This is a genomic window from Bacillus sp. P14.5 (genome assembly GCF_003316765.1).
GTDB lineage: Bacteria > Bacillota > Bacilli > Bacillales > Bacillaceae_B > Rossellomorea.
Genome location: NZ_NIJF01000096.1, coordinates 1 through 57,671 on the forward strand (window position 1 = coordinate 1; position 57,671 = coordinate 57,671).

Here is a 57,671-nt window from a genome sequence, read left to right on the forward strand (position 1 = left end):
CTCTCGTTCAMAAMCCCAACTCATGGACCCACAACGCTCGACTGGGTACATATCTCTCGTTCAAACCCAACTCATGGACCCACAACGCTCGGCTGGGTACATATCTATCACTCAAAACCCCAACTCATGTACTCACAACGCTCGGCTGGGCACATATCTCTCGCTCAGAACCCCTACTCATGTACCCACAACGCTCGGCTGGGTACATATCTCTCACTCAAACCCCCAACTCATGTACCCACAACGCTCGGCTGGGTACATACTCCCTCGTAAAACAATTACTAAAAAAACGGCTGCGCTGCTTTCCACTTTTTTGATAAACAGAAAAAAGCGGGGATTACCCCGCCTTATCCTTCACCTCTTATCGACCTGATGATATCGTGTATATCCATTTGGATAGCTTCCCTGGGACCGCCATCCCGCAGGTCGTTGTCTATGTTCCGCAGGCGGCTGAAGGTGCCTTCATCAGAGGCTACTGTTACAGTCCGGCCTTTTAGATATGGCTGGACAGCTCTCTCGATTTTTCTTTCTGTCTCGTCAAACCTGCTGTCGTCTTCAAGATCCACCGCTATCAAAACATTGGTTCCATAGGTGACCGAGCGGACATCATTGACATTCTCGACAGAAGCAGTAACATCACCTATTTTTTCGGCAAGATCTCCTTCATAAGCTGTGTAGTAGGAGCGCCGCGCTTTCCTGGTATTATCATCGAGATGTCCGTGATAATTGGCATCTCCGTGGCTGGCCCTTTCGTCCTGCAAAAAGAAGTTCCGGTCATTCTCCGCCAGAGGTTTGGATGGGTTTTGCGGATTCCCATCCGAATCTTTCACGTGAAGGTATCGTCTCTTTCCTTCTCTGATTGCCTGCCCTTCCTGTCCGATGGAATGATCATACCACTCCGTTAACGGGCCATCGCGATCTTCATTCCTGTCATTGCCATGTCCTTCATTGGAATAAAACCCCATAGGCTCATACGTGTCGGCACCCTGTCCATCTGCAGCATCCTCGGCCCCATTACAAGCTCCCAAGATGATAACAGAGAAGGGAATCAGCAAAAGCTTCTGATGCATTGAAGTCACCCTCTTCCGCAAACTTTGAGCATGGTCGCTCTTTGTTAGCTTGCGGAAATTTTATAAGGATGATTCTTTATGAGACCGGCAAAAAGCTGGACACCCGCCCTGAATTTGGATGTCTTTAAGATAAACGTTTAGAACACCAAACCGCATAAAGCTCTGCATCTGGAGCGGAAATCAATTACAAACAGCATTCTTCCGATTGAAAGTTTTCAGCTCAATTTAGTCCGTATTTCGTTACAGCACATGATTCTTGCTCCAAACTGATGCAGCGTAAGATTCATCAAGTAATACCAGACGGTTTTCTGATAGCGGCTGCTTTCACGAAAGAACCGATTCCATTCCCTGAAGACGTCTGATGGATAAAGAATGCTGTTTAAAAAGATTTTTCTGTCTTTATAATCGGCAAGCGCTCTATGCTTCCACAATAATTCCGGGGACCAGTTTATATACGGAAAGATACGGTTCGCAAATTGAATATAATCGATTTCTGGGGGACCAGCGGATATTAAATCCAGATCAATCATGAACAGCTCCTGATTTGTATCACGAAGAAAATTATGATGTGCCAAGTCTCCATGAAGAATACAAGATTCTTCTGAGAAAGAGGATTTCGCCATGCCTTCAAGCGCTTGTTCGCCCAGTAATATATAAGTATCAATGACTTCTAACGGAATAACTCCCCCAAACCTTTGTCTGCTGCCCTTGAATTCATCCAGCCTTGCCCGCCATTTTTCCAGCAGCCTCTGTCCCTTCAACGACCTAAAATCCTTTCTCAGAAGGGCTTTTTGGGAATGATGATGAAAGCTTTGAAGAACAGCAAGGGCTTCCTGCCTTTCAGGGAACGTTTTGTAAGTAAAGTTACCGGTTGTATCAACCCACTCTGTCAATCCTGCCATCTTTCCATCGATCTCAATAGTGTCACTTTGATGTAAGGGGTGATAGGAGGGTACCCTTGAAAATCCCCCATTGCAGAGCTCTTCTGTCACTTCCTTTTGAAGCTGAAATTTTCGGCGGGAAGAGTAAAGCTTAAGAAACCAGTTTCCTTTATCAGATGTAACTTTCCATTTACCATCCTTAATTCTTATAAGACCAATACTTCTGTCTTCCAGCTTCCCTTTTAATAAAAAAAGGAGACGATTTTGAAATCCGTCTCCACTTGTATAATCAGTCTTCGAAATCATCATCAAAACCCGGCATCCCGAATGCTCTCTGTCCGTACATTCCCGGATTACCGGCTCCCTGCTGCATCATTCCCGGGCCATATGGAGACATCATGCCCTGCCCGTAAGGCATTCCCTGCATTCCTTGCATTCCTTGCATTCCATGCATCATCCCAGGTCCAGGTCCATATTGGCCGGCAAGCTGTGGACCTCCGCAGCCGCATCCTCCCTGCTGCATTGGCATTCCCTGCATTCCTTGCATTCCTTGCATTCCCGGTGATTCTTCCATCATGGCTCCCTGTACTTGAGGCATCTGTCCATAAGGGTTTCCATATCCTCCACCTTGATTGCCGAATCCAGCCGGTGAACCCATTCCTGGATTTCCAAATCCTCCTGGTCCTCCGAAGCCCGGATTACCAAAGCCCGGTCCCGGCATTACAGGCGATACAGGATAACAATCATCTGGTCCCATCATTCCAGGTCCCATCATTCCTTGATATGGTGCCATTCCCTGCGGCATTCCGCCCATAGGCATCTGACCGCCCGGGAATCCGCCGTCATCTTGAACTCCGGCTACAGTTGAAGGTGAACCCATAGGCCCCATTATCCCGCCGCCCATCGGAGACCCCATCTGCTGCGGCATATATGGCATGAATGAAGAGGATTCTTCATCATATCCCATTGGCATTTGCTGCATGCCCGGCAGTCCTTGCGGCATCATCGAGGCACCTTGCACCTGCCCCATCTGACCCATTGGGTAGCCCCCGCCGCCATGCATCGGGTAACCTCCATGCATCGGATGTCCGCCATGCATTGGCCCTAATCCGCTTCCAGGCATAACAGGTGATGCAGGTACACAGTATTCCTGCATTGGCTGTGAATAAGGCATCTGTTGTCCGTATGGCATTTGCATTTGCGGGCTGTCCGGACTTTCCTCATCCTGCACTCCCCCAACAGCTTCAGGCATATCTTTCGGTTTAGGCAGAGTCGGCGCCTTGGATGCTTGAGGCAGCGTTTGTGGTGCCTTAGGAACTTGCGGCGCTTTTGGTGCTTTTGGTGCTTTAGGCATCTTTTGCGGAGCTTTTGGTGCCTGCTGCATAGGCTGAGTCTGCATTTGCATATTAGCCATATTCATCATGTAATAATTATTGATGTCGATTTCCGGAATGATCGGCTGCGGCATTTTAGGGGTATATGGCTTTTTCGGCATTTCCTTAATCGGCATTTCTTTCTTAGGTGCTGGCTTGACTGCTTCTTTCGGTGATTCCACCGGCATGGCATTCGGCTTCTGCTGCGCAAAAGGGTGTTGTGCTTTAGGCATCTCTTTCTTCATTGCCATTTCTTTTTTTACCATCCCGCCCGATGTTGGAACTTTAATCTTCATACCAGGCATAATCATATCCGGGTTTGACAACTGGGCATTCATCTTCTTTAACTCTTCGAAATTCACGCCGTATTTTTTGCTGATATTCCAAAGAGTATCTCCTTTTTGTACGATATGGATTTTCACTATTTATTCCCTCCTCAGGCATAAGTCTATATATCCTATGTCACTTAATAGGCAAAGTGCTAACAATCTACACAAATACTTATGAATTTTCGAAAACAAATATACCTTTGCAGAGCTTTCCTGCCGCGGAGTCTTCGAGAGGCAGAGGAGGGAATTAAGGAGGGAATGTCTTTTTTGAACGCTGTTTTGAATTACTCTTTTGAATTTGTGTTTAGTAGTTGGTACTTGGCCTGGAACTAATTCTGCTTATGAGGGGGATTTTTGTCTTTATTAAATTGAAGGCCGCATTGAGGACAAGGGTTGGAGGCATCGGGCAGAGATGTGTACCCACTAGGAGCATGTGAGGACATGAGTTGGTGGTTTGAGGCAGAGATATGTATCCACTAGGCGTTCTTGAGGACATGAGTTGGCGGTTTGAGGCAGAGATATGTATCCACTAGGCGTTCTTGAGGACATGAGTTGGCGGTTTGAGGCAGAGATATGTATCCAGAAGGAGCACGTGAGGTCATGAGTTGGTGGTTTGAGGCAGAGATATGTATCCAGAAGGAGCATCTGAGGACATGAGTTAGTGGTTTGAGGCAGAGATATGTATCCAGAAGGAGCATGTGGGGACATGAAGTGGTGGTTTGAGGCAGAGATATGTACCCAGAAGGAGCATCTGAGGACATGAGTTGGCGGTTTGAGGCAGAGATATGTATCCACTAGGCCCTCTTGAGGACATAAATTAGAGCTTTCATGCAAAGATGTGTATCCAGAAGGAAGGGCTGATTCTATTCTCATTTGTAAAACATTCGGCTTGGAGTTGTATACAAAACCGGGCATCGTTGCTTGTGCCTTTTTTGTAGGAGTGACAGAATCTTTGCTAAGATATAGATACATACTCCGTCAAAGTCCAAAAATTCACAATAAAGAATGGAGGCCATCTCGTGCTTAATGAGGCAATAATCAAAATGGAAAATAAAAATTACGAAGAGGCAAAGAGGATACTTGAAAAAATGGTTCTGGATTCACCCGAAGATCCGGAGGTTAGTTTTCATTTGCATCGGTAAATGACTCAATGGGCGAGGAGACAAGCGCCATTCCATATTACCGGCGGGCAATCGAAAATGGGATTGAGGGTGAAAGGCTCGAGGCAGCTTATATCCAGCTTGGCAGCAGCTATAGATGCATCGGTGAATATCAATACGCAAAGGATGTATTGAGCACGGGGATGGAACAATTTCCGTCAAACCCTGCCATGAATGCATTTTATGCACTGACGCTTTATAATCTGGGAGAACACAAAAATTCCGTTTCGCTCCTATTAAATACACTTATCACTTCTTCTGATGATGAGTGGCTGAAGAAGTATGAAAGAGCATTGAAATTTTATGGGGAGAATATTGATGGGGTGTGGAAATAGAGAATGTTACTAAGGGTGGTGCCTCTTAATAAGAGAGCTAAAATCAAAATGGACAAATCAAATCAGAAGCAATTCAAACTGCCTTTAGTGACCTCATTTTATTGAAAATAGGAAGCCAATAAAAAACACACTGAGATTTCATTGAGAAACTCAGTGCGTTTTAATTTTATTATCTAAAGTTATTAAGCTCTTGCCAGCATGCGATCCAGCGCAAGTATGGCATTCTGCGCTGTTTCTTGGTCTACTTTGATGATATTTTCAGGCTGGTCGTCCACGATGTTTTCCAATGACCACAATAAGTGAGGCAGGTCAATACGGTTCATCGTCAGGCAGGGACACATATGAGGGTTCAATGAAATGATATGCTTGTCACTGTGTTCGTTGATCAGCCTCTTGACCAGGTTCATCTCAGTGCCGATCGCCCAAGAGGTTCCCGGTGCTGCATTTTTAATGGTGTCAATAATATACTTTGTGGAGCCGTTATCATCCGAGGCTGTAACCACTTCCCTGCGGCATTCTGGATGGACAATGATATTCATGTCCGGATACTGCTCCCGGACATCCGCTATGTTTTTCAAAGTGAAGTTTTCATGGACGGAACAATGTCCTTTCCAGAGAATTACTTTAATGCTCTCGGCATCTCCTTCATGGATTAATTCATTGGTGATCGGATCCCAGACAGCCATATCAGCCAGGTCGATACCAAGGTCTGCCGCTGTATTTCTTCCCAGGTGCTGGTCAGGAAGGAATAAGATTCTTTCCTTTTGATAGAGTGCCCATTCCACCATTTTATGGGCGTTTGAGGAAGTCACAGTCGCTCCTCCATTTTTACCGACAAAGGATTTGATGGATGCTGTGGAATTCACATAAGTCAGCGGCAGGATGGTATCCCCAAATTGATTCTGAAGCAGTTCCCAGGCTCTTTCTGTTTGATGGATATCTGCCATATCGGCCATCGAACAGCCCGCTCTCATATCAGGCAGGATAACTTTTTGATTTTCATTGGTTAAGATATCTGCTGTCTCTGCCATGAAATGCACACCGCAGAAAACAATGTATTCCGCTTCGCTGTTCGCTGCGGATACCTGCGCCAGCTGCAGTGAGTCTCCCGTTGTATCCGCGAACTGGACCACTTCATCCTTTTGATAATGATGTCCTGGTATGAAAAGCTTCGTGCCAAGTTCTGCTTTGATTTCCCTGACTCTTGATTCCATTTCCCCAATGGATAAATTCTTGTATTTTTCCGGCAGTTCATATGTGTTTTGCGTTAATGCCTGTAATATACCCACAGTTGATTACCCCTTTCCTCTTCACCTTTGCCCTATTTCAATTCAGCACTTTTGCGCTGATATCTAGTCCTGTTACGCTGTGTGTCAAAAAGCCCAGCGAAATATAGTGGACACCGGTTTTGGCATAGTCCACCACATTTTCAACCCCGATTCCACCCGAAGCTTCTGTGATGATATGCGGGGGAACATCCCCAAGCCATTCCGAGATTTCTTCTGGTGTGCGGTTATCAAACATGATGATATCCGCACCGCTTTCCACCGCTTCATGAAGTCCCTGGCGCGTTTCGATTTCCACTTCCACTTTCACTGTATGGCCAAGCTTGCTCTTTACCTCTTTTACAGCAGAGGAAATCGAGCCTTTGAATGAGATGTGATTATCCTTCAGCATGACTGCATCATATAGTCCGCTGCGATGATTGAAGCCTCCCCCGCATCTGACAGCATATTTTTCGAGCATGCGCAGTCCAGGGGTCGTCTTTCGGGTATCACAAATGCGGACAGGATAATCCTTCACCAGCTCCACGACCCTTGCCGTCTGTGTCGCGATCCCGCTCATCCTCTGCACCAGGTTCAAGATCACACGTTCAGCCTGCAGGAGGTCTGCTGAAGGCCCGAAAGCTTCTGCTATCACTGTTCCTGCTTCCACTTCTTCACCGTCTTCACTGTAAATGTTCACTAATATGTCCGGGTTCATGACTTTAAAGCCTGCCAGGATTACTTCACGCCCGCAAAATACTCCGGGTTCTTTCGCAATAAAATGAAATTTGCTTTGGTTTTCATGTGTAAATAATGCTTGAGAACTAAGGTCTCCATCCCCCAGATCCTCAAGGTAAAATTGCTCAAGCATAGATTTTAGCTTTAACTTGTTCATCCAGCCACGTCCTCATCTCTCCGTCTTCTAATACATGCATGATCCGCCTCTTCATCCAGAAGGAATCGTCTTCTTCCTGAAAATCACTTCTGATATGTCCTCCCCGGCTCTCTTTCCTTAAAAGAGCAGCTCGTGTGACGACCAGGCTGTTTATCCACATAAAATACTTTCCAATGTCGTTTGGTTCTAGTGCATCCAGATTTTCGTTCAGCGAGAACCCAATGGCCTGTAGCCAGTTCAAATGTTCCTCCAGCCTCGTTCCATCCCTGATGATCCCTGCTGACTCCATCATCCGTTCTTGAAAATCCTTCACATCAAAAGGATTAGCTGACTTTCTGGCAGGAACCGGCTGTAGAGTGTCCGGCCCTTCCATTGGGTTGAAGAGGATCGGTCTTTTTTGTGCATTAATCCAGCCCGCCAGCCTCTTCCCATACACAAGCCCTTCCAAAAGAGAGTTGCTGGCAAGCCTATTGGCGCCGTGAACTCCGCTGCACGCTGCCTCGCCAACTGCATAAAGGCCATCCACATTCGTTTTTCCCACAGAGTCAATCACGATTCCACCCATCATGAAATGGCAGCCCGGTGAAACAGGGATCCTGCCAAGGGACAAATCGATCCCGTTCTCCTTACACATCGCGCTGATGGAAGGGAATTTTTTCTTGAAATTCATTATATTTTTGATAGATAGATAGACATCCCTGCCCAACTGTCTCTGTTCAAAAATCCGCTGGGCCACCACGTGCCTTGGGGCAAGCTCTTTTAGCGGATGAATACCCTCCATGATTCTTTCTCCGCTGTCATCAAAAAGCTGAGCCCCTTCTCCCCTGACGGCTTCGGACACCAGCCCTATGGTTTTTCCGTCCACGTAAAGAAGGGTCGGGTGAAATTGAATGAATTCCGCATCTGCGATATAAGCCCCGGCCCTGAAAGCAACGGCCATTGCATCACCCGTCACTGTGGGATGATTCGAGGTGGAAGAATATAATCCACCGGCTCCTCCGGCAGCCATGACAATAGACGGTGCATAATAGGAGTGAGTATGTCCCGACCGGTTCATCGTTTTAACACCGATACAGGCACCTTGGCTGTCTCTTAGCAATTTATAAACCATTTCACCTTCAATCCAGGTGACATTTACTGAAAGGGTTTTCAAAAAATGTTCGATCAAAAACCTGCCTGTCTCATCACCGCCGCAATGAAGGATGCGCTTCGCACTGTGAGCTCCTTCCATGCCCAAGCTCAACGTGCCATCATTGTTTCGGTCAAAAGGCGCTCCTTCTTCGACAAGGCTCTGAACAATTTTCTGTCCTTCTGCAACAAGTGAAAGAACCTCTTCCTTCAGTTGGTGGCCCCTTCCAGCTTCGAGTGTATCTTGATAATGCCTGCCTATATTGTCATCCTTGGCTGTAACTGCAGCAACGCCGCCTTGTGCCATATATGAATTACTTCCTCTTCTCGTCCCCTTTGTGATAATCATCACATTCAAATCCGGATTTAATTCACGTGCGGTCTGCAAGGCTGCAAGTCCGCTTCCGACAATGATTACGTCTGCTTTTTTCATATTGACCCCTCCACAAATTTTACAGGTGTCTTGACACATATATTTACACATATTTAAACTAATGACAAGAGTTTTATCTTCTCGAAATTTATTTTGAAAATTCAAAAAGGGGTACATTCTATTGAAATACTTTGATTATGCTGCAACTACACCAATAGATTCAGAGGCTTTGCAGGTTTACATGGAGGCAGCCTCTCATTTCTACGGCAATACTTCCAGCCTTCATGACACCGGCACAAAAGCTGCACATCTTCTGCAAGAATGCAGAAAAACACTGGCGGGGTTACTCGGGGTGTCTTCTGAAGGAATCTATTTTACATCAGGAGGAACAGAATCAAACCATCTCGGGATTCTTTCTCTCGCGCTCGAAAATAAACACCGCGGAACGCACATCATCACCGGGATGGCCGAGCATTCCTCCGTCCATTCAGCCATGGGTTACTTAAAAGAGCAAGGGTTTGAAATCACTCTCCTCCCTTTCAAGAATGACGGCACTATCTCTCTGGAAGACTTGGAAAAGGCAATCAGACATGATACGATTCTAATTTCCATTGCACATGTCAACGGTGAAATCGGTTCTGTCCAAAAAATTGAAAACATTGCAAGGACCTGTCAGGATAAAGGGATTCTCCTTCACACTGACATGGTCCAGTCTTTTGGAAAACACGATTTATCAAAGATCGCTCCATTGGTGGACAGCCTTTCTGTCTCTTCTCATAAAATTTATGGTCCGAAGGGAGTCGGGGCGGTTTATATTCATCCCAGGCATCCCGCCAGATCAATTTTTCCCAGCCAGACACATGAAGGAGGACTGAGAGGCGGTACAGTAAACACACCGGGAATCGCAGCATTCATCAGCGCTGCTGAGAAGGTCTCCAGCGGCTCCCAGGGTGCTGACTATGATAGACTCAGGGAAATATTCATCAATGGGTTGAAAGCTCGCCTGAAGGAATCTGTGGTGATCCTGGAAGCTCCTCCAGAGAACCAGGTGCCGCATGTAATCGGATTGTGCATTAAAGGCATCCAAGGCCAATGGGCCATGTTAGAATGTAATAGGAGAGGATTCGCCATTTCCACCGGAAGCGCCTGCCAAACCGGCCAGCAAGCTGGTTCCAAAACAGTAATGGCTCTTGGGCTCCCGGAACAAGCAGGAAAAGAATTCATCCGGATCTCGTTTGGAAAAGATACTACGAAAGAAGATGTTGCAGAGCTTGTAAAAGTTCTTGCTGATATAGCTGAAAAACAATAGCTTTCTGCTACGCTGGAGAGGGGAAATACGATGTCTAAAGGCAAGAAAATACTCGGAGAAGAACGAAGAAATCTCATACTATCAAAACTGCAGGAAGAAGGCATCCCGATCACAGGGGGAGACCTTGCCAAGTTCACGAACGTCAGCCGGCAGGTCATTGTCAGCGACATCACACTGCTGAAAGCCAGAGAAGAACCCATCATTGCCACAAGCCAGGGATACCTCTACCTGCAGCCGAAACAGCCTGAAGGCACAGTTGAAAAAACCATCGCCTGCAGGCATACACCGGAACGCACAGAGGAAGAACTGAATCTGCTGGTCGACCACGGAATCCTCGTCAAAGACGTCAAGATCGAACATAAAGTCTACGGCGACCTGACCGCCTCCATCATGGTCTCCAACCGCCAGGATGTAAAGCAGTTCATGTACAAAATCAAGGAAACCAACGCCTCCTACCTTTCTGAACTGACAGACGGCATTCACCTGCACACCATCTCGGCGCCGAATGAAAAGGCAATGGCCAACGCTGAAAAAGCACTGAAAGATGCTGGATTTCTGATTGAAACCACATCATGAGAATTTGAGGATGCCCTATAATGGGTATCCTTTTTAGTTTGTCTTTTTTGGCTGGCTGGGCTGGTGCTTTTAATTTTGGTGGGGGCTGGGGGCGGGGTATGCGTGTTGCGAAGTTTAACGAAGAATGCCGGCTTATGGTGTTTTTATCGGCCGGATAGGGTGTGCTATCGACGGGTAACCGCCCTTCTATCGACCGGTTTTTGAGTTCTATCAACCATTTTGATAGTTCTATCATTCGGTTTCGCTGTTCTATCAACCATTTTTGCCATTCTATCAATCAGTTTCGCTGGTCTATCAACCGGCTTCATTATTTTACTAACAGCTACGCATTCATTATGCTGGTCTCTCTTACCTAGTAGGTCTTCCAGCCAGTTTTGCGGAACGAAGCTGGGGTTCTATCGACGAGTTTGCTTGTTCTATCAACGAGTTTTGGCATCCTATCGACGACTTTGCTGGTTCTATCAACGACTTTGAGTGGCCTATCGACGGAATGGCCCTTTCTATCGACGAATCGCCTGATTCTGACCTTTTGCCTGCATGCATACTGGTTAAAAAACACTTTAAGCCCGCCATACCATGAGGTTCTATCGACGAGTTTGCTTGATCTATCAACGAGTTTCGGCATCCTATCGACGATATGGCTGGTTCTATCAACGACTTTGAGTGGTCTATCGACGGAATGGCCCTTTCTATCGACGAATCGGCTGATACTGACCTTTTGCCTGCATGCATACTGGTTAAAAAACGCTTTACGCTCGCGATGCCCTAGTGGTCTATCGACGAGATTGACCTTTCTATCGACGAACTGCCTAATTATCTCCTTTTGCATAATTCACTGCTTTAAAACGGTTCATGCTAGTGGATGCCATAATGCTCTCCCGACGACTCAAGGCATGACAGCAATAACTTTCCTGATTTCCGCACTTCCCCCTGTTCAAACCCAACAAAAAAATGCTAGGCCCCTGAGCCCAGCATTTCCACTTTTTCTACAAATTCAAGTTTTCTCAAGCCGTCCAGCATTTCTTCGATATCACCCTTGATATCCGCTACGTTAAGGGAAAGAGTAACATTCGCTCTTCCCTGCAGCGGGATTGTCTGGTGAATCGTAAGAATGTTGCAGCCTGATTTGGCCACTTCACCCAGCAGGCAGGAGAGTGTTCCGGAACGGTCTTCCAGGTGGAAGAACAAGGTGATGATTCGTTCCTTGACAATCCTGTGAAACGGGAATACAGTGTCCCGGTATTTATAGAAGGCACTGCGGCTCAGGTCAATGCTGCGGACAGCTTCCCAGACTGAGCCGGCTTTGCCTCTTTCAATCAGTTCTTTGGCTTGCAAGGTTTTCTTCATGGCATCAGGAAGCACGTCTTCCCTCACCAGATAAAATTTTCCGTCCTGTGCTTTTTTCTGCAAGGTTGGTTCCCCCATTACAAAGCTTCAATCAATCGACGAAGTCAAATTCAAAGTCAAGCAGTCTGACAGTGTCCCCGTCTTTTGCTCCTCTTTCTCTCAATGCTTCATCGACTCCCATGGTACGCAATTGACGTGCGAACCTCTTTTGGGATTCTTCGCGGCTGAAATCGGTCATCTTAAAGAGCTTCTCTATTTTGGCACCGTTGACCACGAATGTGCCGTCCGGTTCTCTTGTGATGAAGAATTCAGCTTCAGCTTTTTCATGTTTATAAAGAACACGCTGATCTTTAGTTTCTTCTTCTACCTCTTCAAACATCGCAAACTGAGGTGTGTCTTCCAGCTTATCGGCGATGGCGAACAACAGGTCACGAAGACCTTGCCTTGTAACCGCAGAGATTCCGTAGACAGGATAGTCCTCTTTCAGCTGCTCCTTGAAATTTTTAAGGTTCTCTTCTGAATCAGGCATGTCCATTTTATTGGCCACAATAATTTGTGGACGTTCTGTCAAACGAAGGTTGTAGGCTTCCAATTCCGTATTGATTGTCTGGTAATCTTCGTAAGGGTCCCTTCCCTCAAGTCCGCTCATATCGATGACGTGGACAATGACACGCGTACGTTCGATGTGGCGAAGGAACTGATGTCCAAGACCAACACCTTCAGATGCGCCTTCAATCAATCCAGGAAGATCAGCCATGACAAAGCTTCGTCCGTCTTCAGTTTCCACCATTCCCAGGTTAGGGGCGATGGTTGTGAAGTGGTAATCGCCGATTTTCGGCTTGGCTGCTGAAACGATGGACAGCAGAGTCGATTTCCCTACACTTGGAAAACCTACAAGACCGACATCAGCAAGAAGCTTCAGTTCAAGCACGATATAACGTTCCTGACCCGGTTCTCCTTTTTCCGATAACTCAGGAGCAGGATTGGAAGGTGTCGCAAAACGGGTATTACCTCTTCCTCCGCGTCCTCCTTTTGAGATGACGGCTCTTTGACCATGTTCAGTCAAATCCGCGATCATTTCCCCTGTATCATCATCCTTGACAATGGTACCCGGCGGAACCTTGACCACCATGTCTTTAGCATTTCTTCCGTGCATGTTTTTGCTCATCCCATGCTCTCCGCGAGGTGCCTTGAAGTGACGCTGATAACGGAAGTCCATCAATGTGCGAAGTCCTTCTTCCACTTCAAATATAACGTCGGCGCCATTGCCTCCGTCACCGCCCGCCGGACCTCCGTCCGGGACGTATTTTTCACGGCGGTAAGCAACCATTCCATTGCCTCCGTCGCCGCCTTTTGTATAAATCTTGACCTGATCGACAAACATTTGTTTTCACTCCTAAAAAAGTCTATTTCGTATAAATTGTTGCTTTTGGAAAAATCCCAAAAGCCGGATTTTTCCCCGGATACTCAGATACTCTCTCTATTCAGGGGGAGCAGCTCTTTTCTTTCTTGCTTACCAGCATATTTCAGGTAGATGATGGTGTAACCTTACCTAATTCATATCAAAAAGCAACAAAGTTTACGAAAAGAGCCTTAAAAAAAGAGGACCATAAGATGGCCGGCTCTTCTTTGATTATCTATTTAAACTCAAGGATATTAAAAATCCATTGCCAGCCATATTGTGGATGGTAAGGCCGGCATTATTTTTCTCCAGCCAGTCCTGCAGGTTTTCTTTATCTACTATTATCCCATTAAAATCCAATTCAAACCGTGCTTCCTGCTGGCAAATCTTGATGATGACCATCATGTTGTTTTCTTCAAATGGTTTTACACAGTTTTCAAGAACAGAGAAAAGCCCTGTAAACCAGTTGAACACAGAATCATCACCAATATCGGGTTCTTCCGCTTCGAGAACTTCAAATTCGAGCTTAATATAATGCGTTTGCCAATTATAGGTCAGCATCCACTCAGAGAACTTCGGCATTCTCAGGTTAGACAGCTTGGACTCATTCTGAGCTTCGGCGACAATTTCCTCAATGATCTGCTTTGCCCGGTCCATTCTCCCTAAATCCATGTTGCCTTTGATCAATTGTAATCTATTCATCCAGTCATGGCGGGCATGCCTCAATGCCTCTACCAGGTTCCATTCATTATTCATTATAAAACTCCCTATAAAACGGACTTTTCTTATCTGTAGTATATCAGAAAAGAATAGGGGAACGAAAAATTTTCCTGTTATAAAGACAAAATTCGACTGAACGACCTAATTCCAGGCTGCACATTCTCTTATAAAACAAGAAAACTCTAACCGAATATACGGCTAGAGTTTTCTTTAAAAAGCATTATGCTTCTTTAACTACAGGGTATACGCTGACTTTTTTCTTGTCACGGCCCATACGCTCGAAACGTACGATTCCGTCAACTTTAGCGAATAAAGTATCGTCACCGCCGCGTCCAACGTTAACTCCCGGGTAAATTTTAGTACCGCGTTGACGGTATAAAATAGATCCGCCAGTAACCTCTTGACCATCAGCACGTTTTGCACCAAGACGTTTAGAGATTGAGTCACGACCGTTTTTAGTCGAACCTACCCCTTTCTTCGATGCGAAAAATTGAAGATCTAATCTTAACATGTGTTCCACCTCCTACGCTTTGAAGGTTATTTTTATAAATTTACTATATTCACGTTCTATCGTCTGTAAAGAGACAATCATCCCTTGTAAGAGAAGCTGGACCTTTTCCTCTGTTTCATTCGGCAGGCCTGCCGGAAATTCACAGTGAAGGTAACCGCCATCAGGCGACTGGTCAATCGCGGGTTGAACCCCGGTCAATGACATGATCGCGTTAACGGCGCCAAAGGAAACAGCTGATGCTCCGGCACAAACGATATCTTGACCATTCTGCGCAAAATTTGCATGTCCATCCATGGAAAAAGAGGAAACCCTTCCTCCAGGATCTTTGGTAATGTAAACGTTAATCATCAATCAAGCGCCTTACGCGTTGATTTTGTCAATCGTCACTTTAGTGTACGGTTGACGATGACCTTGCTTACGACGATAGTTTTTCTTCGGCTTGTATTTGAAAACGACTAATTTCTTAGCGCGGCCTTGTTTTTCAACTTTAGCTGTAACAGTAGCTCCGTCAACTAATGGACTTCCTACTTTTACGTTGTCGCCACCTACGAAAAGAACTTTGTCAAAAGTAACTGTTTCGCCTTCGTTTCCTGCAAGCTTTTCAATGTAGATGGTTTGTCCCGCTTCTACTTTGATTTGCTTTCCGCCAGTTTCGATAATTGCGTACATGAATGGCACCTCCTTATAAACTCAGACTCGCCAATTACAGGCGTTTTGTTTTGCAACAAAAGCTTATGGCCTGATTTGAGCGGTTGTAGCACGGGTGCTACAAAAACTATAACATAAGAATCCTATCACAAATTCAAGAATGGTGTCAATAGCTTTAATGGGAATTAAAATGATTAGGATTTGCTTCTTTTATAATTTTTGATCTCCTCGCGGCGTGCACTGTGCAATGGACCTTCTGCTGCAATCCTTCTTCTTTAAGGAAATTAGAGTCATGTCCCTGGGTCTGTATCGAGAAGCAAAAAATAAGGGGATATTTTACCGTTAAGCGCAAATTCAACCTCATTTCAGGCGTAAATAGGGGGAACTTTTCCCCTTATTCAAATAAAAAGCCCCTGTTTTCTAATGTTTTGAGTCAATTAAGGGGAATTTCTCCCGCTATTTAAGCTGTTTTTGATGCTCCACATCAATTAAGGGGAATTTTTCCCGCTATTCTATCCTTGATCAACTCCGGGGAGCTGGACGCAATCAACACGTTATATTAACGGCTTTCTAATCTTTTAATTTTATAATACGGCTGGCACTCTTTAACGATTTGGAACTCAATATTCTTATTAATGGCTGTTTCTATCTCTTTGAGGTAATAAGAGCTCTCTCCCTTGAAGACCTTATGGACGTCTTCTGAAGCCTCTATGATGACTTTATCTTCATCTGCAGGATAGAGTTCATAAAGTTCCCTCTCAAGCCTGTAGGCCATGGATTCCGCGCTGAGCACCCTGCCATGGGCGCTGCAGGACGGGCAGGCGCAGGTCGTATACTCCAGCAGCGGCGGTTTCGTTTTTTCCTTGTCAGCTGAAGGATCCCCAGTTCCGTGAAGCCGACGATGGTGGTCCGTTTTCCGTCGTCCTTTAAGCCATCCTTTAAAGCACCGATCACTTCGGCCTGATGCTGATCATTCTTCATTTCGATGAAGTCGATGAGGATGATGCCCGAGATGTTCCGAATTTTCAACTGCCTGGCGATCTCCTTGGCAGCAATAGCATTCGTTTTTAAAACGGTTTGAGACAGATTACTTTTTCCGGTGAATTTCCCCGTATTCACGTCTATGACCGTCAAGGCTTCTGTAGGTTCTATGACAATGGTTGCTCCATTTTCAAGCCAGACAACTTTCTGCATGGCTTTTTCAATTTGTGCTTCCACCCGGTAATGACTGAAAATATTCTCATGCCCTTGAAAGTGCCAGATTTCTGAGGAAAGTTCTATTCCTTGCTGCTGTACGAAGGCCTGAAAATTTTCCTTCCATGCATAATCATCCGTTATTATTTCAACACTCTTAATCTTCTTTACTTCCTCCAGGATATCATCTGTCATGACGTCCTGGCGATGGAGCAAAGAGGGAGCTTTTCGATTGAGTGTCATCTCAAATAATTTTTGATAGTATTTTCTTAAGGCAAAGAATTCAGCGGTGATATCTTCTTTTGGCTTATGCAGGGAAGCTGTCCTGAAGAGAATCCCTTCCTGGTCCTCCTTCATCTTTGAACCGAAACGGCGCCATTTTTTCTTCTGCTCTTCATCTGACGCCTTTTTTGATACAGCAACATACCGGCCCTCCGGCATATACACAATGGAAGCACCTTTGAGTTCTATTATACCTGTAAGCCTAGGTCCTTTTGTTCCTGCAGGATCTTTCTTTACTTGTACGAGCAGTTTCTGGCCTTGGTGCAGAAGTTTATTGATTACTGCAGAGTTTCTTTCCTTCTCATCCATTGACACAAAATCTGCCAGGTCATCTATATGTAAAAAACCATTTTTGCCTTCGCCAATATTAATAAAAGCAGCATTCAGGCCCTTTTCAACCTTGTCGACACGGCCAAGATATATATTACCGACAATCGACTCTTTTTCAGGCTGGTAGACATGAAGACTTTCCATTATTCCATCGCGCAGGCGAGCCCATCTTTTTTCCCGTCCCACAGCATTTACGATAATCCTGTTCATCAAGCTCTCCTCTTTTCGCGTACAAATAGAATAAGGCCAACCGTTAGCCGGCCGGCCTTTTCATCATAATATGCAGAGCAGCTTTACGCAAACGATTCAATATAAATACAGAAGGTCCCGGGATTTAGCCGTTGTCATTTTTTCAGTAAAATAAGCATGCAGAATTTCATTTTCATCGAGTTTGCCGGCTTCCTTGCCATCCACATAAACAATGAGTGGATGCTTGAACCCTCTATGGAATTTCTCCAACACAGAATAAAGGGTTTCTTCTCCATTCACCTTCAATGGTTTCAAATCCCGGACATCCCCACTCTTACCGTAGTACCTTTCCAGTAAAAATCTCATGAAAGTAAATTGCCTCTGCTTCCACTCTTTCCATAATGAAAAATACAAAAAGGACAAGATGATCCAAAGATTAAGATGGAAAGGCACCGTCAAAAGGACCACCGTATGAAACAGCAGGAGCACACTGAGGGACAGGATCAGCGTCCACTGGTAGGCAACTATGAAAGTGAACTTATATCCAAGGCCGATCGACAGAAGCTTCCCGCCATCCAAAGGCCAAATGGGAAGAAGATTGAACAGCAGGACCATCAAGTTCAATTGAATGAAAAGCTCGTAATGATAAGAAGGTATCAGCCCGGTTGAATAGAGAAGCTTGGCTCCCCCCATCATCCACAAGTGCTGCAGCGGACCCGCGGCCACTACAATGAGTTCTTCCTTCAAAGACCGGTTTCCATGCTCATCCATTTCTGCCACCCCGCCAAACGGAAGGAGCGAAATTCTCTTAATGCGCCAAGAAAAAACATGGGCCGCACCCCCATGTCCTAACTCGTGTATAAAAATAATGACCAAGAGCATTACCAGCTCAACAAAGTGGGCGGTCAAAATCGCCAGTCCGGCAGCCGCCCACAGAAGCGGATGAATATGAACCTTCTTCAGCAATTTTCCGAATTCATTCAAATGTTATCACCTGGATTGGATCTATGAAAGCATCCTCTTTTTTGATGGCAAAATAAAATTCGCCAGTCGCTGTATCTTCTTCATCGGTAACAGTGCCGACCGGATCGCCTGATTTCACTTGTGCATATTGAGTGACTTCAATCGTGTTCAAGTTTCCATACCATGATTCTGATTTGTCATCATGCTGAATGATCACAGTCTGGCCAAGATCATCCTTTTTCCCGGCAAATGTGACCAGGCCGCCCTTCATCGCTTCAACTGTTGAACCTTTGCCTGTTTCCACCATGATGCCCTGTCCGTTGCTTTTAAAATTTTCGACCACCTTTCCGGAAGCCGGCAGTGCATATTCAGCTGTTTCAGCCGCGTCAGTTTGACTGCTTTCTTTTTCCTCAGGAAGCAAAGCCAGCGGTTTTCCGAATTGATCCTCATACCATGAAGCAACCGCCGCAAACTGGAACTCCTTCGTCATCGTCTGTTGTACATAGGAACGCGCTTTGTCAAAACCAGGTACCTGATTCTGAAAAAGAATAGCCGTACAAAGAACAAGGACGCTGGTCCCCAGGATTTTGAGGATGAACAGCTCCTTGCTGAACAGGGGATGTGTTCCTTCTGAAGGCCCTCCTTCATATGATGAAAACCTTTCCCCTCCATACCTTTCTTCGTCTGTCGGAAGCAGCATGCCCCGGGATGGAGTCGAAGTGGAACTGCTCATCCGTTTTCTCTTAGCAATCCGCTTTCTGATTTCATCCGCTCGATTCCCCATAATACCATTCCCCTTTTTATATGCTGGAACGCGTACAGCCTGGAGTCTGTAACGATCGGCTTTCGGTGCAGACTCTTCTCACTGTATAGTACAAGTCCCTTTTGCTATCAATATATGACTTGTCCTTTGGAAATATGTCTGTTGAAGACTTCGTTGAATGAAGTTCCTCCCATGTTGGCAGAATGGTGCAGCCGTTACTCTGCGAGGTGCATCATCTTCTCGTTTTTCCTTTTTGATGTATCGCGCTCGCTCACCGAGGTGCATCATCTTCTCGTTTTTCCTTTTTGATGTCCCGCGCTCGCTCACCGAGGTGCATCATCTGTTCACTTTTCCATTTTGATGTTCCCCGCTGGTGAGGTCACTATTTCACTCGCAATTTCTATGTTTTCTAAAAACCCTAAAGCCGCTGCTCAACCCTCTCATCTCGAACAAAACACAAAAAAACCGCCTGCACAAACGCAGGACGGCTTTCCTTAGTTTTCTATTAAGCTTTCACACCAAAGAACTTTTTCAGTTTGGTGAAAACACCTTGTTTATCCTCATCCAGGGATTGAAGCGGTACCGATTCTCCGAGGATTCGTCTGGCGATATTGCGGTAGGCGATGGATGCTTTGCTGCTTGGATCCATGGCAATCGGCTCGCCTCTGTTGGAGGACTTGATGACATTGTCATCATCCGCCACGATGCCGATCAGGTCGATGGACAAGTGAGTCGTGATTTCATCGACATCCAGCATTTCGCCGCTTTTCATCATATGAGTCCGAATGCGGTTGATGATGAGCTTCGGAGGCTCGATATCTTCCTTTTCGAGCAGGCCGATGATTCGGTCTGCATCTCTGACAGCGGAGATTTCCGGCGTGGTTACGACAATTGCTCTGTCAGCGCCGGCCACAGCATTTTTATAGCCTTGTTCGATTCCGGCAGGACAGTCGATAATGATATAGTCATAGTCTTGCTTGAGTGTATCGATCAATTTCTTCATCTGTGGAGGAGAGACCGCCGATTTATCGCTTGTCTGTGCGGCCGGAAGCAGGAAGAGTTTATCATCAAAGCGCTTGTCTTTCACAAGGGCCTGATGGATTTTACAGCGCTCTTCGACGACGTCGACCAGATCATAAATGATCCGGTTCTCTAGCCCCATTACGACATCCAGGTTCCGCAGGCCGATATCGGTATCCACCAAACAGACTTTTTTCCCTTGCAGAGCTAATGCCGTACCAACATTCGCGGACGTAGTCGTCTTACCTACACCACCCTTACCTGAAGTGATTACTATAGCTTCACCCACATTAGCGTCCCCCTTTAAAACTGGTTATATTTGGTCTAAGATGTTTCAAAACTTGCAATCTGTCAATCACGATTTGATTTGACTCATCTATGTACGCGCATTCCATTTCATGTCCTTCTTCCTGATCGAAATGATCGGGAGCCCTGTTCAGGCAATCTGCTATCCGAAGCTGGGAGGGTGTCATCTGCGATGCGACTATGACAGCTTCATTGCTGCCCGTATACCCCGCATGTGCGATTCCCTTCAGCGCGCCAAGCACATAAAGGTTGCCGGCTGCTTTAACGGTGCCTCCAGGGTTGACGTCTCCTACAATAAGAAGATCGCCTGGGACCTCAATCACCTGGCCCGAACGAATGACACCGGCAATGGTATGGATTTCACTTTCTTCTTTCATCTTTAGAGCTTCTTCATTGGTCACGACATTGCTGGTAATCTCCTGGACTGATAGATTGCGTTTTTCACTTACAATTTCCCGGAGCTCCTCTTTCTGCCGTGAAGTCAAATATCTATTTCCCGCTTGTATTTTTACTGTAATCAGAGGAGTTCCCTCACTCTGCCGGTATTGCGCAGACAGCTTGTCCTTCAGCTCACTTTTCAGCTCCTCTAAGGAACACTGATCATTCAAATGAAGGGTCAATCCATCCTTTGTACCTTTAATCATAACGTTTTGCCTTTTTTTCATGTCGGAATAATTCACCTCAGTCGTCATTAAATTCGACAAATGCATGCCTGTTTCCTTTTTTTACCGTGCTTTTTAAAATTTATTGAGGAAAGGATGTGAGGTGAGTGAAATGTGCAGCTATGCATATCCGCCCTGCTCCTTACCTGCTGAAACAACCGTTCAAGCAAGCTCTAAAAAAAGCAGCGGCAAGAACAGCTCATTTAGTCTTCCAGTCTTTCTTTCTCGAGCTTTAATAATAATTGCTTCAAAGGATAAGAAAAGATGAGAATAAAAACAGCATTCAAGACGAGCGTCGGCCATAGACGCAAATCTGCAAATGTTGCAATATCCCAATCGGTTTTCCCTATCAGCAGATTGATTTCATAGACAATAAATTCCAGGATCGACACATTCAGCAACATCACTAAACTCGTCACAATCAAATTGCTGTTCAATACTTTCATGATCCGGGATGTCAAAAAAGTGACAAAGGGGAAAATGAACAAGTACACGCCAAGTACCTCCGTAAAAAATGAATCATAAAGAAATCCGAAAATAAAGGCGTAGAGGATGGCCGTCGTATTATGATAATAGACGCTCATCAGCAAGATGAAAATAATCAGGAAGTGCGGGACAAGAACCCTGTCACTGCTGATTATATCCAGTGGGAGAAAAGTGACGAAAACACTGGATCCGTAAAAACAAAGTAAGGCAATCAGCGGGAGGAGGAGTCTCTTCATTCCTCACCCTCCGCTTCTTCCGGCTCCTCCAGGTCGATGCTCACCTTGCTTCTGTCCACAACGATTACATGCTCGAGGTGATATAAATCTGCAGTCGGTTCCACATAAGCCGTTTGCGTCAGCCCATACTGGTCAGACTCGATTTCCTTTACTTCGCCGATCGGAAGACCCTTAGGAAAAACTCCGCCAAGACCGGAAGTGATCACTTTAGATCCCTCTTCTACCTCCATGTCATTAGGGATTCGTTTAACAAGGAGCTGGTCCCTGTCCGTATCATATCCTTCAATGGAGCCGATGACATTTTCTTCTCCCTGGATAAGGGCTGAGATTCTGTTATTCGGGTTCTTATTGCTGAGCAGCTCGATTGTTGACGAAAACTGCTTGACGCTTTTTACTTTTCCAATTAATCCTTGAGCTGTAATGACAGCCATATTGGATTGAACTCCCTGAACTTTCCCTTTATCTATCACAAGCAGGTCTTCCCATTGACTAGGATTTCTGGCAATGACGGTCGCCTGGATAGGATCAAAGTCTCTCAGGTTTTCTTCCTTGCCGAGTATCTCACGTAATTCATCATTATCTTTTTCAAGGTCCTTGACCATTGTTTCCAACTTTACAAGTTCTTCAAGCCTGGATTTCAGCTTTTGGTTTTCTGTGTAAGTATTTTGCAGGTCTGATACATTTTCAAAGAAACCTGCTACTGCTCCAACCGGTTTGGATACAAGCGACTGCCCGAATCCGACAATATCTCCTACAAACTGTTCCGGCCAGGAAATGTTATCCCTTTCACGAACAGAATATCCTATCAATCCCACCAGCACGATGATGCTGACAAGGAGGATGATCAATCGTTTATTCAAAAAAAAGCGGGGCATGAAAGACACCTCTATCTTTTACACTTATTTTCTCTCCTGATGTATTAAAAATAATAACCTTTTAAGTACACTTCTTAATCTACCATTATTCTTAAAAATGAAAAAGAGCCTTTTATGTAAAAGCTCACAGAGTTTAAAAGGATACTTTTACCATTCACAGCAAACAAGAAGGGGCTGCCCACTAAAACTTCCAAAGAGTGCAGCCCCATTCTGAATATTAATCCATTTTATTTCTTATTTTTAAATAAATCGATATGGTCCAGAGCTTTCCCTGTACCGATTGCCACACAATCAAGCGGGTTTTCCGCTATAAGGACAGGCATCTTCGTTTCATCACTGATGATTTTGTCCAGGTTGCGCAGCAAGGCTCCGCCGCCAGTAAGGACGATGCCGCGATCCATGATGTCGGCTGCCAATTCCGGTGGAGTCTTCTCAAGTGTGCTCTTAACCGCGTCCACAATGGAGTAAACTGTGTCCCTGAGTGCAGCTGCAATTTCATCAGCTGTGATATCAATCGTTTTCGGCAGTCCTGTCAACAGATCTCGTCCGCGGATATCAAGTGTATCGATACCCTCCGATTCTCCAGCAGAACCGATTTCGACTTTGATGGTTTCAGCTGTACGGTCCCCGATCATTAAATTGTACGTTTTGCGGATATAGTTGATGATGGCTTCATCCATTTCATCACCTGCTACACGGATGGATTGGCTGGTCACGATTCCGCCAAGGGATATGATGGCGACTTCTGTCGTTCCGCCTCCGATATCCACAACCATACTTCCAGTTGGTTCCCATACCGGAAGATTGGCGCCGATAGCCGCCGCAAATGGTTCTTCAATTGTAAAAGCATCCCTCGCTCCTGCCTGTCGTGTAGCGTCAATGACAGCACGTTCTTCAACAGCGGTGATGCCTGATGGAACACAAATCATTACATATGGCTTACGGGAGAAGGAACCTCTTCCATTTGTCGCCTGTTTTATGTAATATTTCATCATCGTAGCAGTAGTTTCGTAATCAGCGATGACACCGTCTTTCATTGGACGGAGGGCAACTACATTCCCCGGAGTTCTTCCTATCATATTTTTAGCGTCGTTTCCGACAGCGACAATTTGTTTAGAATCCGTCTGCATTGCCACTACTGACGGCTCGCGGACCACGATTCCTTTTCCTTTAACATAAACGAGCGTATTAGCCGTTCCTAAGTCTATTCCAAGATCCTTTGTACCAAACATGGTTGTATCTCCCTTTCTAATACGGAATGGGGTCATTCCAATCTATATAAGCTCTTTCCCTATATATCGAACTGAACTTGCAAAAAGCATAAACAATATTATAGCTTAACCGTTACAAAAAACAAAGCCTCATAAGTAGCCTTTTTCCTTTAAGCTGACATATTTCTTTTCCCCTATGATCAGGTGGTCGAGAACGTCTATCCCTATGATTTTCCCGCATTCGACCAGCCTCTTCGTGACCTCAATATCCTCCCTGCTCGGAGTAGGGTCCCCGGAAGGATGATTATGGATGCAAATGATTGAAGCCGCAGACCTCCGGAAGGCTTCCTTAAAGACTTCACGCGGATGAACGATAGAAGCATTCAGGCTGCCGATAAAAATAGTCTGCTTGTGAAGCACCTGATTCTTCGTGTTGAGATATAGACAGACGAAATGCTCCTGCGAAAGAAATCTCATATCATTCATCACATAATTGGCTCCATCTTCAGGTGAGCGGATTGCATAACGGTCATCGTATGCAAGGTTGCCGATCCTGCGCCCAATTTCAACAGCTGCCATGATCTGCACAGCCTTCGCCAGCCCGATTCCGTTAATTTCCGTGATTTCCTCAAGTGAGGCTTCCTTTAACATCCTGAAGCCTTCGAAAGTGGTCAGAACCCTGTTCGACAATTGCAGGACAGACTCCGATTTAGTGCCCGTCCTTAAAATGATTGCCAGCAGTTCCTGATTCGACAGGCTCGCGGCACCGCTTTGGACCATTCGTTCCCTCGGCCTTTCGTCAGTCGGATAATCCCTGATCATCAATTTAGTCTCTGTCAAATGAATCGATACCTCCCAATTATAACGCATGGGAGGAAAAAAGAGGAAATATGCTTATGGGTGATAACCCATTTCTTTCAAGCTGCGGTATACCTGGGAAATCGGCAGACCGACAACTGAGAAATAATCACCCCGGATCTCCTTCACCAGGAAAGCACCCAGTCCCTGGATGCCGTACCCCCCTGCTTTATCGAGGGGTTCGCCGGAAGCTGCATAAGTATCTATTTCCTCTTCTGACAGCTCCCAAAACGTTACATCTGTTTTTTGTAAAACATTTTTTCCTGCGCGTCTCTTACAATGGCTACACCTGTATAGACGGAGTGTGTGCTGCCTGACAGCATCCTTAACATTTCCTTGGCATGATCGGCATCCTCTGGTTTTCCCAGGATGGCATCATTATGGACAACTACAGTGTCCGAGCCGATCACAAAGGCACCTGGATGGTCTGCAGCCACTGAAGCTGCTTTTCGTTTGCTAAGTTCCATGACGACTTCGTCCGGCTGAAGATCTGGAGGGAAAGTTTCGTCAGCATGGCTGACTTCAATAGAGAAAGAAAGTTGGATTTGTTGTAGAAGTTCTTTTCTGCGGGGAGAACCTGAAGCTAAAATGAGGTTTGACAATACATACACCTTTCCCTTCTTCCGTTTGATTGGGAGATACAAGTTAATCGTACCAAATACTTGTACCAATCACAACTAATAACCGAAGAGTTTGGAGGGACTGAAATGGTGTCGCTGACAAAATAAAAAGCAGAACTCCTATAATAAGGATTCCTGCTATGATTTCCGCTTCAGGAGCACGACTCTGCGGGGTCTCACCTGTCCCGCTAGTCCCGCAGGAGGTCACTCCCCTTTCGCTCCAATCAGACAAGTAACGCTTTAGGTTCTTGCATTTATGGTTAATAGGACATAAAAAAACATGCATTATCCTACATGTTTTTTCTGCAATATAATATTTTAGGTGCTCAATTATTTTATTGCTAGCGTTATATTTATCAGTGGCACCTTTTCTGTATAAAAAATAGAGGACAAGTCCTTAACGGATTGCCCCCCATGTTTATACAATAATTTATTCCTCGTTAATTCAACTCGTATTGCGCTTCAGCTCTGCCTCTTTATTATATATTTCCCGGAAAATATCCATTATACGAGTTAAGGTTACAAATTATGATAGGCCTCCAGGTAACTTAGAAGGGATTGCTGTGAAGCGACCAGCTTGGCGAGTTCCGAGGAAGACTTATATTCCTGGAGGTTAAGAGCAGCTGCACCCAGCTTTTCTTGCAGCCCTTTCATACTTTCGCTTGTTTTGATGGCAGTGATGTCTTTCAGGAGTGTATTGATTTCATCAAGCTTTTCATCATTTACACTTCCTGTTGTATACGCACTTGAACTTTCGGCAGCTACTGCTGAATATAGGCTTGCCGATTTTTCCAGGAAGTCAGCATCAGCTTTAGATCCTTCCACTTGTTTCTCTGGCAGGACAATATCTTTGGCATACACTTCGATGTTCTGCTCTGTCAGCTTTTCACCCATTGCTTTGGCGCTTTCCAAGTCACCAGCCGTTCCAACGAAAAGGTACTGGCTCCCTTCCATTTCTATCTGTATAACCGGCAGCCCTTTTGCTTCTATAGATGATTTCATTGTATTGGCCGAGTCTGCAGTGGAAAAGTAACCTCCCTGCAAGACAGAGGCATTCATGCTCTTCAAGGAAATACTTCCTCCGCCTTCTGAAGGTGAGGCTGCTTCACCTGCATTAGCACTGCCGGGCTCCTGAAGCTTTATGGCAGGTGCGGACTGCTCTCCTTCCGTGATTACATTAAGAATAATGAAGCCGAATATGAGGGAAAGAGCTACTGCGCCTACCAGCGTATAGATGATGCGGGCAATTCCCGGAGTTATTCCCCCTCCGCTGTAATTCCTTTTTCCTTTTTCTTATTCTTCTGGACATAATTGATTTTCTTGAACTCTTTAGGGACCGGATCTTCATCTGGAAGAACCCATTCAAAGGAATCATCTTCTGCCCGTTCTTCAGCAGCAGCAGATTCCTGCTCGCCCAATTTCCAATTATGTACAGGAAGATCTTCCTGGAAATCTTTTTTATCGCCATTGATCTTGATGGTGATGCCGGCAGTTTTCTTTTCCCGCTTGTCCACTTTTGACCCCCTCCTTTTTGTCGTTTTTTTCATGCTATCACAGCGCATTAAAAAAAGAACAAGACTTTTGTCGTCTTGTCCCAAGAGGTTTTCGTCAATTTTTTCACTTGGATGATATCAGGCTAACATTTATATCTTTCATTAGGACGGGCGTATAGTCTTCCCCGTCAATTTCGCATAGCTTTTTGGTTTCACCGATGAAGCAGATAGATACAATGCTTTCTTTATTTACCACAACGAAAGTATCATTATCTTCCGGATTCAAAAGTTTCTTTGTAAAAGGATCCCGAATCTTTTCTATCATATTATTTTCATAGAGAGTTTTATAAGAGATTTCGGTGAGTTCATTATCATGCAGCAGGGATTCTTTTGCGTACAAGCTGGCTGCATCTTTTAAAGTATGGGCATTGGCGACAAACGCCTGATGTTTTGATTTTTCTATAATTTGGCCGATGGCGAGGACTGCGATCATCCCGATGATCCCCATTATAACGATGACCGCCAGCAGCTCGACCAGCGTCAATCCTTTTTGATTCAGTTTCATTAGGTCCAGCCCCTTTGCAGGCTCTCTTTTTATTCGTCGTCTTCCTCTTCCAAATCACCGTAGGAGCTGAAAGGATTCACCTTATTTGCTGGAGGCGGGGATTTCAGTCCAGGCATCTCTTCTATCAGTTGAATCATGTCAGGCAGATAGAAAGCGGCGACCACCAGCTTGTAGCTGACTTTATCATAACTGTCACCCTCAGCCGTTGATTCTTCCGGCCCCTCAAAGGCAACCTGTTCAATTTCTGTTATTCTATCAAGCTCTTCAAGAACTTCCAGGAATCTTTCCATTTCGAAATAGCTTGGAGATTCTACTGAAAGGGTGGCGCTGATTTTCTTCAGCCCCTGTGGCAGCAGTTCCTGCGGCTGTGCTTCTGAATCAACTTCTGTCTGTGCTTCTTCACCGGTACTTTCATCACCCTGTGCAGAAGAAATATTCTCTATGTCCTCTTCAGCGCTTTGCGAAGTCAGAGGCAGGGTCACATCGCCCTCGGCAAACTGAATGCTTGATACGAAACTGGTGGATATCGTCTCCGCCTTTTCCAGATCAAGCAGGAGCTTTTCTGTCATAGGTTTAACAGGAACCTTCTTCTGAAGAGAGATTGAACTCTGAAAGGTTTCCTGCTCGATATTGGTTGTCTTTTCTTCTAGCAGGGAAATCAGTTTCTCTTCTGTTTCCAGTTCCTGCTCTCGCAGGGCAATTTCCTTCTGGACCGGATTGTACAGCAGGAAATAGACTCCTGTTAAGATCAAAATTCCAAGAAGTAAAGAACCGGCGATAAGGAGCCACTCTCTTTTTTAAATTGGAGGTTCATTATTCATCCCCTCCTTCATTCTCAGCCTGAAGCTCATTTTTTATGGCCGCCTGGTTCAGTGAGATTTCATACTGACCCAAGTATCTTGGCATGATTTTATCTTCAGACAGGACGATGGTATCCTCTGCTGTTTCGCCCTGTGACGTTTCGACAGATGTCAGCTTTGCTTCCCCTATCCACTTGGAACCTTTCAGGTCATTGAGGAAGTAGGCAGCCTGTCTGCTCGTGTCGAACTGGACATTGAGGTTGATCATGCCTTCTTCCGTGTAATTGAACGACTTGAAGAAGCCTCTCTCAGGAAGCAGGGCCGTGAGATGCTCAAGAACCGGCACCGTATCAATCGGATACTGTTCAGCCCACTTGACAGCGGTTTGAAGCTCTTGCAGGCCGTCGGATGATTGAATGCTGTTCATCGCAGTTTCCTGCTGAAGGCGGAATTCTTTCTTCATCTCAAGATCTTTAGTCAAATTCTCTAATTTTTGCTGAGTCAGATTCGTATTAATCAGCAGGAATGCCGTCCCGATAATCGTCAATACAATAGATGCAATCGCAATATAGACCGGCAGCCTGCGTTTTCGTTCTTTCTGTGGAAGTAAATTGATATCAATCAGCATCACAGCACCTCTTTCAGCGCGAGACCGACAGCCAGGTCATAGTATGCCGGCACTGACTGCCCTTTAGAGTCAAGCATGGAATCCTGTGGTGCTTTATGTACAGATGCGCTCAGTCTTTCCGTTAAGGTTGTGTAGATTTCGTTTAGATAGGGATGGTCTCCAGTCAAAATGACATTGTTCACATTGACCTCTCCCTTATTCAGAGAGTATTTATAAAAACTGAACACTTTCTCGATCTCTTTGAACGTATCTTCCAAGTAAAATATTCCTCCGCGATGTGGATCAGGGGATGTTTCTGGAAGCTCTACATCTCCCTGGAAGGAAATCGGCCTGAGAAAGATCGGCTGGTTTTTATGAAAAATGGAAATGGTCAAAAGTTTTTCATCAAACTGAAGAATCATTTCGTGATCGGAACTTCTCACCATATCATTGTGATAAAAGAATCTGTAGAGAGCTAACGGAGAAATATCGGCGACCACCGGCTTCAACTTCACTTCATCAAGGATATCTCTATAGGTATGAATGACTTCTTCAGGCGAAGCCACCAGCAGTATCTCCTGTTTATCGTCTTTCTCCCCAAGCTTCACGACATCAAATAGAGGATCTTCAAAAGGAAGATGAATGCTTGTGCCGATTTCCATGAACAGATAGCCTTTCAATTCATCCTCAGCGATATCCCCTGGAACGAGCACTCTTTTGACGATGATAGATGTGCTGGGAACAATGAAGCGGACCTGCCGCTTCTTGATTCCCCAGTCATAAATACACTCCTCCAGAATCATGGCAAGGGTGTCATATTCAATGATCTTTCCATCTGTAATGACGCCTTGAGGAAGAAGCTTCTCTCCATAATTCTGCACAATCAGCGGAGATCCCATCTTCAAGTCTGCGTAGCGGATTGCTGTATCAGTGATGACAAGATTCGCTATTCTATTGTTATTACCAAACAATCCAAAGTTCATTGAATATAACCCCTTTACCTAACGCTCTTTTCGTAAACTTTTCTGCTATTTAATATAAATTTCGAAAAACACGAACCTGTTCGGAGAGAAAACCCAGTATCCAGGGGAAAAATCCGGTGCTTGGGATTTTTCCGAAAGCCACAATTTATCGAAAACAGCTCTATCTAAAAACCCATTAAGAGTGATAAATACCAGTCTATAATACTGTCATAATAAAAATACGATATTAAAGCACCTGCTGCTATGAAAGGCCCGAACGGAATTGGTTTTTTTCTTTCGAAGAAGCCTGCGGCCAGCCCGATTATTCCAATCACCGCCCCAAGAAGAGTTGCGAGGAAAAACGCCAGCAGAACCGGTCCTGCCCCCATAACAAAGCCAATGAGCGCGTACAATTTAATATCGCCGCCGCCCATTCCGCCTTTACTGATGACAGCGATCAGCAGAAGCAGGCTGAATCCGATGGCGCTTCCAGCCAAAGAATTCCACCACGGGTCCAACGGGATAAATATCCGTTCTAACAAAAAAAGCCCCGAGAAAAATAACAGAACTTTATCCGGGATGATCATGTATTTTATATCAGAAACAAAGATGATGACAAAAAGCGAAACAAGTGTGAGAGCAACAAGAAGTTCCGGCTCCCATCCGATGATAGAATACGAGATTAGAAATAGTATGGCGGTTGAGGCTTCCACTAAAGGATAAAGAGGAGAAATGCGCTCCCTGCAGCGGGAACACTTTCCTCCTTGAATGATGTACGACAGCACCGGAATCAATTCCAGCGCTGTCAGGGTATGACCGCATGCCGGACAAGAGGAACGCGGCTTGACGATCGATTGGTTAAGCGGCACCCTGAGACCTACTACGTTGTAGAAGGAGCCTAGTAGGAGGCCGTAGATAACCAAGAGCAATATTATCATTTTAATTTTCGTCTACAGAATCTCTTGATAATGCATTCTCAGCAACATTAGTGATATTCCGATCTGCTCCAATTAAGGTTACAGAGTAAGTGAATTTACTAGAATCATTAGTAATCGTAACAAATGAGCTATCCGTAGGTTCATCCGAAAAAGTGGCTTGATCTACTGCTCCTCTTTCATATGTAGTCTCATCACCGTCAGGATCTTCTACTGTTTCAATATATCCTTCTCCTTCTAAGTAACCTAAGCTTATATAAGTCGATTCTCCATCAGCCGGATGAATATTATCATTAGAAGTAACCGCAATCTTAGCAGAGTTAATCATTTGAGTAGCATTCGCAACATGAGCATCCTTCCTAGAGTTATCAATCAATCCACCAATACTAGGGATGGCAATAGCAGCAATAATTCCAAGGATGACAACGACAGCAAGCAATTCGATAAGGGTTAACCCTCTTTGGTCTTTCAGTTTTTGACCGATTTTCTTAAACATTCTCCGTACCTCCTATGGTTCTTTTAGATTAGGTAAATAGTATTTCTGTTTTAATTATACATGACAATTTTGTCATTTAAAGTAGCAAATTGTAAAATTTTTAAAGAAATTGTTTAATAGCCTTGTACGTTGTTGAAGATCTCGAACATTGGCACCATGATCGATGTGACGATGGTCCCGACCAATGCGGCGAGGAAGACGATCATCAGCGGTTCGATCAGGGATTTCAAGCGGTCTGTGCTGTTTTCGACTTCTTTTTCATAGAAGTCCGCTACTTTTCCCAGCATGGAATCCAGTGAACCGGTTGTTTCCCCGATGGCGATCATCTGGGTGACGAGCGGCGGAAACGCCCAGTGCTTTTTCATCGGCTCTGTCAGAGATGTCCCTTTTTCAAGAGAATCCCTGGATTGACGGAGTACTCTGGCGACCACTTCATTCTCGACGACCTTCTCGACGATTGCCAGAGCCTGCAGGATCGGGACCGAGCTGGAAAACAAGGAACTTAATGTTCTTGTCATTCTGGCCAGTGCCGCTTTTTGAATCATGCTGCCGAAGATCGGCATGCGCAGCATCGCGTAGTCAAAATAATATTTCGTTTTGCTATTTCTCTTGATTACCATGATGCCGGCCGCAAATGCCGCCATGGCTGCCGTTACCAAATACCAATACTTCTGCATGAATTCACTCGAGCCCAATACGAATTGCGTGATGGCAGGAAGCTCGCCTCCAAAATCCGAAAGCATGGTGACAAACGTCGGTACCACGGCCACCAGCAGGAAGATGACGACCGCTATCGCGATCACTCCTACTACCGCCGGATAAGCAAGGGCGGAAACGATCTTCTGTCTTGTCATATGCTGCTTTTCATAATGTGTGGCAAGGCTTTCCAGGGTTTCGTCCAGGCTTCCAGATGCTTCCCCTGCCCTGATCATGTTGATCAGCATTGATTCGAAAATCCTTCTGTGTTTGGCAAGTGCATCCGAAAGCGGATTTCCGTCTTTCAGCTCTGACTGCACTTCAACCAGCGCTTTGCCTAAAGGTTTGCTTTCTGTCTGCGAGGAAAGGATGTCCGTGGCGTCCACAACGGTTACCCCTGCCTGCAGGAGGGTCGCAAACTGTCTTAGAAAAATGACCATGTGCTGCAGCTTGACCGGATTTCCAATTGCTATATCCTTGGTCAGCAGAGTTTCCGGGACTTCATTCATCTCGATGACCCGGATGCCTTGGTTCTTCAGTTTGAGCATCGCTTCCCTTGTCGATCCTGCCGTTAATATCCCTGACTTTTTGCCTGTCCGTCCTCGTCCTGTATATTTAAAGCGCGCCATCTAGGTCGTCTGCTCCATTTCAATATAAGGAAAGGCCGATTCCCGGGAGATGATACCGGATTCATACAGATTTCTGATGCTGGACGACATGAGATGCATCCCCAATCCTTTTGAAGTTTGCAGGATATTATCGATTTGGTGGACCTTTTCGGAACGAATCAGGTTGGCGATCGCCGGATTATTGACGAGCAGCTCCGTTGCGGCCCGCCTTCCTTTTTTATCAACCGTCGGGAACAGCCTCTGGGACAGAATCGCCACTAGGACCGAGGCGAGCTGGATCCTTACCTGTGCCTGCTGCTCAGGAGGAAATACATCCACAATCCGCTCGATTGTAGCTGCCGAACTGGACGTATGTAAGGTAGCAAATACAAGATGTCCTGTTTCAGCAGCCGTTATTGCCGTATGAATCGTTTCAAGATCCCGCATCTCCCCGACAAGTATGATGTCCGGATCCTGGCGGAGCGCACTGCGAAGCCCTCTTGAGAAGTTCTTCGTATCAAAGCCGACTTCACGCTGATCGATGATGGAACTGCCATGCTTGTGAAGATACTCAATGGGATCCTCCAGGGTGATGACATGCTTGCGCATGGTCCGGTTCACATGGTCGATCATCGAAGCCAGCGTAGTGGATTTCCCGCTTCCCGTCGGACCTGTGACAAGGACAAGGCCCTGAGGTTTTTCAGTAATCTTTTTCAGCACCGGCGGAAGCGACAAGTCATCAATGCTTGGGATGCTTGTCGGCACAATCCTGATGGCAAGCGAAATGCACGAGCGCTGCTGATAGACGTTGATCCGGAAACGAGATATTCCCGGAATGCCATAGGAGAAATCAAGCTCGCCTTGATCCAGGAACATCTTCCAGAGATCTTCGGGAACGATCGACTTCGCCATGCCCTCTGTGTCAGCAGGCTTCAGGATGTCTTTGCCATACCTCTTCAAATCCCCATGAAGGCGGAACACAGGTGGCGCGCCAACGGTCAAGTGTATATCGGATGCCTTCAGCTCGTATGCTGACCGCAATAAATAGTCGATTTTCTCTTTCATTTCTATCACCTATTCTGAAATGGCTACCCGAAGGATTTCTTCGGTCGTCGTCAAGCCTTGTTTTACTTTCAATAATCCATCGTCGACGAGTAAGATGGTCTTGTTTTTCACCGCATGTTCACGAAGCTTGGAAAACGATTCGCCATTTAATATGACTTTTCTCATGTCCTCATTCATGACAAGGACTTCGTGGATCGCGAGGCGTCCCTTATAGCCTGTCATGTTGCAGGAAGAACAGCCTTCTCCCCGCATGATTTTATCGATTTTCATGCCTCTTTTGGCAAAGATTTCGACCTCGCGCTTACTCGGTTCATGCTCACGGCCGCAGTCACGGCACACTTTCCTGACAAGACGCTGGGCAACAATGCCGCTCAATGAAGAAGCGACAAGGAACGGCTCCACTCCCATATCCAGAAGTCTCGTGACGGTTCCTAGAGAATCGTTGGTGTGGATAGTACTAAGAACAAGATGTCCTGTTAAAGAAGCCCTGATGGAGACTTCCACTGTTTCCTTGTCACGTATCTCCCCGACCATGATGATGTTCGGATCCTGACGCAGAATGGCTCTCAAGCCCTTGGCAAATGTGAGGCCGACGTTGGGGTTAACCCCAATCTGGTTGATGCCTTCAAGCTGGTACTCGACAGGATCTTCAACTGTGATGATGTTGACTTCTTCACTATTCAAATGGTTTAACGCTGCATAGAGTGTAGAGGACTTACCCGACCCCGTCGGACCTGTAATGAGGACGATCCCTGTCGGCTGCTTGATCATATCCATGAACCGCTTGAAATTCAGTTTATTGAACCCCAGCTGCTTGATATCATTCAATGCAGAGCTGAGATCGAGTATCCGCATGACGACCTTTTCACCGAATACGGTCGGCAGTGTGGAGACACGGAGATCGACCGGCCTGTAATCCACATTGGTTTTGATCCTTCCGTCCTGCGGCACCCTGAACTCTGTGATATCGAGATTGGCCATGATCTTGATCCTTGCTATCAGCATGCTCTGCATATGCTTCGGCAGGTTTCTTTCCGTTCTCAAGACACCATCAATCCGGTAGCGGATCGATACCTTCGTCTCCTGGGGATCGATGTGGATATCACTGGCCTTTTGCGTGACCGCATTTGAAAGGATCTGGTTGACAAGCTTAACGATCGGCGAATCCTGATCGACAATCGTCTGTTCTTCTATATTGTTCTTTTCAGGCTTTTCATTGACAAGCTCTTCAAAGCCTTCTTCCGTATCATAGTACTTGGTGACCGCCCTTAGGATATCATCCTTTGTCGCAATCGCTGTTTCGATTTGAAAACCCGTCGACAGCCTCAGGTCTTCTATCGCATAGAAGTCCATTGGGTCTGACATGGCGACATAAAGCTTCTCACCTTCTTTTTTCAAAGGAATCATAAGGTTCCTTTTTGCCTCTTCCTTTGGAATCAGGTGAAAGAGATTTGTATCAAAAGGATAACGATATAAGCTGACATGCGGGATGCCCAGCTGGAACTCGAGGACCTCGATCAGCTGCTGTTCGGTGATATATCCTTTTTGCAACAGGGCATCCCCAAGCTTTTGCCCTTGTTCTTTTTCCTGCAGCGCCATATTAAGTTTTTCTTCTGAAATCAGGCCCGCTTCCACTAAAAGATCGCCGAGCCTCTTCCTGGTCTGTACCATCCAATCACCAGCTTATCTAAATTTCTAGTTCATTTTTTTTATCTTCGTCAGCTGCGGCATCTTTTACATTGGATGCCGCAGCTTTGCCGGTATCTGAATTTGAGCCGTTGTTGTCTTCTACATCCGTGGACGAGCCGCTTTCATTGTCATTTTCAGATGAGTTGTTCTCTTCATCTGAATCATCACTGTTTCCGGAATTCGGCGGAGGTCCGCTGGTTCCGGTTGAATCGGAGTCTTCATCACTGTCAGTCAAAGGATTTTCGACAATATCTTTTTCGTCAACATCTTCCGGAGCTTCTTCCAAGCTATGAATCTCAATTCTATGGACAGGCGGATAAAAATCCTCGGCCATCAGCTTTTCTTCTATTATGTCACCAGTATCACCGATGCTCTGGCGGAACACTTTGATCAAGATGCCCTTCCTTCCTTCTTCAGGCACCTGAACAACATTCTTCTCGAGAAAAGGATTGTACTGGACGATTTTCTTTTGAGGAAATTCTTCTTTGTCCTTCAGCGTTACTTTATAATCTGTCGCCAATGGAAAACCGATCAGCTTGGCGTACAGCTGATTGTCGAGAAGCTCCAGTACAATGAGGTAATCATTATTGTTCGGATTGGCAAAAACAAAATCCTGGTTGCTTGCCCCATCCACTTTGGCCTCATAGCCAAGCTCTATTTCAGCAGGCAGTTCCGGACTGGTGTTTCGCTCTATGATAGAAAAATTGGACTGCAGGACCAGCTTGTACAGAAGGGAAGTGATAACACTGAGTTCTTCTCCCTTTTCATTGCTGGTAAAACCGCTATCTTCCATATGGCGGAGGAACGAGAATTCAGTTCCCTGCTTCACAGTGATTTGCGGAAAGGCTTCTACGAATCTCTTAATCTCTGGTGTAACTGTGATTTTTTCAGAAAGCGCCTCGGCAGTAACTTCCTCCACACTTCCTTTTTCAAAATAATCACTGAGCGAGATGACAGAGCTGCTTGGCAGCATGGACGCCTGGCTGATTAAGTCCTGTTCCAATGACGCCGTATCCATTTCTTCTGCAGACATTTCCGGATAGACTGATTTCAATTGGTCCATAAGGGTTTCCATGTCTACAGTGACAGCCAGAGGAGTGGTTCCTCCCCCGCTGGCATTCTGCACGCTTTGATTGATATCAACAGAAAAGAGAGAAAGATCAATGTCCGTTTCCTGTCCTGAAAGTTCTGCCGTCATCATGGCTGTCGCTTTCCATTCGGCTATCGCTTGGGCAAGGGCATTCTTTGCCTCCTGCTCGGACTGACCTCCCACATTGATGGAAGCCACCATTGTGGACGGTTTGATCACATCGGCCTCAGTGAATTTATTCAATGCAAAAGAGCCTGCATGGGAAAAACCGAAAATAAAAACGGTGGCAGAGAGCAGTGGTATAAATACTTTCTTAACTGGTCTGTTCTCCATGTCAATCTCGCGCTCCCTTCACATTAATCTTGTGTATTCATTGTCAATTCAACGAATACGGACGGTCCTTCATCTTGTGCTCTGGAGATGTCCCCTTCAGTCAAGATGGTGCCATTTGAGATGATGGTTTCGCCGGATACACCTGAGATATCTTTAGTGACACGCTTGCCTTTTAACAATCCTGCCTGCTTATTTCTGATGTTTTCCAAGTCGCTTGATCCGTCTTCTTCAATATCAAGTTCGGCTTGATTTTGCGGAATCAGGTCTTCTACAGAGTCCTTAAAACGGCCCGCTGAATCTTCTTTGACGATTAGAATATCTTTTCCGTAAGTAAGGATTTGCTCTGCTTCCAGCACCTTTTCACTTTCTTTCATTCCTACAAGAATGCCGATGATATTTCCTGTCTCATCATCCACATAGTACTCTTTCGCTTCTCCGATCAATTGGCCTTTTCTGGACATGACCTTTGTATCATTGATGCGGATTTTCTTGTTTACCAGCGCATTTGCGATCGGAATTTCATTCAAGTCAATCACAGCATTTCCGTTTTCCACCGTGACCGCATACTCTCCGATCCCGATTACCTTTTTAAACGGAATGGCCTTCACACTTACCTGCCAATCCTCATGCTCGATCGTCAGGAAATCAACTGATCCTTTTTCAGGATTCACAACCAGGGATTTGACACTCCCAATTTCCACTCCATCGGCGATACTGATAATCGGCAAACCTAAAATTTCATTACTTTTCTTCATACTGCTGCACCTATTCCCTTCCAATTTACATCATTTGTTTTAAAGTATTCTTCCATGCTATTTCTTTATAGTCATTCAATTCACTTTTCAGCACGGGATATGAAAGGAATCTTTCTTCCATTCCTTTTATGAAAGCCATCATTTTTTCGTATTCCTGAGATTCATGATAACGTTGAATTAATTGCTGTGAGATGACATAGTAATCTCGATCATGAAGCTCAGGATGCAGGTACTGCCCTGCTAGCGCTTCAAATTCTTCAAGGGCCATCTTGTTTTTATAGTAAGCCAGTTCTTCCGCTATCGTATGGATGATCAATGTCTGCAGCTGAGCGTTCCCTTCTGGTTCCTGCCCCTGCTGTGTTTCCTCCTCGGAACTCTGATCTTCCTCACCATGGTAAGACTCCTCGATTGAATCCTCCATCTCGTCAGCTTCCAGTAATGCAGCAGGTTCGAGCTCCTCTTCTTGCTCTTCACCCTGCTCTATGGAATCCCCAGAGTGCAAGATTTCACTTTCGACTGTCTGGATATCATCTTCTCCGGCTTCTAAAATTCCTTCTTCCAATACAGGTTCTTCTGGTTCATCTGATGATTCGATTTCTTTTGATTCTTCGCCTTCATCCATACTTTCTTCAATTAAACTCAGCACTTCCAGACCTGACTCGTCAGCTGCTGCAGGCTTCATTAAGAATTCGGCTTCTATCTCTGTTAACTCCCCTAAAGCATGATCCCTATTTGCTTCCGGCTGGTCAGCTTCAGTGTCAGCGGTGATGTCATCCTCTAGATCGCTATATAGCTCTGAATCATCTTTGGCTGATTCCGTATCATCAGACCCATCAATCAATAATTCAATTTCACTAAGTTCCTGATGCTCTTCAGCTCTCTCATCTGACTCCCAGTCCTCATTCATGCCGATATGTGCTGATTCTTCTAATGACTCATCAATATCCGCCATTAGTGTTTCAACCTCATCTGTATTATGTACTGGTTCTGAATGATCCCCTTCTTCCTGCTGGATCAGCATTTCAATCTCACTTAAATCTTCATCAACAGTTTGTTCGAGAGTATCCTCTTCAAGAATGCTGTCTTCTTTATCTTCACTGTCTTGCTCGACATTTTCTTCTATTTCCGGCAAAGCAGCCTCTTCCTTTATATCGTACATGGAGCTGGCATTTTCAGTAAGCAAAGGAATTTCTTCGAGATCTTCATTGATAAATTCTGTTCTTGTATCATTCTCACTTTCTTCCAGGGCTTCTTCCTGAACAGCTTCCGGCTCTTCCAGAATGCTTTCCGGGGGTTCCTGTTCTTCCGCCACTGAGGTAAAAAGAACTTTTTCCGGCCTTTCTGTACCAACGACGGCCTCTGCGCTATTATTTCTATCCGCCAGGCCTTCTTCCGCAAGCAGCAGAGGACCAAAACGGTTTCCGATCATAACGGAGGAGACAATGACTAAAATGAATAAAATAATGGCAACCAGCCCAAGTGGATATTGGTTGGAGGCAAGCAAACCGAGAAGAGAGATCAAAAGCCCTCCCCCTGCTATCCAAACCTTTCCTTTTCTGGACATAGCGCCAGGCATGAAAAACAGGACAGGCAGCAATAAAACAAATGCAATTAAGGCAAAAATATATTCCTCCATCTTTTCACTCCCTTCAGAAAGTATTAATTTTCTATGAAATAAGTACTACTTCTACATTATTCGACTCTTAGTTATTGTATAATAAACTTAGGCATTTTGAAAGAAGGTGACGGAATGAAACTGTCAAATATCTTCAGAAATAACCAAGGTTTGACACTTATTGAGGTTTTAGTCTCAGTTACGATACTAAGCACTGTTCTATTAGTCTTTTTAAATTTTTCTTTCAGGCAGGTACATATACAAATATGAATCAAAAGAAGACAGTGGCCGTCAACGTTGCCAGGAACGCATTGATGCACATGGAAAGCCAGAGTTTTCTTGAAGTTAAAAGAGAGTTTTCCGAAGTTAATGAAGGTACTGCGTCTCCAGAGGATCAATTTTTAGAGCTGAATCTGTGTGAGAATGGTTATAAGACCTTCAGACCCGGTGAGAATAGACCTGAGGGTTGTAACAATATTCCTATCAACGGGACTTTCTATGAAGTAACCATAAAGTCCAAAGAAGTTTCTCCTTCCCAAGAGGAAGAGTTGAATTACTATATACCGATCTCGGCAGAAGTGAGGTGGACGGCAAATGATAAAGACTTCGATACAAAAGTTGACGGAACGGTTAAAAGCGAAGACATCCGATGAAGAAGGCTTCACACTCATTGAGCTGCTTCTCACTTTAGCGATATCGGCAATCCTGCTTCCCGTCATATATGGAACCTTTTTGACAGGATATAAGATTTATGAAAAGGTCAGCATTGAGGGTCAGCTAAGGGAAGATGCCGACTATGTTTCCGCCATGCTGATGAATTCTCTTTATTCAACTCCGTTTGACTATGTGGACGAATGCGAAGATGAAGATAACTGCCTTATCTTCGTCGATAATATTGAAACAGCCCGCAACAACTATAATCCAGAAGTCATAGACCAGGATAAAAAGAGGGACGAAGAAGATATAGATTCATTTAAAATTAAATTAGTAGAGAAAAATGGGAAACACGTTTGGGAAACAGCGGCCGGTACAATCGACACCCCTTCTGATTTTCGCGGCTCCTCCATCAGTTTTGCTTGTTCAAATCCCCACCAGGACGATTTTGATGATGATGACACCAAGGAAGAAAAGTGTACCAATGCCATTATTGAGCTGGATTTTTCCATAGCACATGAAAATGTGGACCGAAATGAACAGCTCAATCTTGAAAGCCAATTCGGGTTTTAAAAAAGATTTCTCACTAAACTTTGCTGTTTTCTGATGTCGAGAATAACGCCATAATTCACCATAATTTTTTACTAGTATCCAAGAAAGAAACCGTTATATTAAATGGCACAAAAAGGAGGGATACGCATGGTAACCAATGAGAAGGGAAATACGCTGATCACTGTCATGATCACTTCACTTGTTGTCATCACAATCGGGATGGCGATTCTATCTGCATCCATCGGAGGGGCCAAGAGAACCGAAGTAAGGGAAACGGATATCGACATTACCTACGATGGGTTAAGACTAGTCGACGAGATGACAGCCGACCTCTCTACCCGCTTGGCACATAATACTTTCAAAATAGAAAATTTATCTGCCTCAGACTTAAGCGCAAAACTGACAGCCTACTTCACTACTCAGTCAACTTCTTCCCAATTCGGAGACAGCATTTCTTGTGTCAATGTCGTCGATGTGACAGGAAGCAGCCCGAAGTATCTAATAGCCGGGACGGAAAATCAGTGCCTCGGCAGCGGTCTGGCGGATCTTGAAACCTTTAACATCGACACCTCGGTTCAGCTGACGAGAGTCCTGGATTTTGTGGTATCGGTCAATACACCGGATGACCAGCAGGGAATGGTAAACAGAACCGTGCGGAAAAGAGTCATCCTGTCGCCGCTGCCCGGATTCCTCAAATATGCTGCAGGTGCAGGTAACCAAACCATCCTTAATGGTTCTCCAAATATTGCAGGAAACGTATTCGGAAAAGAAATAATCATAGATAAGAACGCACATTACCAATTAACAAGCGGAGACCAGGAAGAAATCGAGACTCCCTATTCCTCTATTTTTGGGGACATCTATATAAATTCTTCTGAATCCGATTATACGGCCGTCATGGACTACCTGACAGCAGATAAGTTTTACCACCAGCAGCTGCCTCAGCTTAAGAATGACAGCCAGTTTGTCTCTGTGAATTTTGAGAAAACCTTCACAGACAGAATCAAGGAAATTCAACAAGATCAAGGGTTTGCTCAAAGTCAGACTTTAGATGAGCTTTCTCTCCAGTTAGAACAAGCCATCAAGAGCGAATATACCTTTAATCTAAGCGATCTTCCAGGCGTATTGACAAGTCCTCTGGGTGAAGCCGCAAGCGGACTGGATTCCCTGCTGGGAGAAGATATAGCCAATGAGGTAAACACCCTTGGCTATAAATTGATCGACACCAGCGTATCATCGACCATTAGAGTTCCAGGTGACCTTGTCATATCCAGTGTAACTTCAGCTCTCAACTTTCCCGAAAAAATTGTTGCGGATGGGGATATCTATATCATTGGAAATAAATCCATTACCCTGAATGATATTATCTCTACCGGAGATATACATTTGATCAACCTGGATGGAGAAATCAATGTGAAAGGAAATATCCTTTCAGCAGGGGAGATCAACATCCAGTCTAACAATGGGTTTACATTTAAAAATGACAATGAAACTCCTGGATATATGCTGGCTGGAAAAGCACTGACAATTGAATCCCTTGACAGCAAATCGACCATTATCGGCAACCTGGTTGCAGGAGAAAACCTTTTAATTCAAGGCAACAGTAATGAAGGAGATCAGCCTGAAGATGATGAAGTGGTTTTTGATTCTGTCATATACAGCAAAGGGGAAGCCTTCATCTCAAACTTGAATATCTTAGGAAACGTGGATGAGAATATCACAAAACAGCTCATCCTTCTCTCCGGCGGCAAGCTGACTATGACCAGGATGAATGAGTATAAAAACTTTGTACCAAGTGACGAAGCTGAGAACTATGAAGGCAAAATTTCTGATGAAACTGTTCAGCCTTTAAAAGCATTCTTCTATACAGATCAGGATGCTGAACTTTATGGTGTCGGTTCTCTCTTTCACATTGACGGCGGAGTCTTTGCGAACGATACTCTGACGATTAATGCCATTCGAGGGGACATTACCAGTATCCAGGACGCCGACCTTTATTCAACTAATATTGATCAGGATAATCATTACTCCCGCTTCAACATCAATTACAACCGTGATATCCTGCTGCAAAAAATAGATGCCCTGCCGAAGACAGAATTTTTGTCATTGTTCAGTGATGAAGTTTCAGTTCAGTAAAAAGGATACAGGTTATGTTGTTAAGCAGAAAAAACAAATGGCATTATGAAAAACCGTCCATGCTTTGGACGGTTTTTGTTTACTAGTGAAAGGTTTACTGGTTAGCGTACCGTGACATCTGTGGTACAAATCAATACCAGCCCTCTTCCTGATGAGGGGCATTAACATACTGATGTAAACTCAGTACATTTTTTTTAAATAGTATTTTCAATACGCTCTTTTTGCAAAGATTGTGGAGATTGAGAAGTAATGGATTTCCGCTCCAATCCTTCTACATAAAGGGGGATTAAGGTAAAACGCATTTTAAAGCAATATTTTTTTAGAAACACCTATAGAATAGATTGTATTTGCATGAAATTTTACTTTCGGAAAAATCCCTAGAGCAAGAATCTCCCATGGTTACTAAGGTTTTTCTCTCTAAAGGGGGGGAACAGCTATTCTCTTCTTGCTTACCAGAAAATTTTCGTTAATAATTTCGGAACCATACAAGGTTCATAAAAAATAGCAACAAAGTTTACAAAAAGAGCCTTTCAAAGAGAAAAAACGGCGGGATCAATATGATCCTGCCGCTTTTCCATTAAGGCTTTAGTTTCTCAATGTCTGTTTTAGAAGCCATTGATTGACCGCTTTTTGGTTTACCATCTTCCATCAATATACGGATTATCATCCCCGCCTTCTTCAGGCGTAACCACTTCAAACACTGCTGAATCGGTTATAGAATTGTCCTCATCCGCTGTGACCGTAACTGTAGTAAAGCCGAGTTCTTCTGTCCTGATATACCACTTTCCGTCCTTTTCTACAGCTTCAATTGCCGGTGCAGAAGACACTGTTTCCGCCAATTCTTTATTCGTGGCATTAGATGGGTTGAAAATCAGGAAAGCTTCAATCGGTATATCCTTATCATTTAAAGGAAGATTGATTTTCGCCTGCTTGAAGCGGACTTCTTCCAATGCGACATAAGGATCGATCACCGTGACTGGGACAATAACCCTTACTCCTGAACCATCATTCGCTTCTATTACGAGTGAGTCTTCTCCAGGCTCAACCCCCAGTATCCTGTGATTGCCTTGTCCGTCACCAGAATAGCTGGCTACTTTTCCATTGTCCTCTTGAAGACTTATTGTAACGCTTTTATCGGATGCATCCAATGGAAGTACTTCAATTTGGAATGAAATGGATTCACCCGCGTATACTTCAATCGGGTTAGGTGAAACATTTATTTCACTAACCTTTTTAACAATGACGATTTTCTTTGTGACCGGCTGCTGGTTAAGTGTGAAGCCGCCTTCTGTTTTTACCTGTATCTCTACATTGCCAATCGAATCTGCAGGAATTGGAACAGATTCTTCCGGCAGGAATTTTTTCCATCCGCTTTCTGTTTGTCCTGTTATGGTCTTGTAGTAATATACAACATCTTCTCCGCCTACCCGTTTACTTATCTTAAAAGAGGCAGGACCAGTGGTCTCTTCATTATTTGCAAGTTTTTTTCCAGTATTGGTTTCAAATACATCAAAGTCAGCTTTTAGATAAACATCCTTGAACGAATCGTCACTGAAGTGCACTCTGATTGTATTACCGCTTATCAATTCAAGCCCTTTGACCGGAAGTGATTTTGGCGTGGCTTCTGCCTGAACTTCATTGGTGGAGTCCTTTTTCTTTGTCAGTTTGCCTGTATGATCACCAATATAGGTTGTGTCATCTGCCATGCCTTCCAGAATGACCTGAAGGCCGATATAACCTGAATGTGAAGTTAGTGTATGGCTCTGACTGCTGAAGTTCGTATCCTCATAATGGATTGTAGCCCTTGGCATTTTTACTAATGACATGGCAAAATCCGCTTGAAGAATGGCTTTCAGGTTCAGCTTGGCCGGATTGAATTGGCCGCCGGTATAATTAACTTCTCTTCCTAACCTGATTTCTATAACTTTTTGCCCATTGAGGGTCTTTGCCTGTACAGATGCTCCCGTCAGCGACCCGTTGATAGACGTCTGCAGCTGCTGGCTCTTCAGGCTGATTCCCTCAGGCAGCGGCTGAACAATACGGATGTTTCTCATGGTACCTGTCCGGTTTGATTGAAGGACGCCGGATGGAGTCAAATCATACTCGATTGATAACTCGTTATGTCCATTATTCTGCATTCCCATTTTCACAAGGTTTTCCGGAGCATGGTGCTGATTTCCATTAATCTTTACAACGCTCTCGAATATCGGTGCTGCTTCATCCACGATATTGATCGTCACGTTCTTATGCGTTACAGCCGGCATCGTGTTGCCGTCAAAATCCTTATGAATGAGTTTAATATTATCAAATACATATTGACCTCTTTCAGTAAATTGCAGCGGCAGGCTCAGCTGCATGTTTCCAGGAGTTGGAGCCCCGCCAATCGGATAAGTGAAGTTGTACTTCATATGCACTACATTATTTTTGATGTAGGCATCTGAATTCGGTGCAAGCTTTACTTTTCCGTTAAACTTACTGAGATCGATCTGTATCTCCCCGTCAACGGAAGGCGAGTTAAATTCTTTGGAAATATCCGTAAAAACGTTAGCAAGGCTGTTCGGATTTGCCTGAATGGCTCTTCCGCCTGTTTTATTCGACATGGTTTCCAGTAATTGATAGTTCACTTCTCCTGGCTGTGCAAAAGCGACACTGAACATGGTTACATCGTTTCGCCCAAGCTTTTCAGCAGATAAGACTGCATGATCCTGAATGATGTTTTGTACTCTATTGTAATCTTCATATCTGTTGCCAATCATAGCTGTAGTACCATCACTATATAACGTATAGTCTTTATTTTGATATTTAAGAGAAGTAGGTTCTCCATCTGTCAGGAAAATAATATAGCGCTTGGAATCCCTCATGCCGGAAAACTTCGACAAGGCGTAATCAAGGGACTGGGTGTAATTCGTTCCGCCTTCACTGAAATCATATTCACTTAAACAAAAGAAAAACATTTAGAATAATCCAAATTTTCCGCTATGCTCTTTATATTGCTTATCCCTTCCGCTGGTTCGACTCTTCGATTGCCTAAAGACTTATAACTCACATCACTATCAAAAGGAACAAAATAATATTTATCGTCACTTTGCTTGTTCTGCTCAAAGAATTTAAGAGATTCCTTCAATGCACTTTCAGCACTGGTTGCTTTTTTGACGCCGCCATATGTATCTTTCATAGAACCCGAAGTATCGTGAACGAACACGACATCAATCGGTTTTCTCTCTTCATTGGTGGCTTGTCCCCTCGGCGTCAGTTCAATATCGAGCCGGCCCTGGGCGTCTCCATTCTGGGGCTTCACATATTCACTTGCACTGGGCTGTACGGAAAATTCAATTGAAGGCTGTCCTGATGCATCTGCTAAGGAGGTATGTATCATGAAACTGAATATAATTGTAAAAATGACTGCTGCAGAAAACCTCTTTTTCAAATCCTTCCCTCCTCTTTGTCAGTTATTGTCATTATTTCTCGTGAAATTACTACTTATCTACTATTATAGCAACCTATTCCCTCTTTACATAGACCAAAGTACTAGATTCCATAAAAATTTACACATTAGAAAAACCCCGCAAAAAAACGGGGTCAGGATGACTTCACATATTCAGCCACTCTGTTTCGTCCAGCTTGTTTCGCACCAGTGTAGAGGGCCCTGTCTGCGTGTCTGATCAATGACATACTGTCATCAGCATCCACCGGGGCAGTGGCCACCCCTATACTTGCTGTCACTGTAAGCTGAATGGCTTTTCTCTCAGCTTCGAGATTACTATGTAGGATAAACGGCTTGTCTGCGATCGTTCTTCTGACAATCTCCGCAATCAGAAATGCATCTTCTTTCGTGGTATCAGGTAGGAGAATGATGAATTCCTCTCCGCCGTAACGGGCAACGGTGCCTTCATCCCCTATCAAAGTTTCCAGCCTTCTCGCCAATTCAAAAAGGATTTCATTTCCGCTTTGGTGTCCGTAGTTATCATTAACCGATTTAAAATGGTCAATGTCCAGCATAATCAAGGACAAACTGCTTCTTTCTCCGTCCCGCAGTGCGCTGCATTCAGAGGAAAGCAGGCTTTCAAAATACCGGTAGTTGTACAGCTTGGTCAGTGCACACCGCTCACTGTTGCGTTTGGTTGCTTGATAATGGCGGGCATTCGCAATGGCCACACCGAGATAGGAACACAGGATGTCCACGATCATCAACTGATATTTTCGATAAGCCTTTTTCTTCGAGGAGGCAAGGAGCAGAACTCCCCTTACCTTTTGGTTCCTGACAATCGGTACTGAAAGCACGCTTTCCACATTTTCAGGCATATATCCTTTTGCCACTTCAGTCCAATCCGCTTTATTGTGGTACAGGGCTGATTTTCCTGTCGCCCAGACAAGGCCGCTGATTCCTTCGTTCTTTTTCAGCGGAGGAAGGTTTACAGGCTTATTCTCATTGTTTTCGACTCTTCTGAGCAGTACCAATTCGTCACCCTTCACATCCAGTATATAAGCATACTCAACAGGAAGGGTCTGAAGGATTTTATCTAAAAATAACTGCAGCACTTCATTTACCTGCAGGCTTTCAGTCAATTGATGGCCGATTTCCACAGATTTCTGAAGATATTGGTTGATCTGTTCAGAGGAATTATAAAGTCTCAGAATCATGGCTCCTGATAGGAACGGAAGGCCTATGAGGAAAAGTGCGATGGGGCCGAGATGATACTCAAGAAAAACAGTCCCAGCCCCATCGGAAACATAATCAACATGGCGGAAAAGTCCCACTTGAGATCTTCTCCAAAAAGCTTGATTTCCCTATTAAGAAAGGCATGGAACGCTATTAAAAGCACCTGATTCAATAGAATGGAAGACACCTGATAAACCAGGGCGGGAATGAACAAGGCTCCCACCGGGGAAAATCCGATAGTCCCTCCGATGGCATAATAGACAACCCCGCTGAAGACAGACATCAGGAAAAACATGATGGAATTCCAAGGCACACGGTAAAAATCTTTCTTTCCAATACGCAGGCGGATCATATAGGAGATAATCGCCACTTGAAGCAGGACCACTTCAAAGAAGAGGCCGAATTTCAGAAATGCGGCCAAGGAAACCCACTGTATAAGCAAAATGGGCAGCCCGTTGATGATAATGGGCATAACCGAAATGATAACCGCAAAAAGAATAAACGCCGACATACTGAGTATATCAGCGTCCGCAGGAGGAAATATCTGATAGGTAAAGTAAATGCCAGCAGGCACAAGAATGGCCCACACTAACCAAATAATCAACTCCTGTTTCCTGCCGATTCCCATCAATATTCCCCTCCCTTCAGCCCTATAAAGTAAGTCTTTAATGACATTCCAAGGAATCCCATTAAAGAACTTGGTTAAAAAGTCACAAGTTTAAGAATATTTTATCAAAGTATCAATTAAAAGTCATGAAAAATTTACAAATACTTTCAGTTACTTACAACCACTGGCCTGACTGCTGACAGAAAGTAAAGTGACCCTGTAATGATGAGAACGTCGTCACTTCCAGCCGTTTTCTTATAAGTTACAAGATACTTTTCCCAATCCATTATTGTACTGTGATTGTCTAAAAGCAGGTGCTTTTCCAGATCTTCAGGAGATGCTGCTCTGGGAAAATCAAATGTCGTCAACACGATTTCCGAAACCTTTACTTCCAGTTTCCTTATCATAGACTCCAGGTCTTTATCTTTTAGAGCTGCAAATATGATATGCACATTCTTTTCTTTGAATCTTGTTTCAATCGTACTAATCAGTGACTGCATTCCTTCAGGATTATGTGCACCGTCAAGATAGATGGCGGGAGTTTCACACACTTTGTCCATTCTCCCAGGCCAGTAAGCCGCTGCCAGTCCGCGTTCTATAGCACCTTCTTCTATTTGATAGGAATTCATCTCCCTTAATATATCTGCAGCTTTTACAGCCAATGAGGCATTTTCCGTTTGATGCCTGCCGACCATCCCGATTTCATAAGTGCTTACTCCATTTGAGCCGATATAGTCAAATATCTCTCCATCCGGGGAAGCACCCTTATAATCAGATTTAAAGTCACGGTTCCGTAAAAAGAGATCCGCATTCATTTCTTTCGCTTTTGAAATAATCACCTTTTGAGCATCGTGCTGGGAGGCTGCTGATATGACCGGCTTTCCTTCCTTGATGATTCCTGCTTTCTCAAAAGCGATATCACCGATTGTATCACCCAGCAATTGAGTATGATCAAGTCCGATGTTCGTAATGATGGAAAGCATGGGATCAATGACATTCGTGGAATCGAATCGGCCGCCAAGCCCCACTTCAAACAAGACAATAGGAACACGGTTTACCCTTGCAAAGTAATACAGTGCCATACAGGTAATCACTTCAAATTCAGAAGGCCCGCCCAAATCTGTTTCCTCAAGTTCTTCTGCCAGCGGAATGATGACATTCACTAATTCAACAATTTCTTCGTCTGAGATCGGTTGGCCATTCACACTGATTCTTTCATTAAAAACTTCGAAATACGGCGAGGTAAAGGTCCCGGTGTCATAACCCGACTCTTCCAAAATATTGCGCAGGAAGGTAAGAGTCGACCCTTTCCCATTGGTACCGCCAATATGGACGGCATTTAATTCTTTTTCCGGATGGCCAAGCTTCTCCATCAGCCATTCCATCCTGCTTAAACCAGGCTTTATGCCAAGCCTCAACCGGGAATGGATCCATTCAACTGCTTCCTCATATGTATAAATCATAACTGTCACTCCTTTACTAGAGGCATTGTGTGAGGCTGTTTTATTAAATTTTCTTGTTCACGGCGGGCAGCTTACTCACGGGAATTTCCTAACTGTAAATTTATGGATATGAGCCTTACTCAGATTACCTGATTAACATGGGGCACGCACTTTTGCGGCAACTACCCAAAAGCGGGACTGTCCAGAAGAAGCATTTCCACTTCCACCTGGATCAGTCCCGATGATGGTTTTACCTTATTGGCCTTTCAATTCCTGGATGCGGGCTTCAACCGTGCTGCGCTTTTCGAGATAATCCGCTTCTTTGGCGCGCTCCTCATCTACTACTTTTTGCGGAGCTTTTCCTACGAACTTCTCGTTGTTCAACTTGCCTTGTACCCTTGCTACTTCTTTGTTCCACTTCTCATATTCTTTTTCCAAGCGGGCGATTTCTTCATCGATATTGATCAAGCCCTCTAATGGAAGATAAAGTTCCACTCCTGTTGCAACAGCGGTCATCGCTTTATCAGGCGCTTCAATGTCCTTTGAAATCGTCATCTCTTCTGGATTACAGAAGCGTTCAATATAAGCTTTGTTCTTTTCGAGTGTAGAAAGTGATTGATCATCCTTCGCTTTCAAAAGCAATTTGATTTGCTTGCTTAAAGGCGTGTTCACTTCTGCACGGATGTTGCGAACAGAGCGGATGATTTCTACAAGAAGCTTCATTTCCTCTGCTGCTGCTTTGTCAGTGAATTCTTCCTTCACAGCCGGCCACGCGGCAGTCGTAATGGATTCGCCTTCATGCGGCAGGTTCTGCCATATTTCCTCGGTAATAAACGGCATGAATGGATGAAGAAGTCTCATTGTGTTATCGAGTACGTATGCCAGAATCGATCTTGTCGTCTTCTTGGCTGCTTCATCTTCTCCGTAGAGCGGAAGCTTCGCCATTTCGATATACCAGTCACAGAAATCATCCCAGATGAAGTTATAAAGGATACGGCCCACTTCACCGAATTCATAGCGGTCAGCCAATTTCGTCACCGTTTCGATTGTTTCATTCAATCTCGTCAGGATCCATTTATCCGCAACTGATTTTTCACCTGTCAGATCGATTTCCTCGTATTTCAGTCCATCCATATTCATCAGGGCAAATCTTGAAGCGTTCCAAATCTTATTGGCAAAGTTCCAAACCGATTCAACTTTCTCTGTTGAATAACGAAGATCCTGGCCTGGAGAACTTCCAGTGGAAAGCATGTATCTTAAAGCATCTGCACCATATTGATCGATCACTTCCATCGGGTCGACACCATTTCCAAGGGATTTACTCATCTTGCGGCCATCTTCGGCTCTAACAAGACCGTGAATCAAAACATCCTTGAATGGACGTGTTCCAGTGAATTCAAGTCCTTGGAAAATCATCCTTGAAACCCAGAAGCCGATGATATCATAACCTGTTACCAGGGCATCCGTCGGATAGTAGCGCTTGAAGTCTTCTGCTTCTGTATCTGGCCAGCCCATGGTAGAGAACGGCCATAATGCGGAGCTGAACCAAGTATCGAGGACATCCTCTTCCTGTTTCCAGTTTTCGATGTCTGCTGGTTCTTCTTTCCCAACATGAATTTCCCCTGTTTCTTTATGGTACCAGGCCGGAATGCGGTGTCCCCACCACAGCTGACGGGAGATGCACCAGTCACGCGTGTTTTCCATCCAGCGAAGGTAAGAAGTTTCAAAACGATCAGGGACGAAATTCACCTTTTCCTCAGCTCCCTGCAGGTCGATCGCTTTATCGGCAAGAGGCTGCATTTTAACAAACCACTGTGTGGAAAGATAAGGCTCTACTACTGCTCCGCTTCGTTCTGAATGGCCAACCGAATGCATATGGTCCTCAATTTTGAAAAGAACTCCGGATTCTTGAAGGTCCTTTACAATTTGCTTACGGCATGCGAATCGGTCCATCCCCTGATATTTCCCTGCTTTATCATTCATGGATCCGTCTTCGTTCATTACCAGGATACGCTCCAGGTCATGGCGGTTTCCGATTTCAAAGTCATTAGGATCGTGGGCAGGTGTAATTTTAACGGCACCTGAACCGAATTCCATATCAACATAATCATCACCGACAATCGGGATCTCTCGTCCGATGATAGGAAGTGTCACTTTTTTACCAATAAGATGCTTGTATCGGTCATCTTCCGGATGTACAGCAACAGCCGTATCACCAAGCATTGTTTCTGGACGGGTAGTCGCGATTTCAATGTGCCCGGATCCGTCTGTCAGTGGATATCTCATATGATAGAATGCTCCTTGAACATCCTGATGGATAACTTCTATATCAGAAAGAGCCGTCTTTGTTGCCGGATCCCAGTTGATAATATATTCTCCCCTGTAAATTAAACCTTTCTCATACAGGTTAACGAAAACTTCATTAACAGCTTCTGAAAGACCTTCATCAAGAGTAAAGCGCTCCCTGCTGTAATCAAGGCCAAGCCCCAGCTTCGACCATTGCTTCCGGATGTGCTTTGCGTATTCTTCTTTCCACTTCCATGTTTCTTCAAGGAACTTTTCGCGTCCAAGATCATATCGTGTTTTTCCCTCATTGCGGAGCTTCTCTTCCACCTTGGCCTGCGTTGCAATTCCAGCGTGGTCCATTCCCGGCAGCCACAATACATCGAAGCCCTGCATACGTTTCATTCTTGTCAGGATATCCTGCAGGGTCGTATCCCATGCATGGCCCAAGTGAAGCTTGCCTGTAACGTTCGGCGGCGGGATAACGATCGTGTAAGGTTCCTTCTCTTTATCATTTTTTGTTTCAAAAAACTTGCCATCAAGCCACCATTGATAACGGCCGCTTTCAATGGACTGGGGATCATACTTGGTCGGCATGCTGATTTCATTGTTTTCCATGATTACTTCCTCCTTAGAGATGATAGTATGTGGTTTTTCCCAGAAAAATAAAAAAACTCCACTCGTCTAAAAGGACGAGGGAGCTGATTCGCGGTACCACCTTTTTACACAGATTTAAATATAAATTCAAACCTGGCACTTCATTGAGATAACGGCTTTAAACCGGATTCCGCTACTTTTCTTTCACGGGATCTGCTCAAGGGCGACTTTCCTTTGTCTTAGCCTGGGAAATCTTTCAGCAGGTATGATTTCCCTCTCTTGAGGCGAGTTTCAAAGTACTACTCCCTTTCATTGCAATTCTAATGTATTTACTATTATTAAATATAGTATAGGATTTTAATTCTGTTCGTCAATCATTATCGCCCATTTTTTAAAAAATAATGCAAAAAATTTTTCGGACAGATGCAGAACTAAAAAAAGCATAGGCACATAGAATAATATAAATCGTATCAGGAGGAGATTCAATGCGGAAAAAATACAATCCTTATGTACTGCCCCCATGGCTCCGTACCTGCCGTAATGTATGTAAGCAATTCAGTATACCTTTTTGTGTTTTCCAAGGGATCCGCACCATCCTGATCCCCACTACCTTTGATGTATTGCTGCTGGCGGTTTTCATCGGTCTTGCCCTTGCTTTTTATTTCGAATGGCTATAAAAGGGGGGCTTAAGTTGCTACTTCCGTTTCTCTTTCTGAAAAAGAAAAGCAGCTCTCTTCTTTTTTGGTTTCCAGTAGATATATGGCCTATATATTTAAAATTTATATTTAGTAGCAAAAGTTCTGCGAAAAAAGCTTATAAAAAGGAGCTTCTCCCCGCTATGAGGATGAAGCTCCTTCTTGTGCCTGCTGCTGTGCTTCTTTCTTGCGCTGTTCCCACTCTTCCCACTTCATGACAATATACTCGGTATTTTTAAGGAGCCAGTAATGCTGCTGCAGCTTCCTTAAAAACTTTACCTCATTCCGTTTATCCTTTGGTGTATCATGATATTTTTTCACGACTGAAATCAACCCGCTTGGATAGGCAAGATAGCTCAAGAATAGCAGCTTTTCCTCGCTTCTGAATGAAAAGTGGCTGCAGTAAGTCATCAGCCAGTCAAAACATTCATCATAGGCCTTGGGATAGGTTTTCAGTGTCCGGGACAGAAATGGAAGCAGATCATGGATCGGAGAGGCTATCCTGGTCTGTTCAAAATTCGAAAAAAATCCAGAACCCCTGTCGTCATATAGAAAATGCTCTGAGGATATTTTCCCGTGAACCACTACACTTCTGACTTTTTCCAAGTCCTTTGACTCTTCATACCAGCTGTCGAATTTTTTTCTCGAAAACTTCAGAGCCTGTGAAGCATCTCCATAGTACATACAGTAAGAAAGCTGAAAAGGGGACATATACCATTCCTTTTCACACAGCTCTATATATTCCTCTAAAAACCCCTGCTCCTTTTCCCACCTTGCATTCACGGTTTCATAGTGCTCTTCCCGTTCCTCTTTCCCAATCTTCTGTTCTTTGGAAGAAAGAGTGTGAAGCCTCGCCAGTTCACGGAAGAGTGTCTGATGCCTCTCAAACCGATTTTCCTTCACTTCATTTGCCAGCCAAGGCATCACATAATAAAGGTCATTGTCCTGCCAAACAGCATACCTTCCATCCAGTGTCGGGTATATCGGGACAATCCTGTGGTAGCCCGACTGAAAAAGATGCTGTACATTCCTGACAAAATCAACACCGGTGCCGGCAGGGATCTTTTTGACAGCAAGTGTCCCTTTTTCTGTATATACCTTTTTCACCCTGCCAAACTCCTCCGCAAAATGAGGCTGGACACCATAAGCCTTCAAGACAGCCGTTAAATTTTGATCAATAGCCATTCCCTTCACCTGCTTTATTTTTCGGCTTAACTCTGACTCTGTCTCAGGATGTGAATTGTGTTTCACGGTAGTGCCATCTGATGGCGAAAGAATTCAACCTAAGAAAAAGACAGAAGAGCAAGGAACAACCCTTGCTCACCACAACCTAATTTTTGAAGACTGCTTCTTGGGGAATATACAAGACATGGCCTTCTGATACATCCTGATGAGCCTCCAGGTGGTTGACACGAAGTAATTGCGGAATCGATAAATCATACTTATCCGCGATTAATTCAAGAGTTTCCCCTTCCTGGACAATGCAGACTTTCATTTTCGCCGCTCTTCCTTCATCTTTCCGGGCAAAAAAATCAGTTAACGAAATACTTTCATGTTTTTTCTTGAACAGAGGCTTCTTCTTGCCTGCCTTTTCTTCAGGAGAGCTGCTTTCGTCTTCGAACATCATAGAAGAAGACTCTTCTTCGACCTCCTGTACTTCTTCTGCTTCCTCTTCTTCAAACTCAACCTGTTCGCCTCTTGCATACTCAAACTCTTCCTCATCATAAGAGAATACCGGATGAGTTTCCTGTTTTGATTCGTAGGAGATCGGGATAACCACTTCTTCCTCTACAGGAGCTCTTCTTCCTTCTGCACTGAACGGCTCATAAAGATCTTCGTCCTCAGCACCGGCATCTCCGTAATGGACTTCAGTCTCTGTTTCTTCTTCTCTATCATCTTCGTATTCTAACTCTTCCAGTTCTTCATACGACTCCTCTTCTGCTGTCTGAAAAACCTCAGCGGCAGGGGCCGAACGATAAACCGGTTCAATTACTTGGTCTTCTGCAAGTTCAATCGGAGCGTGGACCTGCTGTTCTCCATAAATGCCTGAGATGGTTAAATCGGCATTCAGTTTCAAACAGGCATTTTCCGGCACTACATAATCGAAGGAATCAACATACACATCGATTTCATCCAGATTGGCAATCCGGTTTTTAGGAATGGTGACATCTACAGGAAAACTGTGTGTAAATTCACATTCTCCTTTTTCCCTGAATTCCACTCGCTGGACATACTTTCCGTTATGTTGAAAGTCATACCAGTTATCAGGCTCTTCTTCTGGCGGAGCACCTGAAGGCAAATACTCACCTGTCAAATCCAGGGTTCCCCGGATCAATACGTATTGTTCCTGCTCTTGGATCGTTATATGGGGATCTAAAGAGATGGAAAGCAATTCTTCTACTTCCTGTCCTTTTTTAAACCAAACAGCTTCTTCCAAAGAAAAGCGCAAGCACGATTGTTGTTCTTGTGACAAAGAAAACTCCTCCTTTCAATTCCGTTACAAGGTATATCAATGTCATTATCAATTTATGAGGAGGAATGGAAGAATATGAATTGAATTTTTAAAATGATTTTCTTACAATACTGTTTCAACATTGGTTGTGGCTGTTAAAAATGATGGATTTCCGCTCCAGCCGTGCGACTCCGCGGGGCGGGCGATGAGCCTACTCGGCTGCGCCTGCGGGGTCTCACCTGTCCCGCTAGTCCCGCAGGAGGTTGCACGTCTTCCGCTCCAATCCTCCTAACACAAATGGGGAGCAAGATAAGCATTTAGTTTTAGAGAGGAGCCTTTCACAAAGATTTTAGCACCTATAAGGAGTGGACTTTCCAAAACCGTTGAGCAGTTCTTAGGGGAGTGAGGCAAAAGTGGTCATTCGTGGGTTTTTCTTAGAGTAAAAGGAATCTTGAAGAGATAAAAGCTATATTGATTCAATAATGCCTTTAAGCACATATCCTAGCGTGAAAGGCACTAATCCTTTTAAAAGCAGTTATAAAAAAGACAAAGCCAGCAATCCCGGCTTTGTCTTCAGTATTATTACCCTTTGATTTTCTGAAAGGCTTTCTCGGCAGCTTGGATGGTTTTCTCGATGTCTTCATCTGTATGAGCTGTTGAAAGGAAAAGGCCTTCGAATTGAGATGGCGGGAGGAATACTCCTTCATTCGCCATTTCACGATAGTAGGAGGAGAATAGCTCCAGGTCTGAGCTCTTCGCACCTTCGTAATTCTTTACTTCTTCATTCGTGAAGAAAATTCCGATCATGGAACCTGCACGGTTGATCGTGTGCGGAATTCCGTTTTTTTCCGCTGCGGCAATCAGGCCTTCTTCCAGTCTGTCAGCTTTCCGTTCAAACTCTTTATAGCTTTCCGGTGACAGCTGGCTCAATGTCTCATAGCCTGCTGTCATGGCAAGCGGATTTCCTGACAGTGTACCCGCTTGGTATATAGGACCGCTCGGAGCGATTTGTTCCATGATTTCTGCTTTACCGCCATATGCTCCAACAGGCAGGCCGCCGCCGATAACTTTCCCAAGGCACGTCAAGTCCGGTGTGACGCCATAATAGCCTTGAGCGCAATTATAGCCGACACGGAAACCTGTCATGACTTCATCAAAGATCAGCAAGGAACCATATTTCTCTGTGATTTCACGCAGTGACTTCAGGAATCCAGGCTGTGGAGGGACTACTCCCATATTTCCTGCCACCGGCTCTACGATCAATCCCGCGATATCATCTCCAAATTGTTCGAAAGCATATTCAAGGCTTTCTAAGTCATTGTAAGGAACTGTAATCGTGTTCTCCGCAACTCCGGCAGGCACTCCAGGACTGTCTGGCAATCCCAGTGTAGCCACGCCTGAACCTGCTTTGATTAACAGCGAGTCGCCGTGCCCGTGATAACAGCCCTCAAATTTGATGATCTTGTTGCGGCCGGTATACCCTCTCGCAAGACGAAGTGCACTCATAGTCGCTTCTGTGCCGGAAGAAACCATCCGTACGATTTCAATAGAAGGTACACGTTCGATTACAAGCTCGGCAAGCTTGTTTTCAACCAGAGTCGGTGCGCCGAAGCTTGTGCCGAGTTCAGCCACTTCCTTGATCGACTGCACTACTCTTTCATTAGTGTGTCCCAGGATTAATGGTCCCCAGGAAAGAACATAGTCGATATATTCGTTTCCATCAATATCATAAATTTTGCTGCCTTTTCCTTTTTCCATGAAAATCGGGTCCATATCTACTGATTTGAATGCACGGACAGGGCTGTTCACTCCGCCAGGCATTACTTTTACCGCTTCTTTGAAAGCCTGTTTCGACTGGTCATATTTTCGCATGATAAGTTCCTCCGTTTTCTTTAAATTTCGTCATTTTCTTCCTTACAGAAGAGCTTCTTTTGAAAATTCGTTATAAAGAAAGGTTGTTTTCGCAAAAATTATGGCTTTGAAAAAATAATTGATTTCCACTCCAGGCGAGCGACTCCGCGTGGCGGGCGTTGAGCCTCCTCGGCTTCGCCTGCGGGGTCTCACCTGTCCCGCTAGTCCCGCAGGAGGTCGCACACCTTCCGCTCCAATCCTTCTACGTAAAAAGCGGAAGAGGATAATATATTATACAAAAGCGACCATCTTTTAGACATACTCCGGTGACTGCAACACCCTCACCATCTTTAATAAATAAAGGCTATTATAGTTATCCACATAGCTTAGTACTATTCAAAATGTATAAGAGAATAATTTTGCTATGACTAAGAATCCTTTTATTTATACAAAGAGCCTTAAGAAAATGTACTTATTTAATTTCTTACTGAGTTTGAATCTAATACGGGAGATTACTCACCTTTTATCCAGGCTGCCGCATCTTTGGCTGCATAAGTGATGATGAGGTCCGCTCCTGCTCTCTTCATGCTTGTCAATTTTTCCATGACCATTGCCTTCTCATCAACCCAGCCGTTTGCTGCCGCCGCTTTAATCATGGAGTATTCTCCGCTGACATTATAAGCTACGACCGGTACATTGAATTCATCTTTCACGTC

Annotated in this window: 55 protein-coding genes, 1 pseudogene and 2 other annotated features (1 of these 58 running past the window's edge); of the genes and pseudogenes, 9 read left to right on the top strand and 47 right to left on the bottom strand. The window is 44.6% G+C overall.

Features of this window, described 5'->3' with window-relative positions:
* Positions 1 to 347 precede the first annotated feature (347 nt).
* From B9Z54_RS19955 to safA, 3 genes are all read right to left on the bottom strand, one after another.
* Positions 348 to 1,070, bottom strand: coding sequence for a YhcN/YlaJ family sporulation lipoprotein (locus tag B9Z54_RS19955; RefSeq protein WP_113930140.1), 723 nt, complete (start codon positions 1,068 to 1,070; stop codon positions 348 to 350).
* Between the two features lie 215 nt (positions 1,071 to 1,285).
* Positions 1,286 to 2,257, bottom strand: a complete 972-nt coding sequence (locus B9Z54_RS19960) for an aminoglycoside phosphotransferase family protein (RefSeq protein ID WP_162785302.1) — start codon at positions 2,255 to 2,257, stop codon at positions 1,286 to 1,288.
* Positions 2,241 to 3,746, bottom strand: a complete 1,506-nt coding sequence (safA, locus tag B9Z54_RS26270) for a SafA/ExsA family spore coat assembly protein (RefSeq protein WP_275887830.1) — start codon at positions 3,744 to 3,746, stop codon at positions 2,241 to 2,243. The genes B9Z54_RS19960 and safA overlap by 17 nt, the downstream gene beginning before the upstream one ends.
* 926 nt (positions 3,747 to 4,672) lie before the next feature.
* Between safA and B9Z54_RS26275 the strand changes: the two genes are divergently transcribed.
* Together B9Z54_RS26275 and B9Z54_RS19970 are read left to right on the top strand one after the other, a co-directional pair.
* Complete coding sequence (locus B9Z54_RS26275; RefSeq protein WP_275887831.1) at positions 4,673 to 4,795, top strand: hypothetical protein; 123 nt, start codon at positions 4,673 to 4,675, stop codon at positions 4,793 to 4,795.
* An 8-nt stretch (positions 4,796 to 4,803) separates the two neighbouring features.
* Positions 4,804 to 5,148, top strand: a complete 345-nt coding sequence (locus tag B9Z54_RS19970) for a tetratricopeptide repeat protein (protein ID WP_240190026.1) — start codon at positions 4,804 to 4,806, stop codon at positions 5,146 to 5,148.
* Positions 5,149 to 5,330: 182 nt separating this feature from the next.
* Here the strand turns inward: B9Z54_RS19970 and nadA are convergent, their stop codons facing one another.
* From nadA to nadB, 3 genes are read right to left on the bottom strand one after another with little or no spacing between them, the layout of a single operon-like run.
* Positions 5,331 to 6,437 (bottom strand): quinolinate synthase NadA, encoded by a 1,107-nt coding sequence (gene nadA, locus B9Z54_RS19975; protein WP_113930142.1) that lies wholly within the window; start codon positions 6,435 to 6,437, stop codon positions 5,331 to 5,333.
* 37 nt (positions 6,438 to 6,474) lie between these two features.
* Positions 6,475 to 7,308, bottom strand: coding sequence for a carboxylating nicotinate-nucleotide diphosphorylase (nadC, locus tag B9Z54_RS19980; RefSeq protein ID WP_113930143.1), 834 nt, complete (start codon positions 7,306 to 7,308; stop codon positions 6,475 to 6,477).
* The gene (gene nadB / locus B9Z54_RS19985; protein ID WP_113930144.1) at positions 7,277 to 8,869 is read right to left on the bottom strand and encodes an L-aspartate oxidase; all 1,593 of its coding nucleotides are present in this window, start codon (positions 8,867 to 8,869) and stop codon (positions 7,277 to 7,279) included. Before nadB ends, nadC begins: the two co-directional genes overlap by 32 nt.
* A gap of 121 nt (positions 8,870 to 8,990) precedes the next feature.
* Between nadB and B9Z54_RS19990 the strand changes: the two genes are divergently transcribed.
* On the top strand, positions 8,991 to 10,118 hold the full coding sequence (locus tag B9Z54_RS19990; protein WP_113930145.1) for an IscS subfamily cysteine desulfurase: 1,128 nt from the start codon (positions 8,991 to 8,993) through the stop codon (positions 10,116 to 10,118).
* A gap of 30 nt (positions 10,119 to 10,148) precedes the next feature.
* Complete coding sequence (locus tag B9Z54_RS19995) at positions 10,149 to 10,694, top strand: transcription repressor NadR (RefSeq protein ID WP_113930146.1); 546 nt, start codon at positions 10,149 to 10,151, stop codon at positions 10,692 to 10,694.
* Between the two features lie 348 nt (positions 10,695 to 11,042).
* On the opposite strand, the gene B9Z54_RS25030 is transcribed toward B9Z54_RS19995, so the two are convergent.
* The 31 genes and pseudogenes from B9Z54_RS25030 to B9Z54_RS20150 form a co-directional block, all read right to left on the bottom strand.
* Positions 11,043 to 11,306: a hypothetical protein gene (locus B9Z54_RS25030; protein ID WP_162785303.1), complete on the bottom strand. Its 264-nt coding sequence runs from the start codon at positions 11,304 to 11,306 to the stop codon at positions 11,043 to 11,045.
* A gap of 342 nt (positions 11,307 to 11,648) precedes the next feature.
* Positions 11,649 to 12,119 (bottom strand): ACT domain-containing protein, encoded by a 471-nt coding sequence (locus B9Z54_RS20005; RefSeq protein ID WP_113930148.1) that lies wholly within the window; start codon positions 12,117 to 12,119, stop codon positions 11,649 to 11,651.
* 13 nt (positions 12,120 to 12,132) lie between these two features.
* Positions 12,133 to 13,425: a GTPase ObgE gene (obgE, locus tag B9Z54_RS20010; protein ID WP_113930149.1), complete on the bottom strand. Its 1,293-nt coding sequence runs from the start codon at positions 13,423 to 13,425 to the stop codon at positions 12,133 to 12,135.
* Between the two features lie 249 nt (positions 13,426 to 13,674).
* Positions 13,675 to 14,199 (bottom strand): Spo0B C-terminal domain-containing protein, encoded by a 525-nt coding sequence (locus B9Z54_RS20015; protein WP_113930150.1) that lies wholly within the window; start codon positions 14,197 to 14,199, stop codon positions 13,675 to 13,677.
* A gap of 184 nt (positions 14,200 to 14,383) precedes the next feature.
* Positions 14,384 to 14,674, bottom strand: a complete 291-nt coding sequence (gene rpmA / locus B9Z54_RS20020; RefSeq protein ID WP_113930151.1) for a 50S ribosomal protein L27 — start codon at positions 14,672 to 14,674, stop codon at positions 14,384 to 14,386.
* Positions 14,675 to 14,686: 12 nt separating this feature from the next.
* Positions 14,687 to 15,022 carry a ribosomal-processing cysteine protease Prp gene (locus B9Z54_RS20025; protein ID WP_113930152.1) on the bottom strand — a complete coding sequence of 112 codons (336 nt, stop codon included), beginning with the start codon at positions 15,020 to 15,022 and terminating at the stop codon, positions 14,687 to 14,689.
* A gap of 12 nt (positions 15,023 to 15,034) precedes the next feature.
* Positions 15,035 to 15,343 carry a 50S ribosomal protein L21 gene (rplU, locus tag B9Z54_RS20030; RefSeq protein ID WP_113930153.1) on the bottom strand — a complete coding sequence of 103 codons (309 nt, stop codon included), beginning with the start codon at positions 15,341 to 15,343 and terminating at the stop codon, positions 15,035 to 15,037.
* A gap of 13 nt (positions 15,344 to 15,356) precedes the next feature.
* Positions 15,357 to 15,438: a sequence feature (ribosomal protein L21 leader region), on the bottom strand.
* A gap of 592 nt (positions 15,439 to 16,030) precedes the next feature.
* Positions 16,031 to 17,338 carry an Rne/Rng family ribonuclease gene (locus B9Z54_RS20035; RefSeq protein WP_113930154.1) on the bottom strand — a complete coding sequence of 436 codons (1,308 nt, stop codon included), beginning with the start codon at positions 17,336 to 17,338 and terminating at the stop codon, positions 16,031 to 16,033.
* A 96-nt stretch (positions 17,339 to 17,434) separates the two neighbouring features.
* Entirely contained in the window at positions 17,435 to 18,301 is an 867-nt protein-coding gene (locus tag B9Z54_RS20040; protein ID WP_113930155.1) for a M50 family metallopeptidase, read from the bottom strand.
* Entirely contained in the window at positions 18,294 to 19,064 is a 771-nt protein-coding gene (locus B9Z54_RS20045; protein ID WP_113930156.1) for a peptidoglycan DD-metalloendopeptidase family protein, read from the bottom strand. The genes B9Z54_RS20040 and B9Z54_RS20045 overlap by 8 nt, the downstream gene beginning before the upstream one ends.
* 484 nt (positions 19,065 to 19,548) lie before the next feature.
* The gene (minD, locus tag B9Z54_RS20050) at positions 19,549 to 20,352 is read right to left on the bottom strand and encodes a septum site-determining protein MinD (protein ID WP_113930157.1); all 804 of its coding nucleotides are present in this window, start codon (positions 20,350 to 20,352) and stop codon (positions 19,549 to 19,551) included.
* Position 20,353: 1 nt separating this feature from the next.
* Complete coding sequence (gene minC / locus B9Z54_RS20055) at positions 20,354 to 21,034, bottom strand: septum site-determining protein MinC (RefSeq protein WP_113930158.1); 681 nt, start codon at positions 21,032 to 21,034, stop codon at positions 20,354 to 20,356.
* Positions 21,035 to 21,234: 200 nt separating this feature from the next.
* Positions 21,235 to 21,753, bottom strand: coding sequence for a rod shape-determining protein MreD (gene mreD / locus B9Z54_RS20060; RefSeq protein ID WP_113930159.1), 519 nt, complete (start codon positions 21,751 to 21,753; stop codon positions 21,235 to 21,237).
* Positions 21,750 to 22,628 (bottom strand): rod shape-determining protein MreC, encoded by an 879-nt coding sequence (gene mreC, locus B9Z54_RS20065; protein WP_113930160.1) that lies wholly within the window; start codon positions 22,626 to 22,628, stop codon positions 21,750 to 21,752. Before mreC ends, mreD begins: the two co-directional genes overlap by 4 nt.
* A 227-nt stretch (positions 22,629 to 22,855) precedes the next feature.
* On the bottom strand, positions 22,856 to 23,860 hold the full coding sequence (locus B9Z54_RS20070; protein ID WP_113930161.1) for a rod shape-determining protein: 1,005 nt from the start codon (positions 23,858 to 23,860) through the stop codon (positions 22,856 to 22,858).
* Positions 23,861 to 23,989: 129 nt separating this feature from the next.
* Positions 23,990 to 24,661, bottom strand: coding sequence for a RadC family protein (gene radC / locus B9Z54_RS20075; protein WP_187444307.1), 672 nt, complete (start codon positions 24,659 to 24,661; stop codon positions 23,990 to 23,992).
* A 72-nt stretch (positions 24,662 to 24,733) separates the two neighbouring features.
* Positions 24,734 to 25,299, bottom strand: a pseudogene (locus B9Z54_RS20080) (Maf family protein).
* 537 nt (positions 25,300 to 25,836) lie between these two features.
* The gene (locus B9Z54_RS20085) at positions 25,837 to 26,376 is read right to left on the bottom strand and encodes a hypothetical protein (protein ID WP_162785304.1); all 540 of its coding nucleotides are present in this window, start codon (positions 26,374 to 26,376) and stop codon (positions 25,837 to 25,839) included.
* Positions 26,377 to 26,573: 197 nt separating this feature from the next.
* Positions 26,574 to 26,831: a hypothetical protein gene (locus tag B9Z54_RS20090; protein ID WP_113930164.1), complete on the bottom strand. Its 258-nt coding sequence runs from the start codon at positions 26,829 to 26,831 to the stop codon at positions 26,574 to 26,576.
* 103 nt (positions 26,832 to 26,934) lie between these two features.
* A complete protein-coding gene (locus B9Z54_RS20095; protein ID WP_113930165.1) occupies positions 26,935 to 27,375 on the bottom strand; it encodes a prepilin-type N-terminal cleavage/methylation domain-containing protein in 441 nt (146 codons plus the stop codon).
* Positions 27,376 to 27,404: 29 nt separating this feature from the next.
* Positions 27,405 to 28,127 (bottom strand): hypothetical protein, encoded by a 723-nt coding sequence (locus B9Z54_RS20100; RefSeq protein WP_113930166.1) that lies wholly within the window; start codon positions 28,125 to 28,127, stop codon positions 27,405 to 27,407.
* Between the two features lie 61 nt (positions 28,128 to 28,188).
* A complete protein-coding gene (locus B9Z54_RS20105) occupies positions 28,189 to 28,803 on the bottom strand; it encodes a PilN domain-containing protein (RefSeq protein WP_113930167.1) in 615 nt (204 codons plus the stop codon).
* Positions 28,803 to 29,765, bottom strand: a complete 963-nt coding sequence (gene pilM, locus B9Z54_RS20110; protein WP_113930168.1) for a type IV pilus biogenesis protein PilM — start codon at positions 29,763 to 29,765, stop codon at positions 28,803 to 28,805. The genes B9Z54_RS20105 and pilM overlap by 1 nt, the downstream gene beginning before the upstream one ends.
* 164 nt (positions 29,766 to 29,929) lie before the next feature.
* Complete coding sequence (locus tag B9Z54_RS20115) at positions 29,930 to 30,682, bottom strand: prepilin peptidase (protein WP_113930169.1); 753 nt, start codon at positions 30,680 to 30,682, stop codon at positions 29,930 to 29,932.
* A gap of 1 nt (position 30,683) precedes the next feature.
* Positions 30,684 to 31,175, bottom strand: a complete 492-nt coding sequence (locus B9Z54_RS20120) for a type II secretion system protein (protein WP_113930170.1) — start codon at positions 31,173 to 31,175, stop codon at positions 30,684 to 30,686.
* A gap of 113 nt (positions 31,176 to 31,288) precedes the next feature.
* Positions 31,289 to 32,500 (bottom strand): type II secretion system F family protein, encoded by a 1,212-nt coding sequence (locus B9Z54_RS20125; RefSeq protein WP_113930171.1) that lies wholly within the window; start codon positions 32,498 to 32,500, stop codon positions 31,289 to 31,291.
* A complete protein-coding gene (locus B9Z54_RS20130) occupies positions 32,501 to 33,544 on the bottom strand; it encodes a type IV pilus twitching motility protein PilT (protein WP_113930172.1) in 1,044 nt (347 codons plus the stop codon).
* 9 nt (positions 33,545 to 33,553) lie between these two features.
* Positions 33,554 to 35,215, bottom strand: a complete 1,662-nt coding sequence (locus B9Z54_RS20135) for a GspE/PulE family protein (RefSeq protein WP_113930173.1) — start codon at positions 35,213 to 35,215, stop codon at positions 33,554 to 33,556.
* Positions 35,216 to 35,231: 16 nt separating this feature from the next.
* Positions 35,232 to 36,656 (bottom strand): VanW family protein, encoded by a 1,425-nt coding sequence (locus B9Z54_RS20140; protein WP_113930174.1) that lies wholly within the window; start codon positions 36,654 to 36,656, stop codon positions 35,232 to 35,234.
* A gap of 23 nt (positions 36,657 to 36,679) precedes the next feature.
* Positions 36,680 to 37,411: a PRC-barrel domain-containing protein gene (locus B9Z54_RS20145; protein WP_113930175.1), complete on the bottom strand. Its 732-nt coding sequence runs from the start codon at positions 37,409 to 37,411 to the stop codon at positions 36,680 to 36,682.
* A gap of 25 nt (positions 37,412 to 37,436) precedes the next feature.
* A complete protein-coding gene (locus B9Z54_RS20150) occupies positions 37,437 to 39,047 on the bottom strand; it encodes a putative sodium/potassium/calcium exchanger (protein WP_113930176.1) in 1,611 nt (536 codons plus the stop codon).
* Positions 39,048 to 39,161: 114 nt separating this feature from the next.
* Between B9Z54_RS20150 and B9Z54_RS26745 the strand changes: the two genes are divergently transcribed.
* The 4 genes from B9Z54_RS26745 to B9Z54_RS20170 all read left to right on the top strand — a co-directional run bounded on the left by B9Z54_RS26745 (position 39,162) and on the right by B9Z54_RS20170 (position 42,368).
* Positions 39,162 to 39,296 (top strand): prepilin-type N-terminal cleavage/methylation domain-containing protein, encoded by a 135-nt coding sequence (locus B9Z54_RS26745; protein ID WP_113930177.1) that lies wholly within the window; start codon positions 39,162 to 39,164, stop codon positions 39,294 to 39,296.
* Entirely contained in the window at positions 39,293 to 39,679 is a 387-nt protein-coding gene (locus B9Z54_RS20160) for a hypothetical protein (RefSeq protein WP_113930178.1), read from the top strand. The genes B9Z54_RS26745 and B9Z54_RS20160 overlap by 4 nt, the downstream gene beginning before the upstream one ends.
* Positions 39,621 to 40,253 carry a PilW family protein gene (locus B9Z54_RS20165; RefSeq protein WP_113930179.1) on the top strand — a complete coding sequence of 211 codons (633 nt, stop codon included), beginning with the start codon at positions 39,621 to 39,623 and terminating at the stop codon, positions 40,251 to 40,253. The genes B9Z54_RS20160 and B9Z54_RS20165 overlap by 59 nt, the downstream gene beginning before the upstream one ends.
* A 126-nt stretch (positions 40,254 to 40,379) precedes the next feature.
* On the top strand, positions 40,380 to 42,368 hold the full coding sequence (locus B9Z54_RS20170) for a hypothetical protein (RefSeq protein WP_113930180.1): 1,989 nt from the start codon (positions 40,380 to 40,382) through the stop codon (positions 42,366 to 42,368).
* 635 nt (positions 42,369 to 43,003) lie between these two features.
* Here the strand turns inward: B9Z54_RS20170 and B9Z54_RS20175 are convergent.
* The 6 genes from B9Z54_RS20175 to B9Z54_RS20195 all read right to left on the bottom strand — a co-directional run bounded on the left by B9Z54_RS20175 (position 43,004) and on the right by B9Z54_RS20195 (position 51,978).
* Positions 43,004 to 45,322, bottom strand: coding sequence for a vWA domain-containing protein (locus B9Z54_RS20175; RefSeq protein ID WP_113930181.1), 2,319 nt, complete (start codon positions 45,320 to 45,322; stop codon positions 43,004 to 43,006).
* Entirely contained in the window at positions 45,304 to 45,795 is a 492-nt protein-coding gene (locus B9Z54_RS20180) for a vWA domain-containing protein (RefSeq protein ID WP_113930182.1), read from the bottom strand. Before B9Z54_RS20180 ends, B9Z54_RS20175 begins: the two co-directional genes overlap by 19 nt.
* A 152-nt stretch (positions 45,796 to 45,947) precedes the next feature.
* The gene (locus B9Z54_RS25890; RefSeq protein ID WP_240190027.1) at positions 45,948 to 47,009 is read right to left on the bottom strand and encodes a sensor domain-containing diguanylate cyclase; all 1,062 of its coding nucleotides are present in this window, start codon (positions 47,007 to 47,009) and stop codon (positions 45,948 to 45,950) included.
* Between the two features lie 23 nt (positions 47,010 to 47,032).
* The gene (locus tag B9Z54_RS25895) at positions 47,033 to 47,656 is read right to left on the bottom strand and encodes a hypothetical protein (RefSeq protein ID WP_240190028.1); all 624 of its coding nucleotides are present in this window, start codon (positions 47,654 to 47,656) and stop codon (positions 47,033 to 47,035) included.
* A 146-nt stretch (positions 47,657 to 47,802) separates the two neighbouring features.
* Complete coding sequence (locus B9Z54_RS20190; RefSeq protein ID WP_113930183.1) at positions 47,803 to 49,098, bottom strand: bifunctional folylpolyglutamate synthase/dihydrofolate synthase; 1,296 nt, start codon at positions 49,096 to 49,098, stop codon at positions 47,803 to 47,805.
* Between the two features lie 234 nt (positions 49,099 to 49,332).
* Positions 49,333 to 51,978 (bottom strand): valine--tRNA ligase, encoded by a 2,646-nt coding sequence (locus B9Z54_RS20195; RefSeq protein ID WP_113930184.1) that lies wholly within the window; start codon positions 51,976 to 51,978, stop codon positions 49,333 to 49,335.
* A gap of 67 nt (positions 51,979 to 52,045) precedes the next feature.
* Positions 52,046 to 52,279 (bottom strand) — a binding site (T-box leader).
* Positions 52,280 to 52,442: 163 nt separating this feature from the next.
* Here B9Z54_RS20195 and B9Z54_RS20200 point away from each other — a divergent pair.
* Positions 52,443 to 52,634, top strand: coding sequence for a hypothetical protein (locus B9Z54_RS20200; protein WP_113930185.1), 192 nt, complete (start codon positions 52,443 to 52,445; stop codon positions 52,632 to 52,634).
* 159 nt (positions 52,635 to 52,793) lie between these two features.
* Here B9Z54_RS20200 and ysxE read toward each other — a convergent pair whose 3' ends face one another.
* The 4 genes from ysxE to hemB form a co-directional block, all read right to left on the bottom strand.
* Positions 52,794 to 53,837, bottom strand: coding sequence for a spore coat protein YsxE (ysxE, locus tag B9Z54_RS20205; RefSeq protein WP_113930240.1), 1,044 nt, complete (start codon positions 53,835 to 53,837; stop codon positions 52,794 to 52,796).
* Positions 53,838 to 53,982: 145 nt separating this feature from the next.
* Positions 53,983 to 55,125: a stage VI sporulation protein D gene (gene spoVID, locus B9Z54_RS20210; RefSeq protein ID WP_113930186.1), complete on the bottom strand. Its 1,143-nt coding sequence runs from the start codon at positions 55,123 to 55,125 to the stop codon at positions 53,983 to 53,985.
* 561 nt (positions 55,126 to 55,686) lie between these two features.
* Complete coding sequence (gene hemL / locus B9Z54_RS20215) at positions 55,687 to 56,976, bottom strand: glutamate-1-semialdehyde 2,1-aminomutase (protein WP_113930187.1); 1,290 nt, start codon at positions 56,974 to 56,976, stop codon at positions 55,687 to 55,689.
* 491 nt (positions 56,977 to 57,467) lie between these two features.
* Positions 57,468 to 57,671: the 3' end of a porphobilinogen synthase gene (hemB, locus tag B9Z54_RS20220; protein WP_113930188.1), read on the bottom strand. The gene runs 777 nt beyond the window's last position; only the last 204 of its 981 coding nucleotides appear in the window; its start codon lies beyond the right edge, outside the window — the gene reads right to left on this strand; it ends in the stop codon at positions 57,468 to 57,470.

Coding starts and splice junctions, on each gene's coding strand:
- B9Z54_RS19955 (WP_113930140.1), bottom strand. CDS start 1,070: ATGCATCAGAAGCTTTTGCTGATTCCCTTCTCTGTTATCATCTTGGGA.
- B9Z54_RS19960 (WP_162785302.1), bottom strand. CDS start 2,257: ATGATTTCGAAGACTGATTATACAAGTGGAGACGGATTTCAAAATCGT.
- B9Z54_RS19970 (WP_240190026.1), top strand. CDS start 4,804: ATGGGCGAGGAGACAAGCGCCATTCCATATTACCGGCGGGCAATCGAA.
- nadC (WP_113930143.1), bottom strand. CDS start 7,308: ATGAACAAGTTAAAGCTAAAATCTATGCTTGAGCAATTTTACCTTGAG.
- nadB (WP_113930144.1), bottom strand. CDS start 8,869: ATGAAAAAAGCAGACGTAATCATTGTCGGAAGCGGACTTGCAGCCTTG.
- B9Z54_RS19995 (WP_113930146.1), top strand. CDS start 10,149: ATGTCTAAAGGCAAGAAAATACTCGGAGAAGAACGAAGAAATCTCATA.
- B9Z54_RS20005 (WP_113930148.1), bottom strand. CDS start 12,119: ATGGGGGAACCAACCTTGCAGAAAAAAGCACAGGACGGAAAATTTTAT.
- obgE (WP_113930149.1), bottom strand. CDS start 13,425: ATGTTTGTCGATCAGGTCAAGATTTATACAAAAGGCGGCGACGGAGGC.
- B9Z54_RS20015 (WP_113930150.1), bottom strand. CDS start 14,199: ATGAATAATGAATGGAACCTGGTAGAGGCATTGAGGCATGCCCGCCAT.
- rpmA (WP_113930151.1), bottom strand. CDS start 14,674: ATGTTAAGATTAGATCTTCAATTTTTCGCATCGAAGAAAGGGGTAGGT.
- B9Z54_RS20025 (WP_113930152.1), bottom strand. CDS start 15,022: ATGATTAACGTTTACATTACCAAAGATCCTGGAGGAAGGGTTTCCTCT.
- rplU (WP_113930153.1), bottom strand. CDS start 15,343: ATGTACGCAATTATCGAAACTGGCGGAAAGCAAATCAAAGTAGAAGCG.
- B9Z54_RS20035 (WP_113930154.1), bottom strand. CDS start 17,338: ATGAACAGGATTATCGTAAATGCTGTGGGACGGGAAAAAAGATGGGCT.
- B9Z54_RS20045 (WP_113930156.1), bottom strand. CDS start 19,064: ATGGGGAATCGAGCGGATGAAATCAGAAAGCGGATTGCTAAGAGAAAA.
- minC (WP_113930158.1), bottom strand. CDS start 21,034: ATGAAAAAAAGGCAAAACGTTATGATTAAAGGTACAAAGGATGGATTG.
- mreD (WP_113930159.1), bottom strand. CDS start 21,753: ATGAAGAGACTCCTCCTCCCGCTGATTGCCTTACTTTGTTTTTACGGA.
- mreC (WP_113930160.1), bottom strand. CDS start 22,628: ATGCCCCGCTTTTTTTTGAATAAACGATTGATCATCCTCCTTGTCAGC.
- B9Z54_RS20070 (WP_113930161.1), bottom strand. CDS start 23,860: ATGTTTGGTACAAAGGATCTTGGAATAGACTTAGGAACGGCTAATACG.
- radC (WP_187444307.1), bottom strand. CDS start 24,661: ATGATCAGGGATTATCCGACTGACGAAAGGCCGAGGGAACGAATGGTC.
- B9Z54_RS20085 (WP_162785304.1), bottom strand. CDS start 26,376: ATGAATGCCTCTGTCTTGCAGGGAGGTTACTTTTCCACTGCAGACTCG.
- B9Z54_RS20095 (WP_113930165.1), bottom strand. CDS start 27,375: ATGAAACTGAATCAAAAAGGATTGACGCTGGTCGAGCTGCTGGCGGTC.
- B9Z54_RS20105 (WP_113930167.1), bottom strand. CDS start 28,803: ATGCTGATTGATATCAATTTACTTCCACAGAAAGAACGAAAACGCAGG.
- pilM (WP_113930168.1), bottom strand. CDS start 29,765: ATGAACTTTGGATTGTTTGGTAATAACAATAGAATAGCGAATCTTGTC.
- B9Z54_RS20115 (WP_113930169.1), bottom strand. CDS start 30,682: ATGATAATATTGCTCTTGGTTATCTACGGCCTCCTACTAGGCTCCTTC.
- B9Z54_RS20120 (WP_113930170.1), bottom strand. CDS start 31,175: ATGTTTAAGAAAATCGGTCAAAAACTGAAAGACCAAAGAGGGTTAACC.
- B9Z54_RS20125 (WP_113930171.1), bottom strand. CDS start 32,500: ATGGCGCGCTTTAAATATACAGGACGAGGACGGACAGGCAAAAAGTCA.
- B9Z54_RS20130 (WP_113930172.1), bottom strand. CDS start 33,544: ATGAAAGAGAAAATCGACTATTTATTGCGGTCAGCATACGAGCTGAAG.
- B9Z54_RS20135 (WP_113930173.1), bottom strand. CDS start 35,215: ATGGTACAGACCAGGAAGAGGCTCGGCGATCTTTTAGTGGAAGCGGGC.
- B9Z54_RS20140 (WP_113930174.1), bottom strand. CDS start 36,656: ATGGAGAACAGACCAGTTAAGAAAGTATTTATACCACTGCTCTCTGCC.
- B9Z54_RS20145 (WP_113930175.1), bottom strand. CDS start 37,411: ATGAAGAAAAGTAATGAAATTTTAGGTTTGCCGATTATCAGTATCGCC.
- B9Z54_RS20150 (WP_113930176.1), bottom strand. CDS start 39,047: ATGGAGGAATATATTTTTGCCTTAATTGCATTTGTTTTATTGCTGCCT.
- B9Z54_RS26745 (WP_113930177.1), top strand. CDS start 39,162: ATGAAACTGTCAAATATCTTCAGAAATAACCAAGGTTTGACACTTATT.
- B9Z54_RS20160 (WP_113930178.1), top strand. CDS start 39,293: ATGAATCAAAAGAAGACAGTGGCCGTCAACGTTGCCAGGAACGCATTG.
- B9Z54_RS20165 (WP_113930179.1), top strand. CDS start 39,621: ATGATAAAGACTTCGATACAAAAGTTGACGGAACGGTTAAAAGCGAAG.
- B9Z54_RS20170 (WP_113930180.1), top strand. CDS start 40,380: ATGGTAACCAATGAGAAGGGAAATACGCTGATCACTGTCATGATCACT.
- B9Z54_RS20175 (WP_113930181.1), bottom strand. CDS start 45,322: ATGTTTTTCTTTTGTTTAAGTGAATATGATTTCAGTGAAGGCGGAACG.
- B9Z54_RS25890 (WP_240190027.1), bottom strand. CDS start 47,009: ATGATTCTGAGACTTTATAATTCCTCTGAACAGATCAACCAATATCTT.
- B9Z54_RS25895 (WP_240190028.1), bottom strand. CDS start 47,656: ATGGGAATCGGCAGGAAACAGGAGTTGATTATTTGGTTAGTGTGGGCC.
- B9Z54_RS20190 (WP_113930183.1), bottom strand. CDS start 49,098: ATGATTTATACATATGAGGAAGCAGTTGAATGGATCCATTCCCGGTTG.
- B9Z54_RS20195 (WP_113930184.1), bottom strand. CDS start 51,978: ATGGAAAACAATGAAATCAGCATGCCGACCAAGTATGATCCCCAGTCC.
- B9Z54_RS20200 (WP_113930185.1), top strand. CDS start 52,443: ATGCGGAAAAAATACAATCCTTATGTACTGCCCCCATGGCTCCGTACC.
- ysxE (WP_113930240.1), bottom strand. CDS start 53,837: ATGGCTATTGATCAAAATTTAACGGCTGTCTTGAAGGCTTATGGTGTC.
- hemL (WP_113930187.1), bottom strand. CDS start 56,976: ATGCGAAAATATGACCAGTCGAAACAGGCTTTCAAAGAAGCGGTAAAA.